Source organism: Burkholderia sp. BCC0398, from assembly GCF_902833245.1.
Classification (GTDB): domain Bacteria; phylum Pseudomonadota; class Gammaproteobacteria; order Burkholderiales; family Burkholderiaceae; genus Burkholderia; species Burkholderia sola.
Genome location: NZ_CADFEM010000001.1, coordinates 572,205 through 626,882, shown reverse-complemented (window position 1 = coordinate 626,882; position 54,678 = coordinate 572,205). Strand labels below are relative to the sequence as shown.

Annotated in this window: 56 protein-coding genes (2 of these 56 running past the window's edge); 24 read left to right on the top strand and 32 right to left on the bottom strand. The window is 67.9% G+C overall.

Going from position 1 to position 54,678, the window contains the following annotated elements:
- Positions 1–127 carry the 3' portion of a glycosyltransferase family 4 protein gene (locus HWX76_RS02775; protein ID WP_050017959.1) on the top strand. The gene continues 1,058 nt to the left of window position 1, outside the view, so 127 of the gene's 1,185 nt are visible here — the last part of the coding sequence; its start codon lies off the left edge, out of view; the stop codon is at positions 125–127.
- The gene (locus HWX76_RS02770; protein ID WP_050017960.1) at positions 127–1,293 is read left to right on the top strand and encodes a glycosyltransferase family 4 protein; all 1,167 of its coding nucleotides are present in this window, start codon (positions 127–129) and stop codon (positions 1,291–1,293) included. Before HWX76_RS02775 ends, HWX76_RS02770 begins: the two co-directional genes overlap by 1 nt.
- A 133-nt stretch (positions 1,294–1,426) precedes the next feature.
- Here HWX76_RS02770 and HWX76_RS02765 read toward each other — a convergent pair whose 3' ends face one another.
- Positions 1,427–2,662, bottom strand: coding sequence for an MFS transporter (locus tag HWX76_RS02765; RefSeq protein WP_124631282.1), 1,236 nt, complete (start codon positions 2,660–2,662; stop codon positions 1,427–1,429).
- Between the two features lie 152 nt (positions 2,663–2,814).
- On the opposite strand from HWX76_RS02765, the gene HWX76_RS02760 reads away from it, so the two are divergent.
- The gene (locus tag HWX76_RS02760) at positions 2,815–3,285 is read left to right on the top strand and encodes a helix-turn-helix domain-containing protein (protein WP_124631283.1); all 471 of its coding nucleotides are present in this window, start codon (positions 2,815–2,817) and stop codon (positions 3,283–3,285) included.
- Positions 3,286–3,447: 162 nt separating this feature from the next.
- Here the strand turns inward: HWX76_RS02760 and HWX76_RS02755 are convergent, their stop codons facing one another.
- Both HWX76_RS02755 and HWX76_RS02750 read right to left on the bottom strand, forming a co-directional pair.
- Positions 3,448–4,221 carry an AraC family transcriptional regulator gene (locus HWX76_RS02755; protein ID WP_124631284.1) on the bottom strand — a complete coding sequence of 258 codons (774 nt, stop codon included), beginning with the start codon at positions 4,219–4,221 and terminating at the stop codon, positions 3,448–3,450.
- A 25-nt stretch (positions 4,222–4,246) separates the two neighbouring features.
- The gene (locus HWX76_RS02750; protein ID WP_006479474.1) at positions 4,247–4,588 is read right to left on the bottom strand and encodes an FKBP-type peptidyl-prolyl cis-trans isomerase; all 342 of its coding nucleotides are present in this window, start codon (positions 4,586–4,588) and stop codon (positions 4,247–4,249) included.
- A gap of 593 nt (positions 4,589–5,181) precedes the next feature.
- Between HWX76_RS02750 and HWX76_RS02745 the strand changes: the two genes are divergently transcribed.
- Both HWX76_RS02745 and HWX76_RS02740 read left to right on the top strand, forming a co-directional pair.
- Complete coding sequence (locus HWX76_RS02745; protein ID WP_050017978.1) at positions 5,182–6,099, top strand: metal-dependent hydrolase; 918 nt, start codon at positions 5,182–5,184, stop codon at positions 6,097–6,099.
- Between the two features lie 445 nt (positions 6,100–6,544).
- Positions 6,545–8,035: a sigma-54 dependent transcriptional regulator gene (locus HWX76_RS02740; protein WP_050017964.1), complete on the top strand. Its 1,491-nt coding sequence runs from the start codon at positions 6,545–6,547 to the stop codon at positions 8,033–8,035.
- Positions 8,036–8,063: 28 nt separating this feature from the next.
- Here the strand turns inward: HWX76_RS02740 and HWX76_RS02735 are convergent, their stop codons facing one another.
- From HWX76_RS02735 to HWX76_RS02725, 3 genes are all read right to left on the bottom strand, one after another.
- Entirely contained in the window at positions 8,064–8,450 is a 387-nt protein-coding gene (locus HWX76_RS02735) for a GtrA family protein (RefSeq protein ID WP_089489124.1), read from the bottom strand.
- A 582-nt stretch (positions 8,451–9,032) separates the two neighbouring features.
- A complete protein-coding gene (locus HWX76_RS02730) occupies positions 9,033–9,416 on the bottom strand; it encodes a hypothetical protein (RefSeq protein WP_160300535.1) in 384 nt (127 codons plus the stop codon).
- 107 nt (positions 9,417–9,523) lie between these two features.
- Complete coding sequence (locus tag HWX76_RS02725; protein ID WP_089489721.1) at positions 9,524–10,306, bottom strand: ABC transporter substrate-binding protein; 783 nt, start codon at positions 10,304–10,306, stop codon at positions 9,524–9,526.
- 234 nt (positions 10,307–10,540) lie between these two features.
- Here HWX76_RS02725 and HWX76_RS02720 point away from each other — a divergent pair, with 234 nt between their 5' ends.
- Both HWX76_RS02720 and HWX76_RS02715 read left to right on the top strand, forming a co-directional pair.
- Positions 10,541–10,960: an MbcA/ParS/Xre antitoxin family protein gene (locus HWX76_RS02720; protein WP_050017968.1), complete on the top strand. Its 420-nt coding sequence runs from the start codon at positions 10,541–10,543 to the stop codon at positions 10,958–10,960.
- A 29-nt stretch (positions 10,961–10,989) separates the two neighbouring features.
- Positions 10,990–11,658, top strand: coding sequence for an RES family NAD+ phosphorylase (locus HWX76_RS02715; protein WP_089489125.1), 669 nt, complete (start codon positions 10,990–10,992; stop codon positions 11,656–11,658).
- A gap of 19 nt (positions 11,659–11,677) precedes the next feature.
- Here the strand turns inward: HWX76_RS02715 and HWX76_RS02710 are convergent, their stop codons facing one another.
- Positions 11,678–12,409, bottom strand: coding sequence for a metallophosphoesterase (locus tag HWX76_RS02710; RefSeq protein ID WP_124553965.1), 732 nt, complete (start codon positions 12,407–12,409; stop codon positions 11,678–11,680).
- Positions 12,410–12,546: 137 nt separating this feature from the next.
- Here HWX76_RS02710 and HWX76_RS02705 point away from each other — a divergent pair, with 137 nt between their 5' ends.
- On the top strand, positions 12,547–13,200 hold the full coding sequence (locus tag HWX76_RS02705; RefSeq protein WP_050017971.1) for a DUF1345 domain-containing protein: 654 nt from the start codon (positions 12,547–12,549) through the stop codon (positions 13,198–13,200).
- 6 nt (positions 13,201–13,206) lie between these two features.
- Here the strand turns inward: HWX76_RS02705 and HWX76_RS02700 are convergent, their stop codons facing one another.
- Together HWX76_RS02700 and HWX76_RS02695 are read right to left on the bottom strand one after the other, a co-directional pair.
- Positions 13,207–13,875: a glutathione S-transferase gene (locus HWX76_RS02700; RefSeq protein WP_124631290.1), complete on the bottom strand. Its 669-nt coding sequence runs from the start codon at positions 13,873–13,875 to the stop codon at positions 13,207–13,209.
- A gap of 97 nt (positions 13,876–13,972) precedes the next feature.
- Entirely contained in the window at positions 13,973–14,680 is a 708-nt protein-coding gene (locus HWX76_RS02695) for a class I SAM-dependent methyltransferase (RefSeq protein WP_124651265.1), read from the bottom strand.
- 313 nt (positions 14,681–14,993) lie between these two features.
- Between HWX76_RS02695 and HWX76_RS02690 the strand changes: the two genes are divergently transcribed.
- The gene (locus HWX76_RS02690) at positions 14,994–16,646 is read left to right on the top strand and encodes a DUF3459 domain-containing protein (protein ID WP_089489723.1); all 1,653 of its coding nucleotides are present in this window, start codon (positions 14,994–14,996) and stop codon (positions 16,644–16,646) included.
- Positions 16,647–16,720: 74 nt separating this feature from the next.
- Here HWX76_RS02690 and HWX76_RS02685 read toward each other — a convergent pair whose 3' ends face one another.
- The 5 genes from HWX76_RS02685 to HWX76_RS02665 all read right to left on the bottom strand — a co-directional run bounded on the left by HWX76_RS02685 (position 16,721) and on the right by HWX76_RS02665 (position 21,413).
- Positions 16,721–17,305, bottom strand: a complete 585-nt coding sequence (locus tag HWX76_RS02685) for a thiamine phosphate synthase (RefSeq protein ID WP_176015438.1) — start codon at positions 17,303–17,305, stop codon at positions 16,721–16,723.
- Positions 17,306–17,327: 22 nt separating this feature from the next.
- A complete protein-coding gene (locus tag HWX76_RS02680; RefSeq protein WP_050017974.1) occupies positions 17,328–18,671 on the bottom strand; it encodes a hemolysin family protein in 1,344 nt (447 codons plus the stop codon).
- Between the two features lie 76 nt (positions 18,672–18,747).
- Positions 18,748–19,527 (bottom strand): HAMP domain-containing sensor histidine kinase, encoded by a 780-nt coding sequence (locus HWX76_RS02675; protein WP_124631285.1) that lies wholly within the window; start codon positions 19,525–19,527, stop codon positions 18,748–18,750.
- A gap of 67 nt (positions 19,528–19,594) precedes the next feature.
- Positions 19,595–20,518: a DMT family transporter gene (locus tag HWX76_RS02670; RefSeq protein WP_050017976.1), complete on the bottom strand. Its 924-nt coding sequence runs from the start codon at positions 20,516–20,518 to the stop codon at positions 19,595–19,597.
- A 37-nt stretch (positions 20,519–20,555) separates the two neighbouring features.
- The gene (locus HWX76_RS02665) at positions 20,556–21,413 is read right to left on the bottom strand and encodes a LysR family transcriptional regulator (protein WP_060733610.1); all 858 of its coding nucleotides are present in this window, start codon (positions 21,411–21,413) and stop codon (positions 20,556–20,558) included.
- Positions 21,414–21,526: 113 nt separating this feature from the next.
- Between HWX76_RS02665 and HWX76_RS02660 the strand changes: the two genes are divergently transcribed.
- The 3 genes from HWX76_RS02660 (at position 21,527) to HWX76_RS02650 (ending at position 24,574) form a co-directional block, all read left to right on the top strand.
- Positions 21,527–21,910, top strand: a complete 384-nt coding sequence (locus HWX76_RS02660; protein ID WP_124553969.1) for a tautomerase family protein — start codon at positions 21,527–21,529, stop codon at positions 21,908–21,910.
- A gap of 152 nt (positions 21,911–22,062) precedes the next feature.
- Positions 22,063–23,682: a CHAD domain-containing protein gene (locus HWX76_RS02655; protein WP_089489130.1), complete on the top strand. Its 1,620-nt coding sequence runs from the start codon at positions 22,063–22,065 to the stop codon at positions 23,680–23,682.
- Positions 23,683–23,737: 55 nt separating this feature from the next.
- On the top strand, positions 23,738–24,574 hold the full coding sequence (locus HWX76_RS02650) for a TOBE domain-containing protein (RefSeq protein WP_050018282.1): 837 nt from the start codon (positions 23,738–23,740) through the stop codon (positions 24,572–24,574).
- Between the two features lie 181 nt (positions 24,575–24,755).
- On the opposite strand, the gene HWX76_RS02645 is transcribed toward HWX76_RS02650, so the two are convergent.
- Entirely contained in the window at positions 24,756–25,457 is a 702-nt protein-coding gene (locus HWX76_RS02645; RefSeq protein WP_050018279.1) for an ATP-binding cassette domain-containing protein, read from the bottom strand.
- 160 nt (positions 25,458–25,617) lie between these two features.
- On the opposite strand from HWX76_RS02645, the gene HWX76_RS02640 reads away from it, so the two are divergent.
- On the top strand, positions 25,618–26,670 hold the full coding sequence (locus tag HWX76_RS02640; RefSeq protein WP_176015518.1) for an RNA-guided endonuclease TnpB family protein: 1,053 nt from the start codon (positions 25,618–25,620) through the stop codon (positions 26,668–26,670).
- Positions 26,671–26,683: 13 nt separating this feature from the next.
- Here the strand turns inward: HWX76_RS02640 and modB are convergent, their stop codons facing one another.
- From modB to HWX76_RS02625, 3 genes are all read right to left on the bottom strand, one after another.
- The gene (gene modB, locus HWX76_RS02635) at positions 26,684–27,361 is read right to left on the bottom strand and encodes a molybdate ABC transporter permease subunit (protein WP_124593249.1); all 678 of its coding nucleotides are present in this window, start codon (positions 27,359–27,361) and stop codon (positions 26,684–26,686) included.
- Between the two features lie 10 nt (positions 27,362–27,371).
- Positions 27,372–28,166 carry a molybdate ABC transporter substrate-binding protein gene (gene modA, locus HWX76_RS02630; protein ID WP_124593248.1) on the bottom strand — a complete coding sequence of 265 codons (795 nt, stop codon included), beginning with the start codon at positions 28,164–28,166 and terminating at the stop codon, positions 27,372–27,374.
- 158 nt (positions 28,167–28,324) lie between these two features.
- Positions 28,325–29,023 (bottom strand): phosphatase PAP2 family protein, encoded by a 699-nt coding sequence (locus tag HWX76_RS02625; protein WP_050011356.1) that lies wholly within the window; start codon positions 29,021–29,023, stop codon positions 28,325–28,327.
- Between the two features lie 258 nt (positions 29,024–29,281).
- On the opposite strand from HWX76_RS02625, the gene HWX76_RS02620 reads away from it, so the two are divergent.
- Positions 29,282–30,391 carry a PHB depolymerase family esterase gene (locus tag HWX76_RS02620; RefSeq protein ID WP_089489132.1) on the top strand — a complete coding sequence of 370 codons (1,110 nt, stop codon included), beginning with the start codon at positions 29,282–29,284 and terminating at the stop codon, positions 30,389–30,391.
- Between the two features lie 80 nt (positions 30,392–30,471).
- Positions 30,472–30,648 (top strand): DUF3563 family protein, encoded by a 177-nt coding sequence (locus HWX76_RS02615; protein ID WP_069618521.1) that lies wholly within the window; start codon positions 30,472–30,474, stop codon positions 30,646–30,648.
- 116 nt (positions 30,649–30,764) lie between these two features.
- On the opposite strand, the gene HWX76_RS02610 is transcribed toward HWX76_RS02615, so the two are convergent.
- The 5 genes from HWX76_RS02610 to HWX76_RS02590 all read right to left on the bottom strand — a co-directional run bounded on the left by HWX76_RS02610 (position 30,765) and on the right by HWX76_RS02590 (position 34,282).
- On the bottom strand, positions 30,765–31,184 hold the full coding sequence (locus HWX76_RS02610) for an organic hydroperoxide resistance protein (protein ID WP_050011354.1): 420 nt from the start codon (positions 31,182–31,184) through the stop codon (positions 30,765–30,767).
- 162 nt (positions 31,185–31,346) lie between these two features.
- Positions 31,347–31,799, bottom strand: coding sequence for a MarR family transcriptional regulator (locus HWX76_RS02605; RefSeq protein ID WP_050011353.1), 453 nt, complete (start codon positions 31,797–31,799; stop codon positions 31,347–31,349).
- Positions 31,800–31,988: 189 nt separating this feature from the next.
- Entirely contained in the window at positions 31,989–32,798 is an 810-nt protein-coding gene (locus HWX76_RS02600; RefSeq protein ID WP_175976762.1) for a BPSS1780 family membrane protein, read from the bottom strand.
- Positions 32,789–33,787, bottom strand: coding sequence for a homoserine kinase (locus HWX76_RS02595; RefSeq protein WP_050011351.1), 999 nt, complete (start codon positions 33,785–33,787; stop codon positions 32,789–32,791). Before HWX76_RS02595 ends, HWX76_RS02600 begins: the two co-directional genes overlap by 10 nt.
- Positions 33,788–33,886: 99 nt before the next feature.
- On the bottom strand, positions 33,887–34,282 hold the full coding sequence (locus tag HWX76_RS02590; RefSeq protein WP_176015437.1) for a hypothetical protein: 396 nt from the start codon (positions 34,280–34,282) through the stop codon (positions 33,887–33,889).
- 129 nt (positions 34,283–34,411) lie between these two features.
- On the opposite strand from HWX76_RS02590, the gene HWX76_RS02585 reads away from it, so the two are divergent.
- Together HWX76_RS02585 and HWX76_RS02580 are read left to right on the top strand one after the other, a co-directional pair.
- Positions 34,412–35,938, top strand: a complete 1,527-nt coding sequence (locus HWX76_RS02585; protein WP_050011350.1) for an AMP nucleosidase — start codon at positions 34,412–34,414, stop codon at positions 35,936–35,938.
- A 281-nt stretch (positions 35,939–36,219) separates the two neighbouring features.
- Positions 36,220–36,417, top strand: coding sequence for a hypothetical protein (locus tag HWX76_RS02580; RefSeq protein ID WP_124593245.1), 198 nt, complete (start codon positions 36,220–36,222; stop codon positions 36,415–36,417).
- Between the two features lie 384 nt (positions 36,418–36,801).
- On the opposite strand, the gene HWX76_RS02575 is transcribed toward HWX76_RS02580, so the two are convergent.
- From HWX76_RS02575 to HWX76_RS02565, 3 genes are all read right to left on the bottom strand, one after another.
- The gene (locus tag HWX76_RS02575; protein ID WP_050011349.1) at positions 36,802–37,773 is read right to left on the bottom strand and encodes an aldo/keto reductase; all 972 of its coding nucleotides are present in this window, start codon (positions 37,771–37,773) and stop codon (positions 36,802–36,804) included.
- 26 nt (positions 37,774–37,799) lie between these two features.
- A complete protein-coding gene (locus HWX76_RS02570) occupies positions 37,800–38,603 on the bottom strand; it encodes a glucose 1-dehydrogenase (protein ID WP_124630550.1) in 804 nt (267 codons plus the stop codon).
- A gap of 63 nt (positions 38,604–38,666) precedes the next feature.
- On the bottom strand, positions 38,667–39,017 hold the full coding sequence (locus HWX76_RS02565; RefSeq protein ID WP_239468960.1) for a cupin domain-containing protein: 351 nt from the start codon (positions 39,015–39,017) through the stop codon (positions 38,667–38,669).
- A 271-nt stretch (positions 39,018–39,288) separates the two neighbouring features.
- Here HWX76_RS02565 and HWX76_RS02560 point away from each other — a divergent pair, with 271 nt between their 5' ends.
- Positions 39,289–40,221: a LysR family transcriptional regulator gene (locus tag HWX76_RS02560; RefSeq protein ID WP_050011346.1), complete on the top strand. Its 933-nt coding sequence runs from the start codon at positions 39,289–39,291 to the stop codon at positions 40,219–40,221.
- Between the two features lie 260 nt (positions 40,222–40,481).
- On the opposite strand, the gene HWX76_RS02555 is transcribed toward HWX76_RS02560, so the two are convergent.
- The 4 genes from HWX76_RS02555 to HWX76_RS02540 all read right to left on the bottom strand — a co-directional run bounded on the left by HWX76_RS02555 (position 40,482) and on the right by HWX76_RS02540 (position 43,816).
- Positions 40,482–41,045: a Tautomerase enzyme gene (locus HWX76_RS02555; RefSeq protein ID WP_089489136.1), complete on the bottom strand. Its 564-nt coding sequence runs from the start codon at positions 41,043–41,045 to the stop codon at positions 40,482–40,484.
- Between the two features lie 149 nt (positions 41,046–41,194).
- Positions 41,195–42,187 carry a helix-turn-helix domain-containing protein gene (locus tag HWX76_RS02550; protein ID WP_050011344.1) on the bottom strand — a complete coding sequence of 331 codons (993 nt, stop codon included), beginning with the start codon at positions 42,185–42,187 and terminating at the stop codon, positions 41,195–41,197.
- Between the two features lie 170 nt (positions 42,188–42,357).
- Entirely contained in the window at positions 42,358–42,657 is a 300-nt protein-coding gene (locus HWX76_RS02545) for a hypothetical protein (RefSeq protein ID WP_050011343.1), read from the bottom strand.
- 400 nt (positions 42,658–43,057) lie between these two features.
- Complete coding sequence (locus HWX76_RS02540; RefSeq protein WP_050011342.1) at positions 43,058–43,816, bottom strand: TIGR00730 family Rossman fold protein; 759 nt, start codon at positions 43,814–43,816, stop codon at positions 43,058–43,060.
- 1 nt (position 43,817) lies between these two features.
- On the opposite strand from HWX76_RS02540, the gene polA reads away from it, so the two are divergent.
- From polA to HWX76_RS02525, 3 genes are all read left to right on the top strand, one after another.
- Entirely contained in the window at positions 43,818–46,571 is a 2,754-nt protein-coding gene (gene polA, locus HWX76_RS02535) for a DNA polymerase I (protein ID WP_050011341.1), read from the top strand.
- A 278-nt stretch (positions 46,572–46,849) separates the two neighbouring features.
- Entirely contained in the window at positions 46,850–48,184 is a 1,335-nt protein-coding gene (locus HWX76_RS02530) for an NAD(P)/FAD-dependent oxidoreductase (RefSeq protein WP_050011340.1), read from the top strand.
- Positions 48,185–48,485: 301 nt separating this feature from the next.
- Positions 48,486–49,361 (top strand): dienelactone hydrolase family protein, encoded by an 876-nt coding sequence (locus HWX76_RS02525; RefSeq protein WP_050011339.1) that lies wholly within the window; start codon positions 48,486–48,488, stop codon positions 49,359–49,361.
- A gap of 54 nt (positions 49,362–49,415) precedes the next feature.
- Here HWX76_RS02525 and HWX76_RS02520 read toward each other — a convergent pair whose 3' ends face one another.
- Both HWX76_RS02520 and HWX76_RS02515 read right to left on the bottom strand, forming a co-directional pair.
- A complete protein-coding gene (locus tag HWX76_RS02520; RefSeq protein WP_050011338.1) occupies positions 49,416–50,285 on the bottom strand; it encodes a sulfurtransferase in 870 nt (289 codons plus the stop codon).
- Positions 50,286–50,402: 117 nt separating this feature from the next.
- Entirely contained in the window at positions 50,403–51,509 is a 1,107-nt protein-coding gene (locus tag HWX76_RS02515) for an aromatic ring-hydroxylating dioxygenase subunit alpha (protein WP_050011337.1), read from the bottom strand.
- A 269-nt stretch (positions 51,510–51,778) separates the two neighbouring features.
- On the opposite strand from HWX76_RS02515, the gene HWX76_RS02510 reads away from it, so the two are divergent.
- From HWX76_RS02510 to dxs, 3 genes are all read left to right on the top strand, one after another.
- On the top strand, positions 51,779–52,072 hold the full coding sequence (locus HWX76_RS02510) for an exodeoxyribonuclease VII small subunit (protein WP_176015436.1): 294 nt from the start codon (positions 51,779–51,781) through the stop codon (positions 52,070–52,072).
- Positions 52,069–52,953, top strand: a complete 885-nt coding sequence (locus HWX76_RS02505; protein ID WP_050011336.1) for a polyprenyl synthetase family protein — start codon at positions 52,069–52,071, stop codon at positions 52,951–52,953. The genes HWX76_RS02510 and HWX76_RS02505 overlap by 4 nt, the downstream gene beginning before the upstream one ends.
- 81 nt (positions 52,954–53,034) lie before the next feature.
- Positions 53,035–54,678, top strand: partial view of a 1-deoxy-D-xylulose-5-phosphate synthase gene (dxs, locus tag HWX76_RS02500; RefSeq protein ID WP_176015435.1) — the 5' portion only. It continues 261 nt past the right edge of the window; only the first 1,644 of its 1,905 coding nucleotides appear in the window; the start codon lies at positions 53,035–53,037; its stop codon lies beyond the right edge, outside the window.

Genomic DNA, 54,678 nt, shown 5'->3' with positions numbered 1-54,678 from the left:
GATGACCCGTTTCGGCTGGGCGCACATGGGCGCCCAGTACGTCGCGCTTTACCGGCGCATCGGCCAACCCACGCAGCCGTCCGCGTTCGAGCGGGTCGAGCATGCAATCACGCAGGAGCAACCGTGATGTCCCACTCTTCCCGGCCGATCAAATCGTTGCAGATCGGCATGCACTGGTTCCCCGAACGCGCGGGCGGCCTCGACCGGATGTACTACTCGCTCGTCGGCGCGCTGCCCGGCGCGGGCGTCGAGGTGCGCGGGCTCGTCGCCGGCTCGCCGAAGGTCGCCGACGACACGGGCGGCGCGATCCAGGGCTTCGGGCCCGCGTCGCAGCCGCTCGCGCGCCGGATGCTCGCCGCGCGGCGCGCGCTGCGCGACGAGATCCGCAGCGAACGGCCGGACGTGATTTCGTCGCACTTCGCGCTGTACACGTTCCCGGGCCTCGACGTGACGCGCGGGATTCCGCAGGTGTCGCACTTCCAGGGGCCGTGGGCCGACGAAAGCCAGGTCGAGGGCGCCGCGTCGCTCGGGCAGCGCGCGAAGCGCTATCTCGAACAGGCCGTCTATACGCGCTCGTCGCGGTTGATCGTGCTGTCGCAGGCGTTCGGCCAGATCCTGACGCACCGCTACGGGATCGATCCGTCGCGGGTGCGCGTGATTCCCGGCTGCGTCGATACCGCGCAGTTCGACACGCCGCTCACGCCGGCCGAGGCGCGGCACAAGCTGCAACTGCCGCAGGACCGGCCGATCGTGCTCGCCGTGCGCCGGCTCGTGCGGCGCATGGGGCTGGAGGACCTGATCGACGCGATCGGCATCGTCAAGCGCCGTCACCCGGACGTGCTGCTGCTCATCGCCGGCAAGGGCAAGATCGGCGAGGAACTGCAGCAGCGCATCGACGAAGCGGGGCTGCAGGACAACGTGAAGCTGCTCGGCTTCGTGCCCGATCATCATCTCGCGGCGCTGTACCGCGCGGCGACGGTCAGCGTCGTGCCGACGGTCGCGCTCGAGGGCTTCGGGTTGATCACCGTCGAATCGCTGGCATCCGGCACGCCGGTGCTGGTGACGCCGGTCGGCGGGCTGCCGGAGGCGGTCGCCGGGTTGTCGAACGATCTCGTGCTGCCGTCGACGGGCGCCGATGCGATCGCCGAAGGGCTCGGCGGTGCGCTGTCAGGGGCGATCACGTTGCCCGACGAGGTCGCGTGCAAGCGCTATGCGCGCGATCATTTCGACAACGCGGTGATCGCGCGACGCGTGGCTGGCGTGTACGAAGAGGCGATTCAGGCGGCAGGCTGAACGCTCGCGGCGCGCAGCGGAGCCGCAGCGCGACCGAAAGCCGGACCGGCGCGCGTGCGCGGCCGGTTCGCATGCCGGCCGCCCGTCTGGGGCGGGCCGGCTTTTCCCGTTCCATCCGCACGACCGGTGCGCATCATGCGCGCCGCAGCGTCGCGGCCCATACGCCGAGCGCGGCCACGCTCACCCCCGCGCCGAGCACGCACACGCCTGTCCATCCGGCGCGCGCATACATCATCGTTGCCGCGATCGCACCGAGCCCGCTGCCGGCCGAATAAAACAGCATGTAGCAGCCGACGAGGCGCGCATGCGCGTCCGGCCGCGCGCCGAGAATCATGCTCTGGTTGACGACGTGCACGGCCTGTCCGCCGACGTCGAGCAGCACGATGCCGACGATCAGCAGCGCAATCGACGTAGTGCCGAATGCGAGCGGCAGCCACGCGCACGCGAGCAGCGCGAGTGCGGCGCCGGTCGTCGCTTCGCCGCGCCCGCGATCCGCGAGCCGGCCCGCGCGCGCGGCGGCCGCCGCACCCAGCGCGCCGACGAGGCCGAACGCGCCGATCTGCGTGTGCGACATCGCGTGCGGCGGCGCGCTCAGCGGCAGCACGAGCGCGCTCCAGAAGATGCTGAACGCCGCGAACATCAGCAGCGCGATCGTGCCGCGCACGCGCAGCACGCGTTCTTCGCGCAGCAGCGACACCATCGAGCGCAGCAGCGCCGCGTAACCGATGCGTTCGCGCGGTGCGTGCCGATCCGGCAACAGCCGCGACAGCACGACGAGCATCGCGATCGCGAGCACGCCCGATACAAGATAGACGGCCCGCCACCCGGCGATGTCGGTGACGACGCCCGCCACCGAGCGCGCGGCCAGCAGCCCGACCACGACGCCGCCCTGCGCAGCACCCACTACGCGGCCGCGTTCGCCTGCGCCGGCGAGCGCGGCCGCGCACGCGATCAGCCCTTGCGTCATCGCGGTGCCGAGCAATCCGACCGCGACCATCCCGGCCAGCAGCGCGACGCGTGTCGACGCGGCAGCCACGCCGATGCAGGCCGCGGTCAGCAGCAGAAGCTGCACGGCGATCAGGCGCTTGCGGTTCAGCAAGTCGCCGAGCGGCACGACGAACAGCAGCGCGAGCGCGCAGCCGAGCTGCGTCGCGGTGACGACGCCGCCGACGGCGGCCTGCGACACGCCGAAATCCCGCGCGATCGAATCGAGCAGGGGCTGCGCGTAATAGACGTTCGCGACGCTCGCCGCGCAGCAGACGGCCAGCAGCGCGACGCGCGCCGACGACAGGCGGCCGCCGTCGGCCGGATGGGCCGCGTCGGTTCGCGCGTTCGATGCAACGGTGCCGGAACGGCAGGATGACTCCATGGTTGCCTCACGCAATGGAGTTGCAATTTGAAACTTGTTTGGAGTGTAGGGAAAGTGGTTTTAAAATGCAACTTGTTGGGTGACGGGCCAAAGGCCCGCGCACGGATGGTCGGCATGCCTGCGAAGGCGCCGGCGCAATTGTGGAGAGGAAGATGGCCAGGCAGAAAAGTCTTGCGGATTCGCCGTGCCCGGTGGCGCGCGCGACCGATATCGTCGGCGATCGCTGGGCGTTGCTGATCGTGCGCGATGCGTTCGACGGCGTGCGCCGCTTCGGCGATTTCCGCGCGAGCCTCGGCGTCGCGAGCAACATCCTGTCCGACCGGCTGAAGCGGCTGGTGGACGCCGGCGTGTTCGACGTCGTGCCGGCGTCCGACGGCACCGCGTATCAGGAGTACGTGCTGACCAAAAAGGGCGAGGGGCTGTTTCCGGTCATCGTGATGCTGCGGCAGTGGGGCGAGGTCAACCTGTTCGCGCGCGGCGAGCCGCATTCGGTGCTGGTCGACCGCGGCACCGGGCGCGCGATCCGCAAGCTCGCGCTGCGGCACGACGACGGCCGGCCGGTGAAGGCGGCCGAGACTATCGTGAAGAAGATCGGTGACGAAGCGGGCACGACGCGTCGGTGAGCGCGGTGCGCGGCGACCATCGGCTGGACGCGCAGCGCGTTCATGCGCGGTACGGCCTCGCACGGAACGGACAGCGGCGGTCGAAGCTCATTCGGCCGTAATGCCACGGCGCGAGCGAGCGCCGCATCCGCTATCGCGGGAAAACCGGCGTCGCTGGGCCGTTCAGTGCCGTCCGCCACGCCAGCGTCCCGGCGCGACGCCGAAGCGCTTCGTGAACGCATGCGTGAACGTGCTTTGATCGGCGAAACCGACGCTGCCCGCGATGTCGACGAGCGAATGCCGGCCGTCGGCGAGCAGCACGACCGCTGCGTCGAGCCTCAGCCGCTGCAGGTAGCGATGCGGCGTTTCGCCGAACGCGTCGACGAACAGCTGATGAAACCGGCGCATCCCGTAGCCGCAGTGCGCGGCGAGATCGGCGATGCGCAGCGGATCGGCGAGCCGCTCGCGCAGCCAGCGGTCGATGCGCGCGAAATCGAGGCCCGACGCGGGCGCGGCAATGCCGGCATCGTCGAGCAGCGCATCGCACAGGCGTGCGGCGGCCTGCCACTGGAAACGGTGCGCGGCCGCCTGCCGTGCGTCGCCGGCCGGCGCATCGTGCTGCACGGCGACGGCCGCGACCTGCGCGACGAGCGACGTGAGCGCCGGGGCGATCGACACGGCGCGCGCATGGTCGAACAGCCGCTGCGGCACCGCGAGCGATGTGGCGGGCAGGTCGATCACGAGCTGGCGATTGTCGCCGAGGCCCGCGTAGTCGTGGCGCGCGCCGGCCGGAATCAGCCAGGCCGCGTGCCGGTCGATGCGCCGGCCGACCCCGTCCACCGCCATCACCATCGCGCCATCGACGCCGAGCACGACCTGGTGGAAGTCGTGCACGTCCGACGCTTCGCACGTGGCGTAGCGGCGCAGCGCGATGGCGGGGGAGGCGATGCGTTCCATCCGAAGGAAGCGGCCGGATGCGGGGTCAGACGTCGAGCAGTTCGACTTCGAACACGAGCGTCGCGTTCGGCGGAATCACGCCGCCTGCGCCGCGCGGGCCGTAGCCGAGTTGCGGCGGAATCGTCAGGCGACGCACGCCGCCGACCTTCATCCCTTGCACGCCTTCGTCCCAGCCCTTGATGACCATGCCGCCGCCCAGCACGAACGCGAACGGGTCGTTACGATCCTTGCTCGAATCGAATTTCTGACCATCGGTCAGCCAGCCCGTGTAGTGGACGCTGACGGTCTTGCCGGCTTGCGCTTCCGCGCCGGTGCCTTCGGTCAGGTCTTCGTACTTGAGGCCCGATTCGGTCGTGATGACGGACATGATTTCTCCTGAAAGAGCGTGACGTAAAACCGCTATTGTAGGCGAGCGCGCAGCGGGCCGGCGCGTGCGGATTTCGCGCCGCCGTACGCGTGTCGGCAAGCGTATCGCCCAGCGTGGCGGAGCGCCGCGCGCGGGATCGCCCGACACGCCATTGGAACGCGCGTTTGAATTTTTCGCGCGTCGCGGCGCCGAGGTTGCACCACGCGAGGGCGCCGAGTGTATGAATCGATGCGACCGGCACGCGTTGCCGCAGGCTGCACGACCGTTGCCGGATTCCACGGCACGCCCGCCACACGAGGCTTGCGGGCGGGCGGCGCGGCGCCGAACCGGTTCCGGCGCGTCACCCGTACGCCAACCCGCGCGTTCGAATCGCGACCTGTCCGGGCGCCGCTCGCGCGCCGTTTTTTACGCCGTTCCGACCGTGCCCTGTTTGGAAGCGCGCATCTACCGCGCGGCTTGCGTGCGCCGGCGCGCGCGGCCTATCTTTACATCTGTCGATGTCAGGATTTGGCGGCGCGCGATGTGCCGCCCGGGCTTGCGCCGGCTGCGTCGGACGATGCGCCGGGCCGCTCCGCAACAGGAGAACGATGAACATGAAGTCAGCCGCTTCCGCCACCGCAGCCGGCATCATGCCGGTGCGTCGCGACCTGCGCTTCGACCTGCCGGTCGACCGCGCGAAGGACTGGCATGGCCTCGGGTCGCACGTGACCCATTTCTTCAACGCGCTATCGCTGCTGTTTCCGGCCGGCGAGCGTTTCTTCATGGATTCGGTGCGCCACTATCGCGACCGGATCGACGATCCGGTGCTGAGGCAGCAGGTGCTCGGCTTCATCGGCCAGGAGGCGATGCACACGCGCGAGCACGTCGAATACAACGAGCTGATGCAGGCGAACCGGCTGCCCGCGCGCAAGCTCGACAAGCGCGTGTGGACGGTGCTCGGCTACCTGAAGCGCAAGCTGCCGCATTCGATGCAGCTCGCGCACACGGTGGCGGCCGAGCACTATACGGCGATGCTCGCCGACTGGCTGCTGAGCGACCCGACGCGCCTGGCCGGTTCGGTCGAAGGCTACCGGCAGATGTGGCTGTGGCACGCGCTGGAGGAAACCGAGCACAAGGCCGTGTCGTTCGACGTGTGGAATGCCGCGATGAAGCCGGGGCTGCGCCGTTACCTGATCCGCATCGGCGTGTATCTGCTGACGACGCTGACGTTCTGGCCGACCGTGTTCCTGATCCATGTGACGCTGCTGTGGCGCGATCGCCGCGCCGGCCATCACGTGCGCGGCCTGCTGCGGGTGCTCGCGTTCCTGTACGGGCCGCGCCGCGGGCTGTTCCCGCGCATCGCCGGCGAATGGCTGAGCTTTTTCCGGCCGGGCTTCCACCCGTGGGATCACGACAATCGCCACCATCTCGCGCGGGTCGACGCGCTGGCCGCCCGCTACGGCCAACACGGCGGCACGCCGGCCGGCCGCGGCCGCGCGAACGCGCCGGCGCCGCTCGCGTCGGGCCGCTGACTGGGCCACCCGCCGCACGGCGGGGCGCCGCGCATGTTGCGTGCGTGCATCATCTGACTGCTTCCGACGATTGACGCAAATCAACCGGAACCGGTTGCCCGGGCGCCCGCTTGCCTGGCCGAGCGGTTGCGCACGCATGCGCCGGCACGCCGATCAGACGTGCGCCGCGTCGCGCGCAATCGCCGCGCGCCAGCGCCGGCGCGGCTGTGCGCGCACGGCGCCGGCCCTTTCCACTCGCGCGCCGTGCCCGCCTCCGGGATAACACCCATCCAGCCGCAGGCCGGCCGCATCGATATACCGTTCATGGCAACGTCGACCGCCGGCGCGATTCATGCGCAGGGGGATTTTATTCGGACGGAAATACGGCCAATATGTCGGTTCGATCGTGTCCGTCGTACGCGGCGGTGAGCCGGCGCGCGATACCAACGCCAAGCGGGGAACAACGATGGTTGCAAGGTCACCCGACGCAAACGGGCAGGCGGCGCCCGAGATGACGGACGTGTCCGTCACCGCTCCCGAGGCCGGACGCAAGCTGTTCGTGATCATGCGCACGCCCGACGAGCCGTTGCTCGCACAACTGCGCGGGCTCGGCTGGGAGATCGCGGTCGCGAAGACGGCCGGCGCCGCGCAGAACATGACCTCCGGCGTGAGCGTGGCCGCCGGGCTGGTCGATTTCACCGGGTTCACGTCGCGCGACTATCCCGCGCTGAAGATGTGCCTGAGCCAGCCGGCAATCGGCTGGATTTCCATCGCGCAGGCCGGCATCACGATCGGCCCCGCCGTGCGCGAACTGATCCGCAGCTATTGTTTCGACTACGTGACGCTGCCGCTGCCGTACGAATGGATTTCGCACGTGCTCGGCCATGCGCGCGGGATGGCCGCGCTCGATCGCGTCGACGGCGCCGCCTATGCGGCGTCGATCGGCGAACACGGGATGATCGGCAATTGCGAGGCGATGCAGCAGTTGTTCAGCACGATCCGCAAGGTCGCGAAGACCGACGCGAGCGTGTTCATCTCGGGCGAGTCGGGCACCGGCAAGGAACTCACGGCGCTCGCGATTCACGAGCGCTCCGGCCGCGGCAAGGGGCCGTTCGTCGCGATCAATTGCGGCGCGATTCCGCATCACCTGCTGCAGTCGGAGCTGTTCGGCTATGAACGCGGCGCGTTCACCGGCGCGAACCAGCGGCGCGCGGGCCGGATCGAATCGGCGAACGGCGGCACGCTGTTTCTCGACGAGATCGGCGACATGCCGGTCGAAAGCCAGGCGAGCCTGCTGCGCTTCCTGCAGGAAGGCAAGATCGAGCGGCTCGGCGGGCAGGAATCGATCGCGGTCGACGTGCGGATCATCTCGGCCACGCACGTCGATCTCGACGGCGCGGTCGAGGCCGGGCGCTTCCGCGCGGATCTCTATCACCGGCTGTGCGTGCTGCGCATCCACGAGCCGCCGCTGCGCGCGCGGGGCAAGGACATCGACATCCTCGCGCACTACGTGCTGCAGAAATTCAAGGCCGACAGCGGTCGCAAGATCAGCGGCTTCACGTCGGCCGCGCTCGACGCGATGCGGCGCTACGAATGGCCCGGCAACGTGCGCGAACTGATCAACCGCGTGCGGCGCGCGATCGTGATGGCCGAGAGCCGGCTGCTGACGCCGCACGATCTCGGGCTCGAGACGCCCGGGGAAACCGAACCGGTGACGCTCGAACAGGCGCGGTCGCTGGCCGAGCGCACCGCGATCGAGAACGCGCTGCTGCGCAACGACCACCGGATCAACAAGGCCGCCGCCGAACTCGGCATTTCACGCGTGACGCTCTACCGGATGATGATCGAGCACGGGCTGAACGATCACGACAACACCGGCGGCAACGGCGGGAATGGCGACAGCGGCGGGCACGACGGCGCGCCGTCGGACGACGCGGGGCATCAGCGGGTCGGATGAGCGGCGCGCGCGATGCGTGCGGCGCGGCTCACCGATAGGTCCACAGCCGATGCAGCACGAACGTGACGGGCGGCACGCACAGCACGACCGCGACGATGCTCCATGCGCGGGCGAGCCCGAGCGCGTCGGTTGCGTGCGCCAGCAGCATCGTCGCGGCGAGGCCGGCCATCGCGACCGCGAGAAAGCGCACGAAGTTGCCCCACGTCACCGGCGACGAAAAACTCCACAGCGTGTTGGCGAGATACGAGAACGCGGTCGAACAGACGAACGCGGTCGCGTTCGCGATGACGGGCGTCGCGTCGAACAGCGCGAACATCGCGGCGGCGATCAGCGCATGCAGCGCGGTCGAGCCCAGGCCCGACACGCCGAAGCGGATCAGTCTCGCGCGCTCGGCGGCATGGAAGGTACGGATCATCGTGGGCGGGGGGCGCGAGGTTGCGTGAAATCGCGTGAAGCGGTGTCGCAGTATAGCCATGCGATCGGCCGCCGCGTCCAGCGTCCGGCAGCGACGGGCGGTGCGTCTTGCCGCAGCCGGGCATGTAAAGCGCATGAAACATTTCGCGTTGGCCCCCACGCGAATTTCCGCGACGAACCGGGTCGATCGGCCAGTCCGCCGCCGGTAAAAATTCCGCGCTCCATTGTTCAGCCTTATTCCGCAAGGCCCCGCCGTTGCGCGGCCGGCGCGTGCCGCGGCGCCGATGTTTCAGTTTCGTAACTTCCGGCATTCCGCGCCCGTTCCGGCCGCCAGCCGGTTCGGTCACCGCCTTGTCCGGCCGGGCTTGCGCAGCGCTGGCCCGCTCCTTGCGATGAAGGGCATGCGAGAGTCGACGGCGCGAGATCCGTCCGGTCAGGCAGCGAAAGCCGCCGCGATCGACCAGGATGCAGTCCGCGGGGATGCGGCGGCCGGGCGCGGTGCAGCGGGCCGCGTCACGGCGAGCAGGAAACGTCGTCGCCCGATCGCCGGGGCATCGGCATCGTCCGGTTGCCGGAACAAACATCAGACAGCAAACGGGGTAGAAAAATGATCGATCATCACACGCCGCGGTCCGCAGGCCGCGATCGCAGTGATTCGGGACATCGCCGCTCGAACGTCGCGCTTGCGGCCGACCGGCATGCGACGACAGGCCATCTCTCCGCGCCCGGTGCGAGGCGGATCCGGCTGCTTGCCGGTCATCCGCGCCGGGTCGGCACTTTCCTGCACGCGAATCCGATCCGCATGGGCATGTGCACACGGGCGCCGATACCGCGACGTCCGATCTTCGCCTATTGACGCGAGCGGCACGACGTTCGTTCGCACGGCCATCATTTCCGCGAACGATTGATCCGTTATCCGAACGATGGTCGACGCATCGTGCTGCACGCGATGCAGGAAGACAGGCATTCGATGCAACGGCGAACCACGCGCCGCCGTTGCCATCCGGTTGAAGGGGAGGGGCGGTCGGACGCGCGCGACGGAAGCAGTAATCCGTACGCGCGCGACGCCGTTTTTCAACCGCCGTAGATGTCGAAGTCGAAGTACTTCGACGCGAGCCGCTTGTAGGTGCCGTCCTTGACCATGTCGGCGATCGCGCGGTCGATCTTCGCCTTCAGGTCGGTGTCCTCCTGGCGCAGGCCGATGCCGGCGCCGATGCCGAGCACCTTTTCGTCGACGAGCTCGGGCCCGACGAACGTGTAGTTCGCGCCGCGCGGCGATTTCAGGAATCCGATCGCGGCCTGCACTTCATCCTGGAGCGCCGCGTCGAGGCGCCCGGCGATCAGGTCGGCATACACGCCGTCCTGGTTCTGGTACGACACGACGTTCGCGCCTTGCTTGCCCCAGTACGCCTTCGCATACGTCTCCTGCGTCGTGCCCTGCTCGACGCCGATCGATTTGCCCTTCAGCGATTCGGCGGTCGGCAGCAGCGACGAGCCTTTCTTCACGACGAGCCGCGTCGGCTGGTTGTAGATCTTCGTCGTGAAGCCGATCTGCTGCGCGCGCTGCGGCGTGATCGACATCGACGACAGCACCGCGTCGAACTTCTTCGCTTTCAGCGCCGGAATCATCCCGTCGAAATCGTTCTCGAGCCACACGCATTTCGCTTTCAGGCGCGCGCAGATCTCGTTGCCGAGATCGATGTCGAAGCCGACGAGCTTGCCGTCCGGCGCCTTCGACTCGAACGGCGCGTAGCTGGCGTCGGTGCCGAAGCGGATCGTGGTCCAGTCCTTCGCGATGGCGGGGCCTGCGGATACCGCGAGCAGGGCGATCGAAACGGCGGCAATCAGTCTCTTCATGGTGCGTTCCTTGGCGTGGTGCATCCGGGTTCTGGGCGACACGGTTTCCACGGACACGACCCGCGCCGTGACGCGGTGTCCGCACGGTCATTAACGCAGAAAATAAAATAAGAGTCCAGAATGGACAAAAAATATCGATTGAGCGGATCGGTGTGACGATCGATGGGTGCGACCCTTGCAAAAATACGAGAATGGACTAATCTTGTTAGTAAATTCGTTTCGAGACTAACGATCATGTCACAGCCCGCGTACGAGTCGCATTCCGCCGTGCCGCACGCTTCGGTCGCGCAGATGTCGGCCGCCGGCCTGCGCGCGTTTTTCAACATCGCGCGCGACTGGGAACTGACGATCGACGAGCAGATCGTGCTGCTCGGGTCGCCTGGCCGCTCGACGTTCTTCAAGTGGAAGGCCGCGCCGGAATCGGCCCGCCTGCCGCGCGATACGCTCGAGCGGCTATCGCTGTTGCTCGGCATCTACAAGGCGTTGCAGATCCTGCTGCCGCAGCCGGCCGCGGCCGATGCATGGGTCAAGCGGCCCAACGACGCGGCGCCGTTCGGCGGCAAGCGCGCGCTCGACCGGATGCTGGCCGGCAACGTCGGCGATCTGGTGGCCGTCCGGCAATATCTCGACGCGATGCGGGGTGGCTGGGCGTGACGACACCGATCGAAGTCACCCGGTGGCCCATGACCACCGTCGACTGGGCGCCAGCCTATCGCGTGATTCCCACCCGTTTTCCGGCCATCAACCTGTTCGACCGCGTCGCGTCGGCGGACGATTTCGACGCGCTCTACGCACTCGAATCGCTAACCAACGACCGCATCCGCAACGAAGTCGGCACGCTCGACCTCGTGCCGCCGGCCGAGCGCCGCTACGGGCAGGGCTGGGGGCCGATCATGGCCGCGTTCACGCACCTGAATCCGCTGGGCAGCCGTTTTTCGGACGGCAGCTACGGCGTGTTCTACTGCACGCGCTCGCGCGACACGGCGATCGCTGAAACGCGCTATCACAGCGGGCTGTTCCTCGCCGCGACGAAGGAGCCGCCGATGCGCCAGCAGATGCGGCTCTATACCGTGTTCGCGCATGGCGACGTCGCCGACGTGCGCACGTGGCCGCAGCGCGATCCCGCGTTGCTGGACCCGGTCGACTACGGCGCGGGGCAGGCGTTCGGCCGCGCGGTGCGCCATGCCGGCGGCGCGGGGATCGTCTATCCGTCGGTGCGCGATCCGCGCGGCGAGTGTCTGGCCGCGTTTCGCACGACGCTGCTGCGCGACTGCCAGCATGCGGCTTATCTCGAATACAACTGGAACGGCTCGGCCGTCGATGCGGTGTTCGAACTGAATCAGGTCGGCTAGCGTTCGCTTGGCCGGCGCGTCAGGGCAGCGCCCAGTCGCCCGCGTGGCGCTCGCGCGCTTCGGCCTGCGTCATCGACCACGTGCGGCCGGTGCGCGGCTCGGCGAGCGTGAGCCGCCCGGCCGGCGCGAACGCACCCGTGTCGATGAACCATTGCGCGCCGATCCGCTGCGGCTCACGCACCGGCGTGTGTCCGGTGCAGGTCAGCGACAGCCCGGCCTGCAGCGCCGGATCGGCGAGCCCCTGGACGAGATCGCGGCCCCAGATCAGCCGCTCGCGCACGTCGTGCGGATAGCTGCCGGTATCGAGATCCGCGTCCGAGCCGAAGAATTCCGCATGCAGCACGTTGAAGCGCGCGGGGCCGTCGCCGATCACGCGCACGAGCGGCAGTGCGTCGACGCGCGCCGCATGCGCGCGCAGCCGTTCCGGCGGCAGGTCGGCGCCCCAGTCGCCGCCGATCCCGCGCCATGCGTCGGGCGGCAGCTTGCCGCGTGCGACGAGGCTCAGCACTTCCTCGTGATTGCCGCGCACGACGTGGCACCACGGCCGGTCGAGCAGGTCGAGCGCGGTGTCGGAGGCCGGGCCGCGGTCGACGAGATCGCCGACCGAGAACAGCCGGTCGCGGGCCGGATCGAAGCGGACGTCGTGCAGCAGCGCGCGCAGCACGTCGACGCAGCCGTGCAGGTCGCCGACGACGAAGTCGCGGCCGGCCGTGTTCGCGGGATGGCGGCAGAGCAGGGCGGTGGCGGTCATTCCGTTATCTTAGGCGCTCCTTGGGCGCGCGCGCCCATCGCCATGTCACGACGGAATGAGGATAATCGGGGCGCGTTGCGCGCCAGCGCTGCCGCGCGCGCGGCCGAACCCTTTCCATCCGCTTTCGGAATCACACGATGACGCTTTATCCGCAGGTATTACGCAACCGGCCGCGCATGGTCGCGGCGTTCGTCGCCGGCGTGCTGTGCGCGGTGCTGCTGCCGCTTCCGCTGCGAGCCACCGCGCGGGCACTGATCGGCTGGGATTGCGCGGTCTGGTTGTATCTGGTGTTGATGTGGGTGCGCATGGTCACCGCGCATCATCACAAGGTGCGCGAAGTCGCGATCCGCGAGGACGAAAACGCGACGACCGTGCTGACCGTCGTGTGCCTTGCGACCGTCGCGAGCGTGGCCGCGATCGCGATCGAACTCGCGACCGCCAAGAGCGTCGGCTTTCGCGCGGGGCTCAGCCACTACGCGATTACGGGCGCGACGCTGTTCGGCGCGTGGTTCCTGATCCCGACGATCTTCACGCTGCACTACGCGCGGCTCTATTACGGCTCGCCGAGCAGCGACCGCGCGCTCCGTTTCCCGGACCGGAACCCGGAGCCCGATTACTGGGATTTCCTGTATTTCGCGTTCACGATCGCGGTCGCGTCGCAGACGGCCGACGTGTCGCTCGCGAATCGTTCCGCGCGGCGCTCGGTGCTCGCGCAATCGATCCTGTCGTTCTACTTCAACATGGCCGTGCTCGGCTTGTCGATCAACGTCGCGGCGGGGCTGCTGAGCTGACGCCGGTTATTTGAGCAGATCGTACCGGCCGCCGCGTTCCAGCGCCCGCTGGTACGCAGGCCGCGCATGGATCGTGTCGAGAAAGCGCGCGATCGCCGGATACCGGCTGCCGCCGCCGCGCGCGGTCGCGGCTTCGAGCGGAAAGCTCATCTGGATGTCGGCCGCGCTGAAGCCGTCGCCGACGAACCAGCCGCTGCGCGCCAGCGTGCCGTCGACATGGCCGAGATGCAGGTCGATCTGCGGATCGACGAATCCCGACTGCAGCGTCGCGGCGATCTTGCGCGCGATCGGCCGCGCGAAGAACGGCATCGGCGCATGCGCGATCCGCAGCGCGACGAGCTTGAGCAGCAGCGGCGGCATCGCCGACCCTTCCGCGTAGTGCAGCCAGTACGTGTAGTCGTGCCGCTCGGGCGAGCCGGGCGGTGGCGCGAGACGCCCGTCGCCGTAGCGGTCGACCAGGTATTCGATGATCGCGCCCGATTCGGCGAAGGTGCGGCCGTCGTCGGTCACGACGGGCGACTTGCCGAGCGGATGGATCGCGCGCAATTCGGCCGGCGCGAGCATCGTTTTCGGATCGCGTTCATAGCGCACGATCTCGTACGGCGCATCCAGTTCTTCGAGCAGCCAGAGCACGCGCTGCGAACGCGAGTTGTTCAGGTGATGGACGGTGAGCATGTCGAGGCCGGAAGGGGGCGGGAACGACATCATACCGAGCGCATCCGTTGCGCACGCAAATAGCGTCGCGCGCGCCGTTTCGTGCCGCGCCGAACCGTCATGCGCGCCGCACCGCGATCCACGCGCCCCAGAACAGGCTCGCGAAAAAACGCAGCGGCGCGTCGAACCCCGCGTCGCGCAGCAGCGCGAACACGGCTTCCTCGGACGCGGGCGGATCGGCGCCCTGCAGGATCTTCGCGAGTTGCGCACGCACGGCGTCGGGCGTGGCGCCTTTCATGCGCCAGCGCTGCTGCCACGCGTCGAGCAGGCGCGGGTGGTCCGCGTAGCGGCGATGGTTGCCGGCGAGCACGAGCGGCGCGCCGGGCTTCAGGCGTCGCGCGATCGCGTGCAGCAGCGCGGCCTTCGCGTCGTCGCCCGGCACGTGATGCAGCACGCCGATCAGCGTCGCGCCGTCGAACGCGGGCACGTCGGGCAACGCGTCGACGCCGTCCTCGACGAACGTCGTACGCGCGCCGAAACCCGCGGCTTCGACGTTCGAGCGCGCAAGCGCGAGCATCGGCGCGGACGGGTCGACGGCCGTGAACCGCCAGCCCGGTTCGAGCGCGGCCGCGACGCAGATTTCCTGGCCCGTGCCGCCCGCGCCCGCGACGAGCATCCGGGCATCGGCAGTACCCATCGCCGACGCGAGCATGCATGCGGTGAGTTCGTGGCACGCATCGTAGCCGGCGAGCGCGATGCGCGATTGCTCGGCGTATTCGTGTGCGCGTGACGGATCGAATTTCGCGGCGCTGGCGGGAAGCGACATGGCAGGTCCTCGGATCGGGGCGGACGACATGTCCGCGAACAGGACGCAGAGCGTATGTGCGCGCGGCCGGCGCAACAAGACGAGCAATCATTCCGGTATGCAGACTACCCGACTCGTCGGCGCGTGCCGGCCGGTTTCCCGTGCGATTTTCCAAGGGTCGATTCGCATTTAAAAATGTCTGACTACGATGCATCGACGTGGCGAATCCGGCGCATACTCGGTGCTCTCCCCCCGCCTGGCCTTCGCATGCCGGGCCCCGATGCGCTGCGCCATCGGCGCGGCCATGCCGCTCGGTACGCACGAGGAGCGCATGATGTCCGATTGTCCGCACGATCCGTACGCGCAGCACTACATCCATTGTTTGCCGTTTGGCGCGCAGCCCTGCGGCGCGCTGTGCACGACGCCGCGCACGCATTTCCGCGTGTGGGCGCCCGGCAGCACCCACGTCGAGCTCGAACTCGATACCGGCTACGGCCCGATGCTCGTCCCGATGACGAGCGCCGGCCCGAACTGGTTCGAGGTCTTCGTCGACTGCGGCGCGGGCGCACGTTACCGCTATCGTCTCGACGACACCGTATCGATTCCCGATCCCGCGTCGCGCTCGCAGCCCGACGGGCTCGACGGCCCGAGCGAGGTCGTCGATCCGCGCGCGTTCACGTGGCGCAATACGTTCTGGCACGGGCGCGCGTGGGAAGACATCGCGCTCTACGCGATCCGCCCGCACGCGGTGGGCGGCTTCGACGGCGTGCGCCGCCGGCTGCCGCAACTCGCGCGCCTCGGCGTGACCGCGCTGGAGCTGCTCGCGTCGCCGCACGACAGCCTGCCGTTCGCGCCGCTCGCGGCCGAAGGCGGCCCCGACGCGCTGAAGGCGCTGATCGACGCTGCGCACGGCTACGGTCTCGCGGTGCTGCTGGAACTCGACTACGCACGCTTCGGCAGCGGCACCGACGCGCTGCGCCACTACGCGGGGCCGTTCTTCCATACGCGCGACGATCCGCTGCAGGCCGCGCCGCTCGCGCTCGATCATCCGGAAGTTTGCGATTTCTTCTGCGACAACGCGCTGTACTGGATCGACGAATACCGCTGCGACGGGCTGCGCCTGCGCGAAGCCGACCGGATCGGCGTGTCGTGGCTGCGCGAGATCGCGGATCGCGTGCGCGCCGCCGTGCCGGCCGACCGGCTGATCCACCTCGTGCTCGGCAGCGAGCGGCATCCGGCGCATCTCGCCGATACCCATTTCGATGCGCAGTGGAACGGCTGCGGCGAACGCGCGCTGCACCGGCTCACCGGGCGCGACACGTCGGCTCATGAAGGCATTTCCACGCACCAGTCGATTCACACGCTCGCCCGCGCGCTGACCGCGGCCGGCGCGGCGTACCAGCCGGCCGCATCGGCGGACGGGATGGCCGCCGACAGCGGACTGTCGCTGACGTCGCTCGTACTGTCCGACGGCGCATGGCGCGACAGCGGCCCGGGCGATCACGGGCAGGCGGCCGGCTTGGCCGCGCTCGCGCTGTCGCTGCTCACGCCGCAGATCCCGCTGATCTTCGACGAAACCGCGCGCGACATCGACCGTGCGCATTTCGTGCAGTCGGCGCTCGCGGTGCGCGCGAAGCTGATCGCGCCGAGGCTGTCCGATTGCCGGCCACAGGCAGCCCATGCGCTCAAGGCGGACGGCGACGGCGATGCCGACGCGCTGTGCGCATCATGGCGGCTCGCCGACGACGAGACGTTGACGATCGCGTTGAACCTGTCGCCCGATGCGGTGCCGTTCGACGCACCGGTCGGGCGGGTGGTGTTCGAGACGCCGGCACGCGCGCGCGACCGGGTCGAGGAAGGGGAGTTGCCGCCGTATTCGCTCGTCGCGTGGCTGACGGGCGACGTCAATCGCTACGCGCTGACGCACGACGTGCGTCGCCTCGACGACGGTTCATGGCGCGGCAGGCGTCCGAACCTGAACGCATGAGCCGATGAACGCGTGAGGCGGCGTGGCGGGGCGGTAAGCGATCGTGCGCGGCCGCGCTGCCGGAAAGCGCCGAATTACCAGAACCCGCGAATGCCCGCGATGCCGTACGCGCCGTGACGGCGCGCATCGTCGAGGTGCGCGCGCGTCATGCCGCCGAGCGCGAACACGGGCATCGCGGCCTGTGCGGCCAGCGCGTCGAATCGCGCCCAGCCGAGCGCTGGCGCACCGGGGTGGCTGAGCGTCGGCAGCACCGGCGACAGCGTGACGAAATCCGCGCCGGCGCGCGCGGCCAGCAGCAGATCGTCTTCCGAGTGGCACGCCGCGGACACCCAGCGTCCGGCCGGCAGCGGCCGCTGCACGGCGGCGCGCAACGCGGCGCCGTCGAGATGCCAGCCGGCGCCGTCGAGCCGCATCACGCCGGCTGCCTCGATCGGGCCGTTCAGCATCAGATGCGCGCCGGCCGCGTCGCAGCGCGCGAGCGCCGCGGCGGCCAGCGACGCGAACGCGGCCGTGTCGAACGATTTCACGCGCAGTTGCACGAGCGTTTCGCCGCGCGCGAGCACGGCCGACAGCCGGTCGAGGAACGCGGCGCGATCGGCCGCCGACGCGGACGCCGGTTCCGGCGTGATCACGCAGCAGCGCGGCAGCGGCCCATTCATCGCGCGAGGCAGCGCGCGGCCGTCATTCGTCGGCCTCTTTCGCGATCTTCGGATAGACGCGCACGAGCACGATGCGCGGCCCGTTCATCTTCTTCACGACGACGTCGAAGCGGTCGAACGACACGCGCTGCCCTTCGGTCGGCAGGTCGCTCAACGCCTGGATCACGAGGCCGCCGACCGATTCCGCGCGGCCTTCGTCGATGTCGATGCCGAGCGCCTGCTCGAGCGACACGACGGGCAGGCTGCCCTTGCCCATCAGCGTGCCGTCGTCGAGGCGGCTCCAGTCGGCGTCTCCCTGGCGGAATTCGTCGTGGATCTGGCCGACCAGCGCGCCCAGCAGGTTGTCGAGCGTCAGGAAGCCGATCGGCTTCTCGCCCTTGTTGCCGACCAGCGCGAAGTGCGGCGCGCCCTTGCGGAAGCGGCGGAACAGCTCCAGCGCCGGCGTGTCGGGCTTCACGTACTGGACCGGGCGCACGTAGTCGGACAGATCCTCGAGCGCGGCGCCCGCGTGACGCGCGAGCAGCAGGTCCTTCAGGTGGATCAGCCCGCTCACCTGTTCGCGCGACGCATCCTCGAACAGCGGATAGCGGCTGAAGCGGTGCCGCGCGACGATCTCCATGTTGTCGGGCAGCGGCAGGTCGCGCCGCAGGCCGATCATTTCATGGGCCGGCCGCATCAGGTCCGACACGGTCATCGACGAAAAATCCAGCGAATGCGCGAGCGTATTCCACTCGTCGTTGCTGTACGTGCCGCGCGCCGGCTGGGCCGCATTGCCGGCCGCGCTGCGGCGGCTGCGCAGGATCAGCTTCAGCTCGTCGGTCGAATAGTGCGCATCGCCGCCGTGATCGGCCGACAGCCCCGCAAGGCGCAGCACCGCGTTCGCGCTGGTGTTGAGCACCCAGATCGCCGGATACATCGCCCAGTAGAACGCGTAGAGCGGCAGCGCGACCCACAGGCCGACCTTCTCCGGCTGACGGATCGCCATCGATTTCGGCGCGAGTTCGCCGACGACGATGTGCAGAAACGAGATCAGCGAGAACGCGAACACGAGCGAGATCAGGTGCACGACGCGTTCGGACTCGACGCCGATCAGGTCGAGCAGCGGGCCGATCAGTTCCGCGAACGCCGGTTCGCCGACCCAGCCGAGGCCGAGCGACGCGAGCGTGATGCCGAGCTGGCACGCGGAAAGATACGCGTCGAGCCGGCCGTGCACGATGGCGAGGATGCGCCCGCGCAGGCCGTGCTTGCGGGCGAGGGTCTTGACGCGCGTCGCGCGGAGTTTGACGAGGCCGAATTCGGCCGCAACGAAGAACCCGTTCAGGGCCACCAGGAACAACGCGCCGATGAGCGCGAAGATCTGTAACAAAGAATCGCTCCGGTTATGACAGGCCCGTCAGTATAGAGCCAGAAAGGAATTCGTAATGTGTCGGGCGGGCGCTTGCTTACACCGGCGCCTCGCACGGAATCGAGAACGTGAGGGTGGCGCTCGCGCCGTCGACGAACACGTCGTGCGCAAACGTGCCGCCGTGCGCGAGGGCGACGCGCTGGCACAGCGCGAGCGCCCATGCGCTGCGTTTCGCGTCGCGCTCGTGCAGCATCTCGCGCCGCGCGAACGATTCGAACGCGTGCGGCTGCGCGGGATCGACGAGCACGCCGGCGTTGACGGTGCAGGTGGCGTACGCGGTGAACTGCACACCGTCGCGCGTGCAGGCGAACGCGACGCGGCTGCCCGCGGCGCTGGCCTCGACGGCCGTCGTCAGCAGCGTCCAGAGCGCCTGCGCGACGCGTTCGCGATCGACGGTGAGCGACGGCTCGCCGTCCGGCAGCGTCGTGTCGAGCGCGACCTGGCGGGCGTCCGCGAGCGCGAAACGCACGAGCGCGATCGTTTCGTCGAGCAGTGCGCGCAGCGCGAACGGCCGAGGCGCGAGCGCGAGCGTGCGCGTTTCCGCGCGCGGCGCGTCGAGCACGCCATCGATCAGCGCGACCTGCTGGTCGATGCCCGTGCGGATGCCCGCGAGCGCGCGCTGCAGGTTCGGGTCGGCATTCGCGAGCTGGCGCTCGAGCACGTAGGCCCAGCTGTGCATCGCATTCAGCGGGCTGCGCAGGTCGTGCGACGCGGTGGAGAGCGCCTGGTCGCGCAGGAACAGCGCCGCCTGGGCGGCGTAGTGCGCTGCGCGTTCGCGCAGCAGGTCGGCGGCGGGATCGACGGAAGTGGACGTCACGGAGCTGGCCTGTCGGAAGCGGTTGGCGTGGAAGTCACGCGAATCGCCATTATAGGGACGGTGGGCGTCACGCCGGCAGCGCGTCCTCGTCCTTTTTCCGCGCGTCGCCGTTCGGCAGCAACTGGCACGCGAGCAGGCCGGCCAGCATCAGCGCGCAGCCGACGAGCGCGCGCAGCGTCAGCGTTTCGCCGAGCGCGGCCCAGCCGGCGATCGCCGCGAATACGCCTTCCATGCTGAAGATCACCGCCGCGTGCGCGGGCGCCGCGTCGCGCTGCGCGACGACCTGCAGCGTATAGCCGACCCCGACCGAGAGCAGCCCGCCGTACAGCAGCGTCGGCAGCGCCCCGCGCAGCATCGCGACGCTGACCGGTTCGACGGCGAGGCCGACCGCGAGACACGCGACGCCGCATACGGCGAACTGCAGGAACGCAAGCACGAGCGGATCGTGGCGCTTCGCGAGATGGCCGACCGCCATCACGTGCGCGGCGATGATGACGGCGCCCGCGAGCTGGAACCAGTCGCCGTAGAGCACCGAGAAGTGCTCGTCGATGCTGAGGAAATACAGGCCGATCGCGGCCAGCAACGCGCCGAACCACGTGCCCGCGCCGATCCGGTGGCGCGCGAACACGCCCATCAGCGGCACGATCACGACGTACAGCGAGCTGATGAAGCCGGCATTCGCGATCCGCGTGTATTGCAGGCCGACCTGCTGCAGCGAGATCGACACGGCGAGCAGGCCGCCGAGCGCGACGCCCGGCAGCAGCAGCGCGGAGTCGCGCCGGATCGCCGCGAGCTGCGCGCGCGACGCCGGATTCAGCATCAGCAGCGGCACCAGCACGAGCGCGCCGAGCAGGAAGCGCAGCCCGGTGAACAGGAACGGGCCGATCACGTCGAGGCTCAGGCGTTGCGCGACGAAAGCGGAGCCCCAGATCGCGGCGGCGCCGAGCATCAGCAGGTTGGCGCGGAGGTGCTGGCGGGCGTCGGGCTTCAATGGAATTCGTCTGGAGATTGCGCAGGAGCCCGCTAGTTTACGCCGAGATTGCAAGACTGTCGGCGAACCTGCGCAGCGCGGCGGCGGCGCGGGCGTCGCGTACCCGCGAATACAGCACGACCTGCGATTGCGGCAGCGCCGGCAGCCCGAATTTCGCGCCGACGTCGACCAGCGTGCGCGGGGCGACGCGCCGCGCGAGCGGACAGACGGCCAGCCCCGCCGCGGCGGCGGCCGCGACCGCCGCGACCCCGCCGCCCGTGAAGCGCTCGCGCCATGGCAGCCCCGCGCGGTCGAGCGCGCGCAGCGCGGCGGCCCGCACGCCGCAGGGGCCGGCCAGCACCGCGAGCGGCAGCGGCTCGCCGGCGCGCGGCGCCCAGTCGGGCGCGGCGAGCCAGGCCAGCGGCTCGGTGAAGAGCGGCGTGGCGTCGTCGCGCGGCGGATCCTCGCCGGGCTCGTGCCGCGCGATGACCGCGTCGAACCGCCGTTCGTCGTATTGCGGGAGCAGGCTCGTCGACGCCCCGAGATGCATTTCCAGCGACAGCCCCGGATCTTGCCGGTGCAGGCTCGTCAGCACGGCCGGCAGGTCGGGCACCGCGACGTGCTCGCTGACGCCGAGCGACAGGCGCACCGTGCCGGTCGAGATTGCGCCGAGCGCACGCTCGTGCGCGTCGAGCAGCGCACGGGCGGCCGGCAGGAAATTCTCGCCGTCGGCGGCCAGCTTGACGACGCGCGGCGTGCGCGCGAGCAGCGGCTTGCCGAGATGGGCTTCCAGCCGCTTCAGCTTCAGGCTGACGGCCGATTGCGTGGTGCCGAGCGCATCGGCGGCGCGCGTGAAGCTGGCGAGGTCGGCGACCAGCACGAACGCGCGGACGGCATCGAGATCGAGTACTTTCATTTCAAATGAAAATGGATGAAATATTCATCAATGACTGTTCATTATAGGTTGCCGCGCCTAACCTGACGCTGTGTTTTCGTTCTTCAACGTCACTCACCGACAGGAGCAGCACCATGCCATTCACCCGTATCGCCGTACGCGAAGGCAAACCGGCCGCCTACCGCAAGGCCCTCGTCGACGGCGTGCAACGCGCGCTGATCCAGACGTTCAACGTCCCCGAGGACGACATCTTCATGGTCGTGACCGAGCATGCGGCCGAGAACTTCGTGTTCGGCCGCCATTACCTCGATATCGAACGCAGCGACGATCTCGTGATCATCCAGATCACCGCGAACAACACGCGCACGCTCGAGCAGAAGCGCTCGCTGTACCGGACGATCGCCGACAACCTGTCGCAGCAGCCGGGTGTGCGGCAGGAAGACGTATTCATCAGTCTGGTCGAGGTGCTGAAGGAGAACTGGTCGTTCGGCAACGGCATCGCGCAATACGCGGTCTGACGTGCCGGCTTGACCTGCCTGTTTGACGTGCCACACGGAGACAGGGCCGGATCGTCGCCTGCGTCCTTTTGGGGCGTGTACTATGGAAGTTGCTTCACGAGCGACGCTGGCGCGGTCGATGCGCCGGCGATCCTTCATGTGCAGGAGCCTCCATGTCGCGTGTGCTGGAAATCGTGTTGTCGTTGTCGCTGGAAGGGTGGCCGGTCCAGGGCGCAAGCCGCACCCGTGGCGCGCAGCGCGATTTCGGCGCCGAACTCGTGCGTGCGTGGCGGATCTGCCCGCAGGTCCGGATGCGGCGCGGCCACGAGCGCGTGACGATCGAGCCGTGCCAGATCGAGGAGGCCGAGCGGAGCCCCGGCGCGAACTGGTGGACCTGGGTGGAATCGAACGCGCATGGCACGCGGGTCGTCGCATCGCGCACCGAGACGTTCGCCCCCGGCGTCACGCAGCGTGAGCTGTTCGACGCGGAGCACGCGGGCATCGTCGTCGCGGCGCCGCTGCCGGTGCCCACGACGGCCGGCGCAGCCGATGCCGACGCGCCGGCCGCCGACGCCGAGGGCATTGCGCCGGACACCGACGAAGCGCGGGCCCAGGCGTCGGCGCTGCGCATCGTCAGCGAACGGCGGCGCGGGCGCTGGGCCGACGACAGCGGCGTCGTGGTCGAGATGACGCTCGACGACATCATGCTGCATGGCGGCGGCGAGCCGCCGCGCCGCTACGTCGAGCTGCGTCTGGCCGCGCCCGACTGGGAAACCGTGGCCGCGCGCACGGCCGCGTTGCACGCGCTGTTTGCCGCGGCGCGCGAACTGAGCGGCGCGTGGCCCGCGTTCGTGCAACTGACGAGCGTGATCGACCGCGCCTGTGCGGGCGGGCCGGTGGCCGCCGCGCTGGTCAAGGCGCAGCCCGTCGACCTGACCGGCATCCGCACGCAGCGCGCCGCGCTGTTCGCGCTGGCCGGCGACATCACCGCGCAATGGCTCGGCAATGAATGCGGCGTGCTCGATCGCGACGATCCCGAATTCGTGCACCAGATGCGCGTCGCGCTGCGCCGCCTGCGCACGCTGATGCGCTTCTTCCCGCGCTTCACGGACCGTCAATGGAAGGACACGCTCGGCGTCGACCTGCGCTGGCTCGCCAAGCTGCTCGGCACGGTGCGTGACTGGGACGTGTTCGCGACCGAGAGCCTGCCCGCGCTGATCGCGGCCGACGGCGGCGGCAGCGACTGGGACGGCACGCTCGACGCCGCCCGTGCGCAGTCGATGGCCGCGCGCGTCGAACTGCGGCAGGCGCTGCATTCGGCCCGCTATGCGCGGCTGACGCTCGGCTGGCTTGAATGGCTGAGCGCGCTCGTGCTGCCGGCGGCCGACGGCGACGACGCGCCGTCGCTGCGGCGTCACGCGACCAAGCGCGTGCGGCGGCTGTTCGGTCATCTCTACGGATCGCCGTCGCTCACGTCGCTCGACACGGCGGCGCGCCACCAGGTGCGGATCGATGCGAAGCGGCTGCGCTACGCGCTCGAATTCTTCGCGTCGCTGGCGTCGCGCCGCACGCGCACCGAGACGGTCAAGACGTTGGCGCGCGTGCAGAGCGTGCTCGGCGAAGCGAACGACGCGATGGTCGCGCTGCACCATCTCGAGCAACTGTCGGCGCCGCCGTACCAGCTCGGTTTCGTGCGCGGCTACGGCGCCGCGCTCCAACAGCGGGCCGCGCGCGACGCCGAGACGCTGCTCGCCAGCCTGCGGCCGCCGAAGCTCGACGGCAAGTCGGGCTGAGCGCCACGCGCCGGACCCTATAATGGCCGCCCGTTTCCCCGCACGCATGCCGATGATGACCGACGCACCGCATTCTTCCTCGTCCGCCGAACCGCTCGAACTGGGCGGCGAGCTGTGGCTGCGCGCCGGCGAACAGACGCTCGGCGGCGCGACGCGCATCGCGCTGCTCGCGGCGATCGGCGACACCGGTTCGATCACGCGTGCGGCGAAGGCGGTGGGCCTCAGCTACAAGGCCGCGTGGGACGCGGTCGACACGATGAACAATCTCGCCGGCGAACCGCTCGTCGCGCGTTCGACCGGCGGCAAGGGTGGCGGCGGCACCACGCTGACGCCGCGCGCGACGTCGCTGATCGCCGCGTTCCGCGCGATCGAGCGCGAGCATCGCCGTTTCATCGAGGCCGCGAGCGCGGCCGTTGCCGGCTTCGACGTCGACTGGGCGCTGATCGGGCGGATCGGGATGAAGACGAGCGCGCGCAACCAGTTGTTCGGCAAGGTCGCATCGATCGTGCGCGGCACCGTCAACGACGAGGTCACGCTTGCGCTGCCGGGCGGGCAAGCCGTCGTCGCCGTGCTGACGCACGAAAGCGCCGAGGCGCTCGGGTTGCGGGAAGGCGCGGACGCGTGCGCGCTGGTGAAGGCGTCGTGGGTCGTGCTCGCGGTCGACGAGGGCGGACCCGACCTGAAGGTGTCCGCGCGCAACCGGCTGCGCGGCGGCGTCGAAGCCGTCACGGCGGGCGCGGTCAACAGCGAGGTGACGCTGGCGCTCGACGGCGGCGGGACGCTGACGGCCGTCGTGACCAACGACAGCGTCGATGCGTTGCAGCTCGACGCCGGTCGGCGCGCGATCGCGCTGTTCAAGGCGTCGAGCGTGATTCTGGCGGTGACGGGCTGACCCGCGCGGTAGCGCGGCTTGCGTTGGCCGGCGGCCGGCGTGCGGGGCGGGGCGAAGCCGGTGCCGCACGCGTGCGCATCGCACCGGCTTCGTTTCCGCGTTCAGCATGTGCCGCGACGCGGCTGCTCCCAGGCTCCAACGTGGCGACCGGCGCCACGCTCACGACCACGGCGTCGCGCGCTCAGGTGACGCGCGTCGGCCACTCGGCATGCGGCGAACTCGCCTGCACGCGTCCTTCGCTCAACTGCACGACCTGATCGCCGAACGCGGCGACGTCGTCGGGGTCGTGCGAGATCAGCACCATCGGGATGTCGAGCCGCGCCTGCAGCTCGGCGAGCTCGTGGCGCATGCGCTGGCGCATCGCGCCGTCGAGCGCCGCGAACGGTTCGTCGAGCAGCAGGATGCGCGGCTGCGCGACCAGCGCACGGGCGAGCGCCACGCGCTGCTTCTGCCCGCCCGACAGTTGCGACGGATATTGCCCCGCGAGCGATTCGAGATCGAACGCGCGCAGCCAGTACGCGACCTCCGGCGGCGCCGTCTTCGCGCGCGGGTTGCGCAGGCCGGCCGTGAGCCCGAACGCGATGTTCTGCCGCACGTTCAGATGCGGGAACAGCGCGTAGTCCTGGAACAGGTACGCGACACGGCGTTCGCGGGTCGGCACGTCGATGCGGCGCGCGGCGTCGAACAGCGGCTCGCCGTTCAGCGTGATCGCGCCTGCGTCGGGCGTCAGCAGCCCGGCGATCGCCTGCAGCGTCATGCTCTTGCCCGCGCCCGACGGCCCGAACAGCACGACGCGCTGCGTCGTCGCCGTGAACGACACGTCGAGCGTGAAGCGGCGCTCGGCGTTCGCGTAGGTCTTGCGGATATCGACGACGACGCTCATGCGGGCCTCCGCCGAAGCGGGCCGGCTGCCGGACGACAGACGTGATACGGGCAGCGCAGGTGCTTCATCAGAATTTGCTCCGAGAAACCCCGTCCTTCAGGACGGGGAGGAGAGGCGTGCTGTTGACAGACAGCTTCTTCCACGGGTTAGGATCACCTGCATGATCCTTGTCTATCGCTACCGGGTGAAATCGCTCAACGGACTGCTCAACAAGCAGAGCCGCGCGGTGAACTACGTCTGGAATTTCTGCAACGACACGCAGAAGCACGCGCTCAAGTGGAGCAAGAAGTGGCCGACCGGATTCGACCTGAACGTGCTGACAACCGGCAGCAGCAAGGAACTCGGTATTCACTCCGGCACGATCAACGCAACATGCGAGCAATATGCGAAGTCGGGCAGCCAGCACCGTCGGCCCTACCTGCGCTATCGCGGCAGGAAATCGCTCGGCTGGGTGCCGCTGAAGGGCCGTGACCTGAAGCGCGAGGGTGACGCGTTCCGTTTCGCCGGCAACATGTTTCGCGTGTTCAACAGCCGGCCGCTTCCCGAAGGCAAGATCAAGGATGGGACCAACTTTGCGCAGGATGCACGCGGCAACTGGTTTCTCAACATTGTGATCGAGATGCCGGATGTTCCGGCCCGACCTATCCGTTCCGGTGTGGGCATCGATCTCGGCCTGAAAGACTTCGCCGCACTTTCGACCGGCGAGAAGCTGCCCAATGACCCGTTCGGTCGACGAGCGGCGGAAAAGCTGGCGAAAGCGCAACGAGCGCGAAAGCACAAACGGCATATCGCGAAGCTGCACGCGAAGGTGGCGAATGTCCGCGCCGACTTCCAGCACAAGCTCGCGCTCGATCTGGTGCGGCGCTTCGATTACATCGCGGTCGGCAACGTGTCGGCCGCAAAACTCGCCAGAACCAGAATGGCGAAAAGCGTCTACGACGCATCCTGGTCGTCCTTCCGAAACAAGCTTCGTTACAAAGCGATCGCGCACGGGGCCACGCTCGAGGAAGTCGACGAAAGCGGTTCTACCCAGTCCTGTTCGGCGTGCGGGTCGCAAGCCAGCACGACGCGGCCGAAAGGTATCGCGGGACTGAGAATAAGAGAATGGGCCTGCAGTGACTGTGGTGTCGAGCATGATCGAGATATCAACGCTGCGCTGAACATTCTCCGATGCGGACGTGCATCGCCAGGTGTGGGAATCCTCTCCCTTTAGGCGGAGGAGGACGTCAAGTCAACTGGCTCCGCCGGGCGCGCGACGGCACGAGCCAGCCGGTCGCGAGCAGCACGAGCACGCAGGTGATCGACGTCACCAGCACGAGGAAGTTGGCCGTGTTGTCGTCGCCGGCCTGCACGGCCGCGTAGATCGCGACCGACAGCGTCTGCGTGCGGCCGGGCAGGTTGCCGGCGATCATCAGCGTCGCGCCGAATTCGCCGAGCGCGCGCGCGAACGCGAGCAGCGCCCCGGCGAGAATCCCGCGCGTAGCGAGCGGCAGCGTGACGCGGAAGAACACCGCGGCTTCGCCGAGCCCGAGCGTGCGCGCGGCGCGCTCGAGATGCGGATCGACGCCCTCGAACGCCGCGCGCGCCGATTTCAGGATCAGCGGAAACGCGACGACCATCGACGCGATCACCGCGCCTTGCCACGTGAACACCAGTTCGATGCCGAACGTGTCGAGCCACGCGCCGAACACGCCGCGCCGGCCGAGCAGCACGAGCAGGTAATAGCCGAGCACCGTCGGCGGCAGCACGAGCGGCAGCGTCAGCACGGAATCGACGACGTCGCGCAGCGGCGAGCGCCAGCGCGCGAGCATGAACGCGGCCGCGACGCCGAGCACGATGTCGAGCGCGGTCGCCCAGCCGGCAACCTTCAGCGACAGCAGTAGCGGGACCCAGGCGTCTTGCATCGCGATTCGCTCACTTGGCGGGCTTGAAGCCGAACGTCGACAGCACGGCCTGGCCCTGCGGCGACGCGACGAAATCGATGAACGACTGCGCCTGCGCGGCGTGGCGGCTGTCCTTGACCACGGCGATCGGGTAGGTGATGGCCGTCCGGGTCGGCACCGTCAGCGCGATTTTCACGCGGCCCGGCATGATCGCCGCGTCGGTGCCGAACACGAAGCCTGCGTCGACCTCGCCGCGCGCGACGTAGTCGAGGCTCTGGCGCACGTTGGCGGCCAGCACGCCCTTCGCGCTGACCGCATCCCACACCCCGGCCGCGCGCAGCGCGCCCTCGGTGTAGCGGCCGACCGGTACCGACGCCGGGTCGCCGTACGCGATGCGCTTCACGCCCGGCGCGGTCAGGTCGTTCAGCGACGTCGGCGCGGCCGCGCGGCTGTCCGCCGGCACGATCAGCACGAGCGAGTTCGCCGCGAAATCGCGGCGCGTGCCGGGCACGATCACCTTCTCGTTCACCGCCCGATCCATCGCCTTCTGGTCGGCCGACGCGAACACGTCGGCCGGCGCGCCCTTGGCGATCTGCTGCATCAGCACGTCCGATGCGCCGAAGTTGAACAGCACCCTGGTGTCCGGATGCTGCTTCTCGTACGCGTCGCCGACGGCCTTGAACGCGTTCGTCAGGCTGGCGGCCGCCGACACGACCAGTTCGTCGGCGGCGCAAGCGGGCGCGCTGAGCGCGATCCCGGCGGCGAGCGTGGCGATCGGCAGTAAGCGAAGCAGGGCGCGGCGAAGCGGACGGACGGTTGAGCGCATGGGAGTTCGTCGTGAATGGGTGGAAACCGTCATCGTAATATAGGGCGGGTTATAACGCTCGACATACTGCTCATGCGGCGGTGCGCATGAAATGATCAGACGTGAAGATCAGACGTGAAGATCAGACGTGAAAACGGGCGGTGAAAACGGGCGGCCGGTCACGCGTGAAGCACAGGCGGCGCCGATTCGGTGCGCTGCAGCGACGACGGCTGCGACGCGGGATGGTAGTTCGGATTGGCCTTCCAGCGCGCGCGGACGAACGGGCGCTCGTGGCCCGACAGTTCCAGCGCGACCTTGGTGACCCAGCGATGCGACGGCACCGTGAGGCCGTGGAGCGCGACGGTGACGAGCGCGAGGCTCGCGACGACCGCCGGCACCGACCAGCGGTGCGGCGCCGCGCGCCACGAGCCGGCGATGAACGCGAGCGCGGCGATCGCGCCGACGATGCAGCCGGTGATCGATTCGGACGGCGAATGCGCGTCGAGCGCGACCCGCGACACGCCGACCGCGACGCCGGCCGCCAGCCCGAGCGCGATGCCGGCGATTCGCACCGGCGTGCGCGTGCGGATCAGCGCGAGGAAAATCGCGACCGGATACACCGACGTCGACAGCATCGCATGGCCGCTGAACCCGGTGAAATCCCACGCGCGGATGCCGATGCCCCAGCCGAGGAACGCGATCTTCGTGAGCGCCACCACGCCGATCGCGGCCGCGAGCACGCCGAGCCACGCGGCCGCGCGCTGCCACGAGTAGCCGAGCGCGAGCCAGACGGCTATCGTGATCGCGAGCGGCAACGTCAGGCCGGCGCCGCCGAACGCGGTGATCATGATCCACAGGTGAGCGGGCAGGTCGAACATCGGGAAGGGGACGAACGAAGGCGGGACAATGCTTAAATCAACGCGCGAGCCGGGAAGAACGACTACAACGGATACAAGCGACCAAACCCCAGTATAGCGCCGCGTCCGCATGAGGCCCGTTTTTTGCGCTGCCGGGCACGCTCGGCGAGCAGGAAAAATCCTGGAAACAATGTTATGGTGCATTGCACAAAGTCAAACGATGCATCCGTTGCGGCGCCTTCATCGCGCCCCTATTTTTCCTGACTGCGAGCCCGATCGATGACCAAAAGTCTGACCAAGGTGTGGCTGGGCGGCATGAAACGCATGCTGTCCCCGGCCGCCAAGCGCGCGGCGCGCGACGCGCAGCGCATCACGCGCGACGCACTCGAGGCCGCGGCCTCTCCCGCCGTGTCCGATCCGTCCCCGCCACGCGAATCGCGCGTGCGGCCGCGCGCGGCCGCGTGGGCGGCGGGCGAGTGGACGCGCGGCGAACATCCGATGGCGCCCGCGCTCGGCCGCCTCGTCCAGAATCTCGCGTACGGGCTTTACGTACCGCCCGGCCGCCGGCGTGGCGCGATGCCGCTCGTCGTGATGCTGCACGGGTGCCAGCAGTCGGCGGACGAATTCGCGCAGGGCACGCGAATGAACCTGCTGGCCGACAAGCACGGCTTCGCGGTGCTGTACCCGGAACAGTCGCTGCGCGCGCACGCGCATGGTTGCTGGCACTGGTATGAAGACACCGACCGCGCGGGGCGCGGCGAGGCGGACACGGTGGCGGCGCTGGTCGACGCGCTGGTCGACGAGCACGGCTTCGACGCGTCGCGCGTCTACGTCGCGGGGCTGTCGGCCGGCGCGGGGCTTGCGTCGCTGCTTGCGCTGCACCACCCGGACCGTTTCGCGGCGGTCGCGTTGCACTCGGGCCCCGCGTTCGGCGAAGCGAATTCCGGCATCACCGCGATGGACGTGATGCGCCGCGGGCTGCGGCAGAACCCGGCCGCGGCGGTCGACGCGCTGGTCGATGCCGGTGCGTATCCGGGCATGCCCGCGCTGATCGTCCAGGGCGACGGCGATCATGTCGTCGCGCCGAAGAATGCCGATCAGCTGACCGTCCAGTTCATGCGCCTGAACGGGCTCGCCGACAGCCGGGGCGCGCTGCGCGGCGGCGAGCGCGTCGAGACGCGCAAAACGGGCGTCCAGATTACCGACGTGTGCCGCGACGGCGAGCCGGTCGTGCGGCTGTGCCACGTGAAAGGGCTCGATCACGCGTGGGCCGGCGGCGACGAAGCCGTGCCGTTTCACGCGGCGGTCGGCCCCGACGCCAGCGCGATGATCTGGGCTTTTTTCGAAGCCCATCGCCGCACTGTGGCGACCGAACGACGCACCGTTTGATCGACGCTGGTCAAAGCCTAGGGTTTTCCCTATAATTCGGGAAAACCCTAGTCCAGAACCTTTGAACAGCGAGATCGACCATGTACCTGCTGAGCCACCTCTTCCTGATGCTGACCAAGAACGCTGAAAAGGCCGCGAAAGAGCGCGCCGACGCGTACCTGGCCGAAGCCACCGACATCTACGATCTCGAATTCCGCATGCGCAAGATCGATCGCGACGCGGCAATGAACCGTCCGTATTCGATCGGCGCGCGCTAAGCGGCGCACGCGGGCCTGCCGGCCCGCCATTTCGACGAATCGCGCAAAAGGGCGCGTGCGGCATCTAGCCGCACGCGCCCTTTTTGTATTCTGCTGAAGCGTGAACCTGCGTCGCGTCAGACGACCGTCAGGCGCACCGGCACGTTGTTGCGCGTGGCGTTCGAATACGGGCACACGTGGTGCGCCTTGTCGACCAGCGTTTGCGCGTCGTTCTTGTCCAGCCCCGGCAGCGACACGCGCAGCTCGATGTCGAGCCCGAAGCCGCCTGCGTCGTTCGGGCCGATGCCCACTTCCGCGGTGACTTGCGTATCGGCCGGCAGCGTCTGCTTGTTCTGGCCCGCGACGAATTTCATCGCGCTCAGGAAACAGGCCGAGTAACCTGCGGCAAACAGTTGCTCCGGATTCGTGCCTTCCGCACCCGTGCCGCCGAGTTCGCGCGGCGCGGCCAGCTTCACTTCCAGCTTGTGGTCGGCGGATACCGCGCGGCCGTCGCGGCCGCCCGTGCTCGTGGCGCTGGTCTTGTACAGAATGTTCATCGTGCAGCTCCTGTCGGGAAGAGAGGGAGAAAGCGGTCCGGTTGGACGGGATGTCGCCGGCCATGATCAGAATATAGAACACAAATGATTAGTGTGCAAATCAAATTTTTAAAAAAAACCGGCGGCGCCGGGTAGGTCGGTCCGAGTTTCAGCGTGCGAGCGTCAGCGTTCGTTGGCCACCGACAACGCGTCGCGCAACTGCTGGAGATCGGCGCGCAGCCTGATCAGGAAGTCGGGTGTCTGTTGCATCGCGCAAAAGAGGTCGGCCGGCACCGAGCGCGCGCGGTCCTTCAGCGCACGGCCTTCCGACGTCACGCGCACGTTGACGACGCGTTCGTCCGCCGCGCTGCGCACGCGCTCGACGTAGCCGAGCGCTTCCAGCCGCTTGAGCAGCGGCGTGACCGTGGCCGGATCGAGGTCGAGCCGCGCGGCGATGTCCTTTACGGCCAGGTCGTCGCGCTCCCACAGCACGAGCATCGCGAGATATTGGGGATAGGTCAGCGACAGCTTGTCGAGCAACGGCTTGTACGCCTTCGTCATCGCGTGCGAAGTCGAGTAAAGCGCGAAGCAGAGTTGCTCGTCGAGCGTCTGGGGCAGGGAAGGCGGGCGATCCATGATTCGGGAAGCGCGTCGGATGCGCGAACGATTTGTACGCAAATTATTTTGCGCGCAAAAGATCGGGTTGAACAGAGGCGCCCGACGCTTTGGATACCGGAAAAGGGAGAGATCAGAAGCGCGCGGGGCGACGACCCGGTGCTGGAAACAGCGCGGCGGCGCTGACGACGCGCGCCGGCCGGGAGAGGGTCAGCGGCCCGACATCGTCGTCGTCGCGCCCGGTTCCTGTACGCCGAAGCAGCCGCGATAGGTCGCGTAGAACGAGCAGTACAGCATCGTGACGATGATGATCGTCACCGGCATCATGATCGTCAGCGCGTACGCGCCGGCGCCGAGCGCCTGCAGCAGCAGCGACAGCGCGAGCGACGTGCCGAGCGCGACGGCGAACCACAGCACGCCGTACACGACGAACGCGCCGCGATTGCGCCAGCAACTGACGACGCTGAAGAACAGCGCCTTCGCGGGCGGAACGTCATGCCACGCGACCAGCACCGGCGCGAACCAGAACAGCATCGCGATCGGCAGATAGAGCAGCGTCGCGAAGAACAGCGCGCCCAGCGTGCCTTGCGCGGCGAGCGTCTCGGGCGTCGTGTTCGCTTCGTCGGCCGCGCCCATCATCACGTGGAACAGCGCGCCGCCGTCCACGAGCGACGACGCGGCGAACACCAGCACCATCGACGCGACGTAGATCACGCCGAGCACGAGCAGCCGCTGGGTCGCGACGGTGCCGTACGAGCGAAAGCCGTCGACGAGGATCGTCGGCATCACGGTCTTGCCGGCCACCGTGTCGCGGCACGCGGCCATGAAGCCGACCGCGATGCCGGGAATGAATACCAGCGGCAGCGCGGAGCCGATCACGGGCACCATCGACACCAGCGTGATCGCGAGCAGATACGTGAAGAACAGCGTGATGAACGCGAGCGGATTCCGGCGGAACAGCCAGATGCCTTGACGGAACCAGACATAGCCCGTTTTCGCGGGCACTTCGATCAGTTGCATGCGGTTTGGATCTCGGGAAGCGCGGGCGTATGCGCGATACGCTCACGCAGGATGCGTTCGAAATGGCCGGGGTCGTGCGGCTTGAGCATCTCGGCCGCGCGCGGCAGGTAGAAGTCGTACAGGCGCGACACCCAGAAGCGGTACGCGCCCGCGCGCAGCATGTCGCTCCAGTGGCGGCGTTCCTCGGCCGTGAACGGCCGGACCGTCTGGTACGCGCGCAGCAGCGCATCGGCGCGCGCGACGTCGAGCACGCCGGTCGCGAGGTCGACGCACCAGTCGTTGACGGTGACCGCGACGTCGAACAGCCACTTGTCGCAGCCTGCGAAATAGAAGTCGAAGAAGCCGCCGAGCCGCACGTCGTGGCCGGTGCCGGGCGCCGCGTGCGCGAACAGCACGTTGTCGCGGAACAGGTCGCAATGGCATGGGCCGGCCGGCAGCGCCGCATAGTCGTCCGACGCGAAGAAGCCGGCCTGGTGCGCGAGCTCGCCTTCGAGCAGCGTGCGTTGCGCGTCCGTGATGAACGGCACGATCGCCGGCACGTTCTCCTGCCACCACGGCAGGCTGCGCAGGTTCGGCTGGCTGCGCGGATAGTCGCGGCCCGCGAGGTGCAGGCGCGCGAGCATCTGCCCGACCTCGATGCAGTGTTCGACTCCGGGCGCGAGTTCGGCCGCGCCGTCGAGTTTCGTGACGATCGCGGCCGGCTTGCCGTGCAGCTCGCCGAACAACGCGCCGTCGTCACGCGGGACCGGGTCCGGCACCGGCACGCCGTGGGCGGCCAGGTGGCGCATCAGGTCGAGGTAGAACGGCAACTGCTGCGCCGTGAGCTTTTCGAAGATCGTGAGGACGTATTCGCCGCGCGTCGTCGTCAGGAAGAAATTGCTGTTTTCGATACCGGACGGAATGCCGCGGAACGCAAGCACGTCGCCCAGTTCGTAGTGGCGCATCCATTGCGCGAGATCGGAGTCGGAAACAGCGGTGAAAACGGCCATGCGGGATGCGTCAGGTCAGGGTGTCGGCACGCGGGCGGCGTGCGGCGCGACAGCGGGTGAAGGGGCGGGGCGGCGCGGTCGGGGCACGGCGTCTCGGAATCAGTAGTGCAGGTTCAGCGACGGCAGGCGCGTGATCGGGACGCCCGCGTCGTGCGGCTTCGGCGACGTGTCGGGCGTCGAGCTCATCTGGTAGCGCGTGCCGAAGTTCGACTTCACGTCGATCTCGACCGGCTTGCCGCGGTCGCGGTACTCGGTGACTTCGGTGCCGTTCTTGCTCTTTTCGTGGAAGCTCGGCGTGCGGCGGATGTCGGCGAAGTCGACTTTCGACGTGACTTCGGCGCCCGGTCGGTTGATCTTGCGGAGATCGGGCAGGCCGGCGGCTTCGTTGGCCTCGGCCCGGGCCTGCGCGTCGGCGTCAGGCGTGCCGCCGGCGGCATGAGCGACGCTGGCGGCGGCAAACGCGACGGCAGCGGCGACGAAAATGAGCGGCTTCATGATGAGTCTCCAGTGAACCTACCGATTTTAGCAAATACTGCGCGCCATCCGGCCCCGGCGTGCGCAGGGGCGGCCATAAGCGCGACCGGGTTCCGTGGTAATGTCGTCGGATCAGACGAGGTAATGACAATGAAGAACGATTTGAGCCGCCGGCACCGTGTGCTGTCGCCCGAAAGCCCGTCGATCGAGGCTTTCGACGATCCGATCGCTGCCGTCGCGCGGCTGTCCGCCATTTACGACACGAATACGGGCTTCTTGCGCGATGCATTTGCGCGCTATCGCCGCCACGAAGCGATTACCGAGCACGTGCGCGCGTGCTATCCGTTCGTGCGGATCCGCACCGACGTCAACACGCACGTCGATTCGCGCCGCTCGTACGGCTTCGTCGCGGGGCCGGGCGTATTCGAGACGACGGTCACGCGCCCCGATCTCTTCGCGAACTACTACCGCGAGCAACTGCGCCTGCTGGCGAAGAACCACCATGTCAAGATCGAGATCGGCGTGTCGTCGCAGCCGATTCCGATCCATTTCGCGTTTCCGGAAGGCATCCATCTCGAGGGCGAGCTCGATCGCGACCGCCTGCTCGCGATGCGCGACATCTTCGACACGCCCGACCTGTCGTATCTCGACGACCGCATCGTCAACGGCACGTTCGAGCCGGCGCCGGGCGAGCCGCATCCGCTCGCGCTGTTCACGGCCGCGCGCGTCGACTTCTCGCTGCATCGGCTGCGCCACTACACGGCGACGTCGCCCACGCATTTCCAGAACTACGTGCTCTACACGAACTACCAGTTCTACATCGACGAGTTCGTGAAGCTCGGCCGCACGATGATGACGGAAAGCGACGATCCCGAGGTGCGCGCGTACCGCAGCGAGTACAGCGCGTTCGTCGAGCCGGGCGACGTCGTCACGTACAACGCGAACCTCGGCGGCGAGCCGGCCGAGGGCACCGCGCCGCCGCGCCTGCCGCAGATGCCTGCGTATCACCTGAAGCGCGCGGACGGCAGCGGGATCACGATGGTCAACATCGGCGTCGGCCCGTCGAACGCGAAGACGATCACCGATCACATCGCGGTGCTGCGCCCGCACGCGTGGGTGATGCTCGGCCACTGCGCGGGGCTGCGCAACACGCAGCGCCTGGGCGACTACGTGCTCGCGCACGGCTACGTGCGGGAAGATCACGTGCTCGACGCCGACCTGCCGCTATGGGTGCCGATCCCGGCGCTGGCCGAAGTGCAGCTCGCGCTCGAGCGCGGCGTGGCCGAGGTCACGCGGCTCGAGGGCGTGGAACTGAAGCGCGTGATGCGCACGGGCACGGTCGCGAGCGTCGACAACCGCAACTGGGAGCTGCGCGACCATCGGGAGCCCGTGCAGCGGCTGTCGCAGAGCCGCGCGATCGCGCTCGACATGGAAAGCGCGACGATCGCCGCGAACGGTTTCCGCTTCCGCGTGCCGTACGGCACGCTGCTGTGCGTGTCGGACAAGCCGCTGCACGGCGAGCTGAAGCTGCCGGGTATGGCCGACACGTTCTATCGCGGACAGGTCGACCAGCATCTGCAGATCGGCGTGAAGGCGATGGAGATCCTGCGCACGAACGGGCTCGACAAGCTGCATAGCCGGAAGCTGCGGAGCTTCGCGGAAGTGGCGTTCCAGTAACGCGCATGACTGGCAGGCGGGGCGATGGGCTGCCGGGCTTTGCGGCGGCCGGCGCGCGCCTGCCCTGCGTCACCCATCCGGTCGCCGGGACACTCGTCGTGGCCGCAATGTGGCCTTCGTACTCGGACGCGACCATTTTCTCCAATTTGGAAGTTGTCCTATAGTTTTGTCCTTGTCATCGAGAATATGCTCTCCTGCGTGGCGTTCTCCGACGCCCGCACGAAGGAACGGCGAACAGCCGATCCAATTGATTCCTATAATATTGAGAGTAGACATATCCGATGAAAATCAAAATCCTGCTGGCTTCCCTGATGCTCACTGCTTCGCTATCGGCCATGGCTCAAGCGGTGATCGGTCCATCCAAGCCGCAGCCGCCTTGCGAAAGAGAAGCGGTGCTCGGCCCGTCCGATCCTTGCAAACCTGTCGCAGTGGTCGGCCCGAGCAAACCCAAACCGTGTTGGTGCTACATCGTTAAGTAAGCCGTGAAACAGGCGCGCCCATCCTTGGGTGCGCCTCGTTCGCAGGTTGAAGAGCGACAGGGAAGGGAACGCGTCGATGGCGCGACGGAGCGGCCTCTACTGCGCAAGCCCGGGGGAGACACCGGCAGCCTGGAGATTTCATCGTTCATCAGCCGTCGGCTTTTTCCCGTCATTGTGATCGCTACGGTCTCCGTTCTGAGCGGCGCCATGAAGGCGTGCCCGGCACGGAGGATCGATTGAAGGCGGTGACGGTATTCGTCTGCGTCGCCGTCGGCGGCGTCAGTTGGGTGCGTTGAACTGCATGTGCTCCAGTGGCGCGGGCCGCACGTTCCGTTGTCTTCGCGCAGCGCACGCCTTCAACCGGGTCAGCTCCCCGCATCGCCGTTACCACTGCACCGGTTCGACCGTTCGATTGAACGCGACCTCGAGCAACGCGTTTTCAGCATCGTCGAGCGTCAGATCGAGCGCCGCGAGCGCATCGTCCAAGTGATGCGGCTTCGACAGCCCGACGATCGGCGCGGTGACGCCGGGCCGGTGCAGCGCCCACGCCAGGGCAATCCGCGCGGGCGGTAGCCCATGCGCCTGCGCCACCTGCCTGACCGCATCGACGGTCGCCGCGACCGCGTCGCGCCCGTCGTACCAGGACACCATTTGCCGGTCGGTTGCGGCCCGCGTCGTCGCCGCATCACGCGAGCCGGCCAGTAGCCCGCGGCCGAGCGGGGACCACGGCGTGTAGGCCATCCCTTCTGCGATGCAAAGCGGCAGCATGTCGCGCTCGTCGTCGCGGCAGATCAGGCTGTACTGGCTCTGCATCGACACGAATCGGGCGAGTCCGTGATGCCGTTGAAACGCGAGCATCTTCATGAATTGCCATGCATGCATCGACGACGCGCCGAGGTAGCGGACCTTGCCGCTCCTCACGAGGGTATCGAGCGCATCGAGCGTTTCTTCGATCGGCGTGTCCGGATCGAACCGGTGGATCACGTAGAGATCGACGTAATCCGTCCCGAGGCGCTGCAGCGACGCATCGATGCTGGCGAGCAGATGCTTGCGCGACAGCCCGCGCGCATTCGGCCCGTCGCCGGTCGGAAAGAACGCCTTGGTTGCGATCACCACGTCGTCGCGCGTCGCGAAATCGCGCAGCGCGCGCCCGAGAATGCGCTCGCTCTCGCCGCCCGAGTAGATGTCGGCCGTGTCGAAGAAATTCACCCCCGCATCGAGTGCCGTGCGAATGAAAGGGCGAGCCACCTCCTCGGTCGTGACCCACGGGCGCCATGACGGGTCGCCGTAGGTCATGCAGCCCAGGCACAGCGTCGACACCTTCAGCCCGGACGCTCCCAGTCTCACGTATTCCATCGGTTCTTCCTCCGTGGCAGTGCCGGTCAGCGCATGCCGCCGATCGTGTAGCCGCCGTCGACCAGGAGCGATTCGCCCGTCACGAAGCGCGCTTCGTCGCTGCAAAGCCAGACGGCCGCGTCGGCCACGTCTTCGGGCGTGCCGATCCGCCGGGCGGGCGTGAATGCGGCGAACGGGCGGAACATCTCGTCGTCGCCGAAACGGCGCGCCATCGGCGTATCGATGATGCCGGGGTTTACGTTGTTGATCCGGATGCGGTGCGGGCCGCCTTCGAGCGCGACCGCGCGCACCAGCGCATCGAGCGCGCCCTTGCTGGCCGAATAGGTCGACGAGCCGGCAAGCGCGCCTTTCGCGAGCCACGACGACGTATTGACGATCGCACCGCCGCCGTGCGCGAGCATTGCCTCCATTTCGTATTTGATCGACAGCCACGTACCCTTGAGATTGGTGGCGATCACCGTGTCGAAGTCGGCCTCGGTCTGTTCCACGATCGGCGCGAACGCCCCTTCCGTACCCGCATTGTTGAATGCCGCATGCAATGCGCCGTAGCGTCCGATCGTTGCGTCGACGAGCGCACGCACGCCATCGGCGGAGGCGACGTCGATGGTTATCGCGAAGGCTTCGCCGCCGCGCCCGGTAATCGCGCGCACGGTTTCGTCGAGCGGCGCCGCGCGCCGTCCGGCAACGACGACGCGGGCGCCTTCACGCGCGAATGCGAGCGCGGCCGCCCGGCCGATGCCGGTGCCGCCGCCGGTGACGAGCGCGACGCGTCCGTCGAGCCGGGGCCGCGTCGCGGCGGAAGAGGTTGACAGGCTCCGTGAATCGGACATGACGAGTTGCTCCATGCGAAGGGAAACGAGCCGGCCGACTGGCCGGGGGCAGGGTCGAGGTGCTTAGTCCTGGCGGTCGGGCACCGTCAGGGGCGCGCCAGGCGTACCGGCGTAGAACACGATCAGTTCGGCGCGCTCGTCGCCGGTCTCGCCGCGATGGGCGCCGTCGATCATTTCCGGCACCACGTCGCCGGGACCGAGCGCCAGCCGCTTGCCGTCGCTGCGGCGCACGGCGGTGAGGTGGCCCGACAGCACGTAGCCGATGTTGATCGACGGATGCGTATGCCACGGCAATACCGCGTGCGGCGGAATCGTGTAGCGTACGACCGTGATTTCCGGTTGTCCTGACGGATAGGTGCGATATCGCGAGCCGTCCCACGCATGCGTGGTTCGCAGCAGTACCGTCTCGGTCACGCGGCTGCCCGCGTCCGCTTCCTGTGCGATTGCTCGGGGCGAACCGGCGACGATCAATGCGGCCGCGAAGACGGTTCGCGAAACGACTGAAAATGAAAATGTGTTCATGGCGACGGGCCGTTTGGCCCCGGGTATCCAGACAGCGCCATTGTGCGAAGCAGGGTGCCGCGCGAATAGCACCTGACCGGTTGAAACCGATTCAACCGATCGGACAGGCGTTACGATGCCAGGGACGATCGCCCGGGCGTTCCGGGCTTGACGGGAGCTGCGAATGGATCGGTTGAAGGCGCTGACGGTATTCGTCCGTATCGCGGCCGCGGGCGGTATCAGCGCGGGCGCCCGCGAGCTGGGCATGACGCCGCAAGCGGCCAGCAAGCAGGTCGCGGCGCTGGAAGCGCTGTTGAACGTGCGGCTGCTCCAGCGCTCGACGCGCGGGATCGTGCTGACGCTCGAGGGTGAGCGTTTGCTTGCACAGTGCCGCGGCGCTGTCGGGGAACTGGAGAGCGCGCTGCGCATGCTCGACGACGATCGGGCGCACGCGGCCGGCACGATCCGTGTTGCGGCGCCGTATTCGCTGGCTCGGCGCTTTCTCGCGCCACTGCTCGGCGAATTCTGCGACCGGCAGCCGGGCGTCACGGCCGAGCTGATCGTCAGCGACGACATGGCCGACATCGTCGAGCAGCGGATCGACATCGCCGTGCGGACCGGCAATCTGCCCGACAGCGGGCTCGTTGCACGACGCATCGCCGATCTGCAATTGATCGTCTGCGCGGCGCCCGCGTATCTGCGTCGACACGGCGAGCCGCAGACGATCGACGCGCTGCGCGATCATCGTTGCACCGCGTTCCTGTATCCGCGCACCGGCAAGCCGTTTCCGTGGGAATTCCTGGTTGATGGTCGGGTCGACACACGACAGATCGCCCCGTTCATCGCGACCAACGACATCGATGCGGAACTCGACACGGTACTGAGCGGCGCCGCGATCGGCCAGTTCTTCGGCTATTCGGTTCACGCGCACATTCGCGAGGGGCGTCTCGTGCCGCTGCTGATCCGGCACGTGACCTGCCGTTACGGCCTGCACCTGTGCATGCCGCAGCGCATGCATCTGCCGCGGAGGAGCCGTTTGCTGATGGATTTCCTCGCCGCCCGGCTTGGCGCGCATCCGGATCTCGCACCGCTTTCGTTTGCGGAGGTGTCGGCATGACACACGCGTGATCGCGGGCGAGCCTCCGTGCGGCTGCGCGTCGTCGCTCCGCGCTCGCCCATCTTCAAGAGCCCCGGCTGGCAATGACAGTCGTCATGGTCGCGATCGGCGCGTTCGTCGGGCCGTGCGACGTCGTCACGGCCAATGCGAACCCTGGTGGCGAGTCGGGCGAGGTCGCCGCGCCGTTGCGTGCGCCGCAGATGCCCGCATCACCTGAAGCCGGGTTCGGGCATCGGGAGGCGGTACGCGCTCGCCGAGCATCAGTTCGCGAGCTCGGCGTTGCGAGCGAGCGACAGGTCTTGATGCGTCTCGCGCATCGCGGCGAGTGCGGCTTCGAGCATCGCGATCGCATCCGTGCGCCGCTTGATCGCCAGCCGCTGTTCTCCGAGCGCCCGCAGCGGTGCGCCGCCGAAATAGTCCATGATGTCGGGCAGGCGGCGCACGACGCCGCGGCTGCCCCAACAGCCGTCGTCGATTTCCGATGGAAAGACCCACACACGCGCCGCGATGGTGGCGATCGGCACGCCTTCCGCGCGAGCCACAGCGGCGGTCACGTCCGCAATCAGCCCAGCACGCGCGGCGTCCGTGTACTGCCCTTCCGGCACGGTCGGCACGATCCGATAGATCGGCGCGGGCGCGACCGCCCCGGCGCGATACACGGCCGCCGGCCGATGGACGAAGATCCATGTCACGTCCCGCACGCGCGGATTGTCGGGATCGAGTCCCTCGTGGCGGATCAGCGTGTCCATCAGTTCTTCCATCAGTTGTGCTTCGGCATCCGGTGCGAGCGCGCCTTCGGGAATGTATACGTCGATCATCGGCATGATGGTGTCCTGGTTCGGTGGAGAGGGTGCCGCTCCGAGGCGGGGCGACGTGAATCCAGTGTACGAACCTCATGCTGACGCGCAGAGTGGCGAAACTGCCATTCGACGATGCCATTTCCGCCATCGTTTCCGATGCCGGTTGCGCGAGGTTAGGGCGTGAAGCGACGGCGATATTCGCCGGGGGAGATGCCGGTCTCGCGCTTGAACAATTGCCGAAAGCCGCTGATGTCCGCGTAGCCGACGCGCTCGCAGACCGTGTCGATCGCGAGCTTCGTTTCCGCGAGCAGCCGCTTCGCGACTTCGATCCTGAGTGTCTGCAGATACCTGAGCGGCGGCGCGCCCACGGCGTCTCTGAAGCGGCGGTGGAGCGAGCGTTCGCTCATCGCGACGTGATCGCTCAGCCGGGCGAGGCTGAAGGGTTCCCGCAGGTGCTTTTCCATCCAGCGCTGGGCGCGCGCGATGGTTGGATCGTCGTGCCCGCGATGGCCCATCCGGTCGAGGTCGATGAACGAATCCTGCGAGACGCGGTTCATGTCGATCAGCATGAGCCTGGCGACCGACGCGGCAAGGCGCGCATTCGCCAGTTTGTCGATGAGTCGCAGCGCGAGATTCTGGTACGAGGTGACGGCGCCGCCGCACAGGATGCCGTCCTGCTCGGTCAGGATGTCCGACGCACGCAGCGCTACGTCCGGATAGCGTGCGCGGAAGCTCGATGCTTTCGACCAGTGCGTCGTGGCAAGGCGGCCGTCGAGCAGGCCGGCCTCCGCGAGCAGGAATGTGCCGGTGCAGTACGTCGCGATCAGCGTGCCGCGTGCGTGTTGCCGGCGCAGCGCGTCGAACAGTGGCGCGAGCGTTGCGGGCCGATCGAGCAGCCGCTCGAGATCCGCGACGAACGGGCTGGTCAGCCAGATCGCGTCGGCGGGACTGCTGCCGTCGATCGCGCCATCGACCGGGATGATCAGGCCGGAGGTCGTTCGCACCGGCCGTCCGCCGATCGATTCGACGCGCCAGCGAAACGGTGCGCTCGTGCGGCCCTGCGAAGTCGTCGAGGCGAGATGGTTGGCCGCCGCGAGCATGTCAGTCGGCGCGGCGACGCCGGATGCAAGGGCCTGATCGACGACCCAGATTCGGATGAGCGGCATGAGTGGCGGAAATGGCCTCGGAGAAGGGCGATACTACCACCCGGTGCCGAGCGATTTCGCGGGTCGTCAGGCCGTCGATTCATGCGGTCGGGCGCTCGACAATCAAAAGGCCGCCCGGCGCCGAAGCGCCCGGGCGGCCTTGCGTGCATCGAGCGACCGCGCCGTGCCGGTCAGCACTCGCCTTTCTTCGCGTGTCCCGGCGGGCAGTGATAGCCGCGGTGATCGTCACGGCCGCGATAGCGCTGGTGATCCTCCCACTCGCGGCGTTCCCAGTAGCGGCGGCCGTCCCAGTAGCGATCGCCATGCCAGCCAATGATGATCGCGGGCGCCGGGGCGACCACGACGGGCGCAGGCGCGACGACGACCGGTGCGGGCGTGCCGATGTTGACGTCGACGTTGACGGCGTGGGCGAGGCCGGACAGCGAAAGGCCGAGGCCGGCGAAGGCAAGGGCGATCAGCGAGCGTTGCATGTTCTTTTCCGTGAGGTCGTTATAAGAGGCCGGCGCGACACGATGGAAGCGAGGGGGACCGTTCCACCGGGGGGGAACGCCGGGCCGACACAATGCAGTGTGCTGGTACGCGACGAAAAAGGCGAGGCGTGTTTGTTACGGCGGATTGGCGGCCGGCAGGCGCATGGGAACGGATACCACGCCGAACCGTTTGACAATGGCGGGCTGCGGGCAGGGCGGGCCGCGCTGTGTCGCACGGCGCCGGCTGCGCGAATTTGACATTCGGCGGCGCGCGGCCGCGGCGCGGGATTAACAGCGCGTTACAAAGTGACACGCGGCAGGTGGCGGGATCGCCACGCGTGCCGTGCGGGAAGCCGTCCGCCGTCCGCCGGCCGTCGGGCCGGTGGACGTCACGGATGGATTACAGATAGAACATCCGGTCTTCTTCGGGGCGCGGCGGATGGCCGTCTTCGTCCGAACCTTCTTCCTCGCCGCTGTCCTCGTAGAACGCGAGCACCGCGTCGAGCACCTGGTCGGGGTCGTCGATCACCTGCATCAGATCCATGTCTTCCGGATTGATCAGGCCCATCGGAATCAGTTGATCGCGGAACCATTGCAGCAGCCCCTTCCAGAACTCGCTGCCGACGAGGATGATCGGCACGAGGCGCGATTTTTTCGTCTGGATCAGCGTGAGCACTTCGGACAGCTCGTCGAGCGTGCCGAAGCCGCCCGGCATCACGATCACCGCATCCGAATTCTTCACGAACGTGACCTTGCGCGTGAAGAAGTGGCGGAAGCGCAGCGAGATGTCCTGATAGTGGTTGCCGGCCTGCTCGTGCGGCAGCTCGATGTTCAGGCCGACCGACGGCGCCTTGCCGGCGTGCGCACCCTTGTTCGCGGCTTCCATGATGCCGGGGCCGCCGCCGGAGATCACCGCGAAGCCGGCGTCCGACAGCTTGCGCGCGATCTGCGCGGCGAGCTTGTAGTGCGGCGTGTCGGGTTTGAGGCGGGCAGAACCGTAGATGCTGACAGCCGGGCGGATCTCCGACAGGTACTCGGTCGCCTCGATAAACTCTGCCATAATCGTGAACATCTGCCACGATGCGCGCGCCTTCTTGGCCGTCGCGCGCTCTTGATCTGCGAGCGAACGCAGACTCGGAATCACTTTTCTCTTGTTCATAATGCCTGAAGAACGAAATCTGGAAGGTAAGACCCTGCTATTGGTTGACGGTTCGAGCTATCTGTATCGGGCTTACCATGCGATGCCTGATTTGCGTGGCCCTGGCGGGGAGCCGACCGGAGCGCTCTACGGAATCATCAACATGCTGCGCCGTATGCGCAAGGAAGTCAGTGCAGAGTATAGCGCTTGCGTGTTCGATGCAAAGGGCAAGACGTTCCGCGACGACCTTTATGCCGACTATAAGGCAAACCGTCCGTCGATGCCGCCCGACCTCGCGTTGCAGGTCGAGCCGATCCACGGCGCGGTGCGCGCGCTCGGCTGGCCGCTGCTGATGGTCGAAGGCGTCGAGGCCGACGACGTGATCGGCACGCTCGCGCGCGAAGCCGAACGGCACGGGATGAACGTGATCGTGTCGACGGGCGACAAGGATCTCGCGCAGCTCGTGACCGACCGCGTCACGCTCGTCAACACGATGACCAACGAGACGCTCGACCGCGACGGTGTGCTCGCGAAGTTCGGCGTGCCGCCCGAGCGCATCATCGACTACCTCGCGCTGATCGGCGACACCGTCGACAACGTGCCGGGCGTCGAGAAATGCGGGCCGAAGACGGCCGTGAAATGGCTGTCGCAATACGACAGCCTCGATGGCGTCATCGAACACGCGGCCGACATCAAGGGCGTGGTTGGCGACAACCTGCGCCGCGCGCTCGACTTCCTGCCGCTCGGCCGCAAGCTCGTGACGGTCGACACCGCGTGCGATCTCGCACCGCATCTCGACTCGATCGAAGCGTCGCTGAAGAGCGACGGCGAGGCGCGCGACCTGCTGCGCGACATCTTCGCGCGCTACGGCTTCAAGACCTGGCTGCGCGAAGTCGAGAGCGCACCGGCCGAAGGCGGCGGCGCTGACGCGCCGGAAGGCGAGCCGGCTCCGGTGATCGCAGCCGACGTCGTGCGCGAATACGACACGATCCAGACTTGGGAACAGTTCGATGCGTGGTTCGCGAAGATCGATGCGGCCGCGCTGACCGCGTTCGACACCGAGACGACCGCGCTCGATCCGATGCTCGCGCGGCTCGTCGGCCTGTCGTTCTCGATCGAGCCGGGCAAGGCGGCCTACCTGCCGGTCGCGCACCGCGGCCCCGACATGCCCGAGCAGCTTCCGCTCGACGAAGTGCTCGCGCGCCTGAAGCCGTGGCTCGAATCGGCCGATCGCAAGAAGGTCGGCCAGCACCTGAAGTACGACGCACAGGTGCTCGCGAACTACGACATCGCGCTGAACGGCATCGAGCACGACACGCTGCTCGAATCGTACGTGCTCGAATCGCACCGCACGCACGACATGGACAGCCTCGCGCTGCGGCATCTCGGCGTCAAGACGATCAAGTACGAGGACGTGGCCGGCAAGGGCGCGAAGCAAATCGGTTTCGACGAAGTGGCGCTCGAGCAGGCCGCCGCGTATGCAGCCGAAGATGCGGACATCACGCTGCAGCTTCACCAGGCGCTGTATCCGCAGGTCGCGCGCGAGCCGGGCCTCGAGCGCGTGTACCGCGAGATCGAGATGCCGGTGTCGCTCGTGCTGCGCAAGATGGAGCGCACCGGCGTGCTGATCGACGACGTACTGCTGCAGGCGCAAAGCACCGAAATCGCGACGCGCCTGATCGAACTCGAGGGCGAGGCGTACGAACTGGCGGGCGGCGAATTCAATCTCGGCTCGCCGAAGCAGATCGGGCAGATCTTCTTCGAGAAGCTGCAGTTGCCGGTCGTGAAGAAGACGCCGAGCGGCGCGCCGTCGACCGACGAGGAAGTGCTGCAGAAGCTCGCCGAGGACTACCCGTTGCCGAAGCTGCTGCTCGAGCATCGCGGGCTGTCGAAGCTGAAGTCGACCTATACCGACAAGCTGCCGCGGATGGTGAACCCCAGCACCGGCCGCGTGCACACGAATTATGCGCAGGCAGTCGCGGTGACGGGCCGCCTTGCGTCGAACGACCCCAATCTTCAGAACATTCCGGTGCGCACGGCCGAAGGCCGGCGCATCCGCGAGGCGTTCATCGCGTCGCCGGGCCACCGGATCGTGTCGGCCGACTATTCGCAGATCGAACTGCGGATCATGGCGCACATCTCGGGCGACGCGTCGCTGCTGCGCGCGTTCTCGCAAGGCGAGGACATCCACCGCGCGACGGCCGCCGAGGTGTTCGGCGTGACGCCGCTGGAGGTCAATTCCGACCAGCGCCGGATTGCGAAGGTGATCAACTTCGGGCTCATCTACGGGATGAGCGCGTTCGGGCTCGCATCGAATCTCGGCATCACGCGCGACGCGGCGAAGCTCTATATCGACCGCTATTTCACGCGCTATCCGGGCGTCGCGCAGTACATGGAAGACACGCGCGCGATCGCGAAGGAGAAGGGCTACGTCGAAACCGTGTTCGGTCGCCGCCTGTGGCTGCCGGAGATCAACGGCGGCAACGGTCCGCGCCGCCAGGCGGCCGAGCGCGCGGCCATCAATGCACCGATGCAGGGCACGGCGGCCGACCTGATCAAGCTGTCGATGATCGCGGTGGACGACTGGCTCACGCGCGACCGGCTTGCGTCGCGGATGATCATGCAGGTGCACGATGAACTGGTGCTCGAGGTGCCCGACAGCGAGCTGTCGCTCGTGCGCGAGAAACTGCCGGAAATGATGTGCGGCGTCGCGAAGCTGAAGGTGCCGCTGGTCGCCGAAGTGGGCGCCGGCGCGAACTGGGAAGAGGCACACTGACGCACCCCGTGCGATTCCCCGCTTCCCGCGGCATATTGTTGCAGGGATGCCAAATATCGAGATGGTTTGCTTGTGGTCAACGCGCAAGCTCCCGGACAATGCATGTCAGTCATGTCATTGACGCGGGGCGGCGCGCCCCGCGTGCCGGATCGGTCGCATCGTAGTGCTTCGAACTGCACATCGATGATGTCCGAACCGGTTAATCCACCGGGCGGCGCGCGTGCATCGCGTTTGCTTCATCCGGCGGCAGCCGTTTCGACTCGCAAAGGGAGAATCAGATGCATCGGATCATCATCGTAGGCGGAGGCGCGGGCGGCCTGGAACTGGCGACGCGGCTCGGCGACCGTTACGGTGCGCGCGGCAATCGTCCCGCGCGTGCGCTCGTCACGCTCGTCGACCGCAATCCGACTCACATCTGGAAACCGCTGCTGCACGAGGTCGCGGCCGGCAGCATGGATCCGTTCACGCAGGAACTCGAATATGCGGCGCAGGCACGCTGGCACGGCTTCGAGTTCCAGCAGGGCGAGTTGACCGGGCTCGACCGCGCGGCGAAGCGCGTGACGCTGTCGCCGCTCAACGACAGCGACGGCGAGGAACTGTTGCCGGCGCGCGAGCTGGAATACGACACGCTCGTGATCGCGATCGGCAGCACGACCCACTTCTTTGGCGTGCAGGGCGCGCCGGAAAACGCGATCGCACTCGACACGGTCGGGGAGGCCGAACGCTTCCGCAAGCGGCTGATCGCGGCATGCATGCGCGCCGAGCACCAGGCACCGGCGCCCACCGTGCCCGGCGAGTCGGCCGAGCCGCGTATCCAGGTCGTGATCGTCGGCGGCGGCGCGACGGGCGTCGAGCTGTCCGCGGAGCTGCGCAATACCGCGCAGGTGCTGTCCGTGTACGGGCTGCACAAGCTCGATCCGCGCCATGACGTCGGCATCGTGCTGATCGAGTCGGGGCCGCGGATCCTGCCGGCACTGCAGGAGCGCGTGTCGACGGCGACGGCCGAACTGCTCGAAAAGCTCGGCGTGCGGCTGATGCTCGGCGAGCGCGTGACCGAGGTGGCGCCCGGGCTCGTGCATACCGCGAGCGGCAAGGCGGTGCGCGCGGACCTGACGGTCTGGGCGGCCGGCATCAAGGCGCCGTCCGTGCTGTCGCACCTCGACGGCCTTCAGGTCAACAAGCTCGGTCAGCTCGACGTGCGCCGCACACTGCAGACCTTCACCGACGACAACGTGTTCGCACTCGGCGATTGTGCGGCCTGTGCATGGCCGGGCAACGAACGCAACGTGCCGCCGCGCGCGCAGGCGGCGCACCAGCAGGCGAGTTTCCTGCTCAAGGCGATCGGTTGCCGGCTCGAAGGGCGCCCGCAGCCGGAGTTCACGTATCGCGATTTCGGTTCGCTCGTATCGCTCGGTCACTTCAGCGCGGTCGGCAACCTGATGGGCGGGCTGATCGGCGGCAACATGCTGATCGAAGGGCTGTTCGCACGCTTCATGTACATGTCGCTGTACCGGCTGCACATCGCGGCGCTGCACGGTTATCCGCGGATGATGCTCGACACGGTCGCGCACTGGCTGCGACGCACGACGCTGCCGCGCGTCAAGCTGCACTGATCGCGTCGTCGCGCGCGGAGCGGGCGGGGAATGCGCATGTCGTGCGTGTTCGCCGCCCGTTTTTCTTTTCGATTCGCGAGGATTCGGTCGCGCGCCGAAGCGCGAGACGTGCGGCCGCGCGTCGTAATCGAGTCTTACACATCCGACAGTTGACGCGACAACGGATTATTGGGCATCTTGTCCGGGTTTTCGTTTGCGGCGGGGTGCCAACCGCCGCGACTTCCGCGCCGCGCGCCGGTGCGATGCCCCGTCATGCCGTATCCGCGATCGTGACGGCGGCGCCCAATCGAGGAGTGCATTCATGTTGAAACCCGAAGTCGACAGCCTGGTCCCCCACGTCCCGTTTTCGCGCCGCAAGTTCATGCAGGCTGCGCTCGGCGGCACCTTCGCGGCGGCCGTGCTGCCCGTGTCGGCGCAGACGGTCACGACCGACAGCGCCGGGCTGGACGTCGACACCATCGAGATCCGCTCGGGCGATGCGAGTATTCCGGCGTATCGCGCCCAGCCGATCGACAAGACGAACCTGCCGGTCGTGATCGTGATCCACGAGATCTTCGGCGTCCACGCGCATATCGCCGACGTGTGCCGGCGCTTCGCGAAGCTCGGCTATCTCGCGATCGCGCCCGACCTGTTCGCCAGGCAGGGCAATGCGGCGAAGTATCCGACGATGAAGGAGCTGTACGACCACATCATCAGCAAGGTGCCGGACCGGCAGGTGACGGAGGATCTCGATGCGACCGCCGCATGGGCCGGCAAGAACGGCGGCGACCTGTCGCGTCTCGGCGTGACGGGGTTCTGCTGGGGTGGCCGCCAGGCATGGCTGTATGCGGAACACAATCCGCACGTGTTGGCCGCCGTCGCGTGGTACGGGTTCGTCGAAGGCAAGACCGACGAGATGACGCCGTTCAATCCGGTCGACCATGCGTCGTTGCTGAAGGTGCCGGTGCTCGGGCTGTATGGCGAGAAGGATCAGAACATCACGCAGGCGTCGCTCGCGGACATGCGCAAGGCGATCCAGGCGAGCGACTCGAAGCGCGCGCGCGAATCGGAGATCGTCGTGTATCCGGATGCCGGTCACGCGTTCTTCGCCGACTACCGGCCGAGTTACGTGAAGGGCGATGCCGAGGACGGCTGGAAGCGCGCGATCGAGTGGTTCCACAAGTACGGCGTGATGTAAGCGACGAGCGGCGGCAACGGCCGCCGCATCATCGTCGTCGCGCCGCGCGGGTGCTCAAGGATTCGGGCCGGTCGCGATCGGCCGCGACGGATCGGCGCTCCATTCGCTCCACGAGCCCGGGTACAGCGACGCGCCGTGCAGGCCGGCCACTTCCAGCGCCAGCGCGTTGTGGCATGCGGTGACGCCGGAGCCGCATTGCAGGATCACGCGGTTCGGCTCGGTGCCGGCCAGCACGGTGGTGAATGCCTCGCGCAATTCATGGCCGGTCTTGAAGCGGCCGTCGGCGGTCAGGTTGTCCTTGAAGAAGCGGTTGCGCGCGCCCGGAATGTGCCCGCCCACCCGATCGATCGTTTCGTTTTCGCCGCGATAGCGATCCGGTGCGCGGGCATCGATCACGACGCGCGCGGGCGACGACACGTTCGCGAGCACGGCCGCCGCATCGACGGTCGATTCGAGCGGCGTGGCCGAGCGGAAGTCGCCGGCGGCCGGGTGCGGCACGTCGGTCGTCAGCGGCTGGCCGGCCGCTTCCCAGGCCTGCAGGCCGCCATCGAGCACGGCGACCGAATCGTGGCCGAGCCAGCGCAGCAGCCACCACAGGCGCGCCGCATAGGCGCCGCCTTGCGCGTCGTACGCGACGACCTGCTGACCCTGCTTGAGGCCGCGGCTGGCGAGCAGCGTCGCGAGCGCGTCGCGGGTCGGCAGCGGATGGCGGCCGTTGGTGCCCGTCTTGCGGCCTGACAGGTCGCGATCGAGATGAAGATAGTGCGCGCCGGGGAGGTGACCGGCCGCGTAGGCGGCTTCGCCGGCGCCGGGATCGGCGAGATCGAAGCGGCAGTCGAACAGCGCGACGCTGCCGGGCGCCGCGGCCAGGCGCTCGGCGAGATTGGCGGCGGAGATGAGCGTGGTGTAATGAGTGTGTGGCATGACGACTCCCTGGAGTGCAAATGGCCTGACACTCCAAGTCTAAACAAAAAAAGACGGGCCGAAGCCCGTCTTTTCGTCTGCCGGATGCCGCGCGGCGTCAACGCGCCGCAGCCGCTGTCAGAGGCCGCCGAGGTGGCGGCGCAGGAACTCGTGGAAGTGCTGCATCCCGTCTTCCATCGGGCTCTGGTACGGGCCGACCTGCGACTCGCCGCGGGCCATCAGCGCACGGCGGCCCGCGTCCATCCGCATCGCGATCTCGTCGTCCTCGACGGCCGTTTCCATATAGGCGGCACGCTCGGCCTCGACGAATTCGCGTTCGAACAGCGCGATTTCCTCGGGGTAATAGAACTCGACGATGTTGGTCGTCTTCTGCGGCCCGCGCGGAATCAGCCACGACACGACCAGCACGTGCGGATACCACTCGATCATCAGGCCCGGGTAGTAGACCATCCAGATCGCGCCGAACTCCGGCGGCACGCCGTTGCGGAACTTCAGCACCTGCTCGTGCCATTTCTGGTAAGTCGTGCTGCCCGGTTTCGCGAGGGCGTTGTGCACGCCGACCGTCTGCACGCTGTACCAGTCGCCGAACTCCCATTTGAGATCGTCGCACGACACGAAGCTGCCGAGACCCGGGTGGAACGGGACGACGTGGTAATCCTCGAGGTAGACCTCGATGAACGTCTTCCAGTTGTAGTCGCACTCGTGCACTTCGACGTGATCGAACTGGTATTCGGCGAAGTCGAAGTGATGCTTCGTGCCGAGGTTCGCGAGATCGCGCGCGACGTTGCGGCCCTCGGCCTCGAACAGCAGCCCCTGCCAGTTCTGCAGTGGGCTCTTGCCGAGGTTCAGGCACGGCTTGTCGGGGAAGTGCGGCGCGCCGAGCAACTGGCCTTCGAGGTCGTACGTCCAGCGGTGCAGCGGACACACGATGTTCTGCGCATGGCCGCGCCCGTTGAGCATGATCGCCTGCCGGTGGCGGCACACGTTCGACAGCAGCTCGATCTGGTTCGTCTGGTTACGGACCAGCACGCGGCCTTCCTTCTCGGACGGCAGCGCAAAATAGTCTCCCGCCTCGGGCACCATCAACTCGTGCCCGACGTAACGAGGACCTTTCTTGAAGAGGGTTTCGATCTCGCGCTCGAGTAGCGCCTCATCGAAATATGCAGTGACTGGAAGCTGGCTGTGGGCCGACTTCAACTGAAGCGCATCGCTCAGATTGGACATTCCCACTCCCGGTGTTAGCGTGAAAGCAGTGAACAACCCAACCATCGAAAAATCGATTTAGGGAAACGGGCAATTATACCCGGTTCGCCCCGCAAGGCTAGGATTAAGTGCCTGATTTGTGTCAATTTTTTGTCGGGCGACCGTCCCAAGGCGCACACTGTGCGTCGTAGATGGGGCCGGAATTGTGCGCGGGCGCCCACGACGGCAGGTCGGAAAATTCTCTTTTGCCGTAGAATGTCCGACTTGTTTTGAAATTTGACACCTCGTCCATGGCGAAAACCGCATTCCCAGGCGCCACGCCGCCCGGCAACGGCACCGAACCGTTGCCGGACAATTACGAGATGGCGCTCGCGGAACTCGAGACGCTGGTTGCCCGGATGGAAGGCGGCGCGTTGAGCCTCGAGGATTCGCTGGCGGCGTATCGCCGCGGTGCGACCCTCGTTGCGTTTTGCCAACAGCAGCTCGAGAAAGTGGAGCAGCAGGTTCGCGTGCTCGACGGCGCGACGCTGAAGCCGCTTTCGTCCGGAACGGCCGCCACGGACGGCGAAGACGACGATCTATGACATTCGAACAATGGATGCGGTCCGTGCTTGACCGTGTCGAGGACGCACTCGGCCACTATCTGCCGGCTGAAACCGCGACGCCCGCGAAACTTCACGAGGCGATGCGCTATGCGGTCCTCGGTGGCGGCAAACGCGTTCGCCCGCTGCTGTGCCATGCAGCAGGCGAACTGACCGGCGCGACCGAAGCGGCGCGCAACGCGGCGGCGGCGGCGCTGGAGATGATCCACGTCTACTCGCTCGTGCACGACGACATGCCGTGCATGGACGACGACGCGCTGCGTCGCGGCAAGCCGACCGTGCACGTACAGTACGACGAACCGACGGCGCTGCTGGTCGGCGACGCGCTGCAGTCGCAGGCGTTCGTCGCGCTGACCGATGCCGATGCGCTGTCGCCGGTGCAGCAAGCGGCGCTGGTGCGCGAGCTGGCGCTCGCGAGCGGCTCGATCGGCATGGCCGGCGGGCAGGCGATCGACCTGGCGAGCGTCGGCCTGAAGCTGACGCGCGAACAGCTCGAGACGATGCACCGGATGAAGACGGGCGCTTTGCTGCGCGCGGCCGTGCGGATGGGCGCGCTGGCCGGCGAGACGCCGTCGGCGGAAACGATGGCCGCGCTGGATGTTTACGCGGGGGCCGTGGGTCTGGCCTTTCAGGTCGTCGACGACATTCTCGACGTCACGACCGATTCGGCGACGCTCGGCAAGACGGCCGGCAAGGACGCGGCGAACGACAAGCCGACCTATGTATCGATCCTCGGTCTCGAGGCGTCGCGCGAGCTGGCAGCGCAGCTGCGCGCCGAAGCGCACGACGCGCTGAAACCGTTCGGCGCACGCGCACAGCGTCTCGCCGAACTTGCCGACCTGGTAGTGAACCGGGTCAGCTGACGCGAAAGCCCGCCGCCGCGCACACGCTACGGTGCGTGCAAAAGAATGCGGGCGCGTTTGATTTCCTACAATGGAACGACGATGTACGACTTGCTGAAAACCATCGACGACCCGGCGGATTTGCGCCGCCTCGATCGTCGCCAACTGCAACCGCTCGCGGATGAACTGCGCGCGTTCGTGCTCGACAGCGTGTCGAAGACGGGCGGCCATTTGTCGTCCAACCTCGGGACGGTCGAGCTGACGATCGCGTTGCACTACGTGTTCAACACGCCGAACGATCGCATCGTCTGGGACGTGGGTCACCAGACCTACCCGCACAAGATCCTGACGGGCCGCCGCGACCAGATGCACTCGCTGCGTCAGCAGGACGGCATCTCGGGTTTCCCGCGCCGTTCGGAGTCGGAATACGACACGTTCGGCACCGCGCACTCGAGCACGTCGATCTCGGCCGCGCTCGGGATGGCGATCGGCAGCCAGCTGAATGGCGACGACCGCTTCTCGATCGCCGTGATCGGCGACGGCGCGATGACGGCCGGCATGGCGTTCGAGGCGATGAACAACGCGGGCGTGTCCGAAGATGCGAAAGTGCTCGTGATCCTGAACGACAACGACATGTCGATCTCGCCGCCGGTCGGCGCGCTGAATCGCCATCTCGCGCGCCTGATGTCGGGCCGCTTCTATGCGGCCGCGCGCGCGGGCGTCGAGCGCGTGCTGAGCGTGGCGCCGCCGGTGCTCGAACTCGCGCGCAAGCTCGAGGAGCACGCGAAGGGTATGGTCGTGCCGGCCACGCTGTTCGAGGAATTCGGCTTCAACTACATCGGCCCGATCGACGGTCACGATCTCGATTCGCTGATCCCGACGCTGCAGAACATCCGCGAGCTGCGCGGCCCGCAGTTCCTGCACGTGGTGACGAAGAAAGGCCAGGGCTACAAGCTCGCCGAAGCCGATCCCGTGCTCTATCACGGCCCCGGCAAGTTCAATCCGGCCGAAGGCATCAAGCCGTCGACCACGCCTGCGAAGAAGACGTACACGCAGGTGTTCGGCGAGTGGCTGTGCGACGAAGCCGAGCGCGATACGCGCGTGGTCGGCATCACGCCCGCGATGCGCGAAGGCTCGGGCATGGTCGAATTCGAGAAGCGCTTCAAGGATCGCTACTACGACGTCGGCATCGCCGAGCAGCATGCGGTGACGTTCGCCGGCGGTCTCGCGACCGAAGGGCTGAAGCCCGTCGTCGCGATCTACTCGACGTTCCTGCAACGTGCGTACGACCAGCTGATCCACGACGTCGCGCTGCAGAACCTGCCGGTCGTGTTCGCGATCGACCGCGCGGGCCTCGTCGGCGCGGACGGCGCGACGCATGCGGGCGCGTACGATCTCGCGTTCATGCGCTGCATCCCGAACATGACGATCATGGCCGCATCCGACGAGAACGAATGCCGCCAGATGCTGCACACGGCGCTGCAGCAGCCGAACCCGACCGCGGTGCGCTATCCGCGCGGCGCGGGCACGGGCGTGGCGACGGTGAAGGAATTCACCGAGATCCCGCTCGGCAAGGGCGAAGTGCGGCGCCGCACGTCGCAGCCGGAAGGCAAGCGCGTCGCGATCCTCGCGTTCGGCACGATGGTGGCGCCGTCGCTCGCCGCTGCCGAGGAGCTCGATGCAACGGTCGCGAACATGCGCTTCGTGAAGCCGATCGACGCGCCGCTCGTGCGCGAGCTCGCCGAA

What these genes read in the sequence shown, in the direction of transcription:
- HWX76_RS02665 (WP_060733610.1), bottom strand. Translation starts at nt 21,413, where the DNA reads ATGAAAGTACTCGATCTCGATGCCGTCCGCGCGTTCGTGCTGGTCGCC.
- HWX76_RS02745 (WP_050017978.1), top strand. Translation starts at nt 5,182, where the DNA reads ATGAAGTCAGCCGCTTCCGCCACCGCAGCCGGCATCATGCCGGTGCGT.
- HWX76_RS02660 (WP_124553969.1), top strand. Translation starts at nt 21,527, where the DNA reads ATGCCATTCACCCGTATCGCCGTACGCGAAGGCAAACCGGCCGCCTAC.
- HWX76_RS02710 (WP_124553965.1), bottom strand. Translation starts at nt 12,409, where the DNA reads ATGACCGCCACCGCCCTGCTCTGCCGCCATCCCGCGAACACGGCCGGC.
- HWX76_RS02550 (WP_050011344.1), bottom strand. Translation starts at nt 42,187, where the DNA reads ATGCCGCTCATCCGAATCTGGGTCGTCGATCAGGCCCTTGCATCCGGC.
- modA (WP_124593248.1), bottom strand. Translation starts at nt 28,166, where the DNA reads ATGCGCTCAACCGTCCGTCCGCTTCGCCGCGCCCTGCTTCGCTTACTG.
- modB (WP_124593249.1), bottom strand. Translation starts at nt 27,361, where the DNA reads ATGCAAGACGCCTGGGTCCCGCTACTGCTGTCGCTGAAGGTTGCCGGC.
- HWX76_RS02585 (WP_050011350.1), top strand. Translation starts at nt 34,412, where the DNA reads ATGAAGAACGATTTGAGCCGCCGGCACCGTGTGCTGTCGCCCGAAAGC.
- HWX76_RS02640 (WP_176015518.1), top strand. Translation starts at nt 25,618, where the DNA reads ATGATCCTTGTCTATCGCTACCGGGTGAAATCGCTCAACGGACTGCTC.
- HWX76_RS02580 (WP_124593245.1), top strand. Translation starts at nt 36,220, where the DNA reads ATGAAAATCAAAATCCTGCTGGCTTCCCTGATGCTCACTGCTTCGCTA.
- HWX76_RS02575 (WP_050011349.1), bottom strand. Translation starts at nt 37,773, where the DNA reads ATGGAATACGTGAGACTGGGAGCGTCCGGGCTGAAGGTGTCGACGCTG.
- HWX76_RS02655 (WP_089489130.1), top strand. Translation starts at nt 22,063, where the DNA reads ATGTCGCGTGTGCTGGAAATCGTGTTGTCGTTGTCGCTGGAAGGGTGG.
- HWX76_RS02520 (WP_050011338.1), bottom strand. Translation starts at nt 50,285, where the DNA reads ATGCCACACACTCATTACACCACGCTCATCTCCGCCGCCAATCTCGCC.
- HWX76_RS02620 (WP_089489132.1), top strand. Translation starts at nt 29,282, where the DNA reads ATGACCAAAAGTCTGACCAAGGTGTGGCTGGGCGGCATGAAACGCATG.
- HWX76_RS02555 (WP_089489136.1), bottom strand. Translation starts at nt 41,045, where the DNA reads ATGCCGATGATCGACGTATACATTCCCGAAGGCGCGCTCGCACCGGAT.
- HWX76_RS02595 (WP_050011351.1), bottom strand. Translation starts at nt 33,787, where the DNA reads ATGGCCGTTTTCACCGCTGTTTCCGACTCCGATCTCGCGCAATGGATG.
- HWX76_RS02685 (WP_176015438.1), bottom strand. Translation starts at nt 17,305, where the DNA reads ATGAATGGGCCGCTGCCGCGCTGCTGCGTGATCACGCCGGAACCGGCG.
- HWX76_RS02725 (WP_089489721.1), bottom strand. Translation starts at nt 10,306, where the DNA reads ATGAAGAGACTGATTGCCGCCGTTTCGATCGCCCTGCTCGCGGTATCC.
- HWX76_RS02530 (WP_050011340.1), top strand. Translation starts at nt 46,850, where the DNA reads ATGCATCGGATCATCATCGTAGGCGGAGGCGCGGGCGGCCTGGAACTG.
- HWX76_RS02755 (WP_124631284.1), bottom strand. Translation starts at nt 4,221, where the DNA reads ATGGAACGCATCGCCTCCCCCGCCATCGCGCTGCGCCGCTACGCCACG.
- HWX76_RS02730 (WP_160300535.1), bottom strand. Translation starts at nt 9,416, where the DNA reads ATGCCTGTCTTCCTGCATCGCGTGCAGCACGATGCGTCGACCATCGTT.
- HWX76_RS02560 (WP_050011346.1), top strand. Translation starts at nt 39,289, where the DNA reads ATGGATCGGTTGAAGGCGCTGACGGTATTCGTCCGTATCGCGGCCGCG.
- HWX76_RS02510 (WP_176015436.1), top strand. Translation starts at nt 51,779, where the DNA reads ATGGCGAAAACCGCATTCCCAGGCGCCACGCCGCCCGGCAACGGCACC.
- HWX76_RS02720 (WP_050017968.1), top strand. Translation starts at nt 10,541, where the DNA reads ATGTCACAGCCCGCGTACGAGTCGCATTCCGCCGTGCCGCACGCTTCG.
- HWX76_RS02600 (WP_175976762.1), bottom strand. Translation starts at nt 32,798, where the DNA reads ATGCAACTGATCGAAGTGCCCGCGAAAACGGGCTATGTCTGGTTCCGT.
- HWX76_RS02605 (WP_050011353.1), bottom strand. Translation starts at nt 31,799, where the DNA reads ATGGATCGCCCGCCTTCCCTGCCCCAGACGCTCGACGAGCAACTCTGC.
- HWX76_RS02545 (WP_050011343.1), bottom strand. Translation starts at nt 42,657, where the DNA reads ATGCAACGCTCGCTGATCGCCCTTGCCTTCGCCGGCCTCGGCCTTTCG.
- HWX76_RS02695 (WP_124651265.1), bottom strand. Translation starts at nt 14,680, where the DNA reads ATGTCGCTTCCCGCCAGCGCCGCGAAATTCGATCCGTCACGCGCACAC.
- HWX76_RS02765 (WP_124631282.1), bottom strand. Translation starts at nt 2,662, where the DNA reads ATGGAGTCATCCTGCCGTTCCGGCACCGTTGCATCGAACGCGCGAACC.
- HWX76_RS02750 (WP_006479474.1), bottom strand. Translation starts at nt 4,588, where the DNA reads ATGTCCGTCATCACGACCGAATCGGGCCTCAAGTACGAAGACCTGACC.
- HWX76_RS02645 (WP_050018279.1), bottom strand. Translation starts at nt 25,457, where the DNA reads ATGAGCGTCGTCGTCGATATCCGCAAGACCTACGCGAACGCCGAGCGC.
- HWX76_RS02515 (WP_050011337.1), bottom strand. Translation starts at nt 51,509, where the DNA reads ATGTCCAATCTGAGCGATGCGCTTCAGTTGAAGTCGGCCCACAGCCAG.
- HWX76_RS02690 (WP_089489723.1), top strand. Translation starts at nt 14,994, where the DNA reads ATGTCCGATTGTCCGCACGATCCGTACGCGCAGCACTACATCCATTGT.
- polA (WP_050011341.1), top strand. Translation starts at nt 43,818, where the DNA reads ATGCCTGAAGAACGAAATCTGGAAGGTAAGACCCTGCTATTGGTTGAC.
- HWX76_RS02590 (WP_176015437.1), bottom strand. Translation starts at nt 34,282, where the DNA reads ATGAAGCCGCTCATTTTCGTCGCCGCTGCCGTCGCGTTTGCCGCCGCC.
- HWX76_RS02740 (WP_050017964.1), top strand. Translation starts at nt 6,545, where the DNA reads ATGGTTGCAAGGTCACCCGACGCAAACGGGCAGGCGGCGCCCGAGATG.
- HWX76_RS02615 (WP_069618521.1), top strand. Translation starts at nt 30,472, where the DNA reads ATGTACCTGCTGAGCCACCTCTTCCTGATGCTGACCAAGAACGCTGAA.
- HWX76_RS02610 (WP_050011354.1), bottom strand. Translation starts at nt 31,184, where the DNA reads ATGAACATTCTGTACAAGACCAGCGCCACGAGCACGGGCGGCCGCGAC.
- HWX76_RS02650 (WP_050018282.1), top strand. Translation starts at nt 23,738, where the DNA reads ATGACCGACGCACCGCATTCTTCCTCGTCCGCCGAACCGCTCGAACTG.
- HWX76_RS02705 (WP_050017971.1), top strand. Translation starts at nt 12,547, where the DNA reads ATGACGCTTTATCCGCAGGTATTACGCAACCGGCCGCGCATGGTCGCG.
- HWX76_RS02770 (WP_050017960.1), top strand. Translation starts at nt 127, where the DNA reads ATGTCCCACTCTTCCCGGCCGATCAAATCGTTGCAGATCGGCATGCAC.
- HWX76_RS02715 (WP_089489125.1), top strand. Translation starts at nt 10,990, where the DNA reads ATGACCACCGTCGACTGGGCGCCAGCCTATCGCGTGATTCCCACCCGT.
- HWX76_RS02525 (WP_050011339.1), top strand. Translation starts at nt 48,486, where the DNA reads ATGTTGAAACCCGAAGTCGACAGCCTGGTCCCCCACGTCCCGTTTTCG.
- HWX76_RS02700 (WP_124631290.1), bottom strand. Translation starts at nt 13,875, where the DNA reads ATGCTCACCGTCCATCACCTGAACAACTCGCGTTCGCAGCGCGTGCTC.
- HWX76_RS02505 (WP_050011336.1), top strand. Translation starts at nt 52,069, where the DNA reads ATGACATTCGAACAATGGATGCGGTCCGTGCTTGACCGTGTCGAGGAC.
- HWX76_RS02570 (WP_124630550.1), bottom strand. Translation starts at nt 38,603, where the DNA reads ATGTCCGATTCACGGAGCCTGTCAACCTCTTCCGCCGCGACGCGGCCC.
- HWX76_RS02540 (WP_050011342.1), bottom strand. Translation starts at nt 43,816, where the DNA reads ATGAACAAGAGAAAAGTGATTCCGAGTCTGCGTTCGCTCGCAGATCAA.
- HWX76_RS02625 (WP_050011356.1), bottom strand. Translation starts at nt 29,023, where the DNA reads ATGTTCGACCTGCCCGCTCACCTGTGGATCATGATCACCGCGTTCGGC.
- HWX76_RS02735 (WP_089489124.1), bottom strand. Translation starts at nt 8,450, where the DNA reads ATGATCCGTACCTTCCATGCCGCCGAGCGCGCGAGACTGATCCGCTTC.
- HWX76_RS02760 (WP_124631283.1), top strand. Translation starts at nt 2,815, where the DNA reads ATGGCCAGGCAGAAAAGTCTTGCGGATTCGCCGTGCCCGGTGGCGCGC.